At 59.2% G+C, this 57,671-nt stretch carries 52 protein-coding genes (2 of these 52 cut by a window edge); 40 read left to right on the top strand and 12 right to left on the bottom strand.

Features of this window, described 5'->3' with window-relative positions:
* Window positions 1-479, top strand: partial view of a lytic transglycosylase F gene (locus OKC31_RS14545; protein WP_139732153.1) — the final stretch only. The gene continues 943 nt to the left of window position 1, outside the view; the window shows 479 of its 1,422 coding nt (coding positions 944-1,422); its start codon lies beyond the left edge, outside the window; it ends in the stop codon at window positions 477-479.
* On the opposite strand, the gene OKC31_RS14540 is transcribed toward OKC31_RS14545, so the two are convergent.
* Entirely contained in the window at window positions 457-633 is a 177-nt protein-coding gene (locus tag OKC31_RS14540; protein WP_005339947.1) for a hypothetical protein, read from the bottom strand. The two genes, OKC31_RS14545 and OKC31_RS14540, sit on opposite strands and share 23 nt — an antisense overlap.
* A gap of 73 nt (window positions 634-706) precedes the next feature.
* Between OKC31_RS14540 and OKC31_RS14535 the strand changes: the two genes are divergently transcribed.
* On the top strand, window positions 707-1,960 hold the full coding sequence (locus OKC31_RS14535) for a phospholipase D-like domain-containing protein (RefSeq protein ID WP_270657106.1): 1,254 nt from the start codon (window positions 707-709) through the stop codon (window positions 1,958-1,960).
* Between the two features lie 520 nt (window positions 1,961-2,480).
* On the opposite strand, the gene OKC31_RS14530 is transcribed toward OKC31_RS14535, so the two are convergent.
* The 6 genes from OKC31_RS14530 to OKC31_RS14505 all read right to left on the bottom strand — a co-directional run bounded on the left by OKC31_RS14530 (window position 2,481) and on the right by OKC31_RS14505 (window position 10,525).
* Entirely contained in the window at window positions 2,481-5,036 is a 2,556-nt protein-coding gene (locus OKC31_RS14530; protein ID WP_019444684.1) for a TRAP transporter permease, read from the bottom strand.
* A gap of 103 nt (window positions 5,037-5,139) precedes the next feature.
* The gene (locus tag OKC31_RS14525) at window positions 5,140-6,111 is read right to left on the bottom strand and encodes a TAXI family TRAP transporter solute-binding subunit (protein WP_270657104.1); all 972 of its coding nucleotides are present in this window, start codon (window positions 6,109-6,111) and stop codon (window positions 5,140-5,142) included.
* Window positions 6,112-6,524: 413 nt separating this feature from the next.
* Window positions 6,525-8,678: a S9 family peptidase gene (locus OKC31_RS14520; RefSeq protein WP_247823815.1), complete on the bottom strand. Its 2,154-nt coding sequence runs from the start codon at window positions 8,676-8,678 to the stop codon at window positions 6,525-6,527.
* Between the two features lie 234 nt (window positions 8,679-8,912).
* A complete protein-coding gene (locus tag OKC31_RS14515; RefSeq protein ID WP_005339953.1) occupies window positions 8,913-9,344 on the bottom strand; it encodes a DUF411 domain-containing protein in 432 nt (143 codons plus the stop codon).
* A gap of 46 nt (window positions 9,345-9,390) precedes the next feature.
* Entirely contained in the window at window positions 9,391-9,714 is a 324-nt protein-coding gene (locus tag OKC31_RS14510) for a hypothetical protein (protein WP_005339955.1), read from the bottom strand.
* Window positions 9,715-9,802: 88 nt separating this feature from the next.
* On the bottom strand, window positions 9,803-10,525 hold the full coding sequence (locus OKC31_RS14505; protein WP_194494923.1) for an SDR family oxidoreductase: 723 nt from the start codon (window positions 10,523-10,525) through the stop codon (window positions 9,803-9,805).
* Between the two features lie 142 nt (window positions 10,526-10,667).
* On the opposite strand from OKC31_RS14505, the gene OKC31_RS14500 reads away from it, so the two are divergent.
* The 5 genes from OKC31_RS14500 (at window position 10,668) to OKC31_RS14480 (ending at window position 15,789) form a co-directional block, all read left to right on the top strand.
* Window positions 10,668-11,510: a LysR family transcriptional regulator gene (locus OKC31_RS14500; protein WP_005339957.1), complete on the top strand. Its 843-nt coding sequence runs from the start codon at window positions 10,668-10,670 to the stop codon at window positions 11,508-11,510.
* Between the two features lie 101 nt (window positions 11,511-11,611).
* On the top strand, window positions 11,612-12,208 hold the full coding sequence (kefF, locus tag OKC31_RS14495; RefSeq protein WP_247823816.1) for a glutathione-regulated potassium-efflux system oxidoreductase KefF: 597 nt from the start codon (window positions 11,612-11,614) through the stop codon (window positions 12,206-12,208).
* Window positions 12,209-12,275: 67 nt separating this feature from the next.
* Window positions 12,276-14,132: a monovalent cation:proton antiporter-2 (CPA2) family protein gene (locus tag OKC31_RS14490; protein ID WP_005357666.1), complete on the top strand. Its 1,857-nt coding sequence runs from the start codon at window positions 12,276-12,278 to the stop codon at window positions 14,130-14,132.
* On the top strand, window positions 14,129-14,515 hold the full coding sequence (locus tag OKC31_RS14485) for a SirB2 family protein (RefSeq protein WP_181269667.1): 387 nt from the start codon (window positions 14,129-14,131) through the stop codon (window positions 14,513-14,515). The genes OKC31_RS14490 and OKC31_RS14485 overlap by 4 nt, the downstream gene beginning before the upstream one ends.
* A 287-nt stretch (window positions 14,516-14,802) precedes the next feature.
* Window positions 14,803-15,789 (top strand): helix-turn-helix transcriptional regulator, encoded by a 987-nt coding sequence (locus OKC31_RS14480; RefSeq protein WP_005339987.1) that lies wholly within the window; start codon window positions 14,803-14,805, stop codon window positions 15,787-15,789.
* Between the two features lie 854 nt (window positions 15,790-16,643).
* Here the strand turns inward: OKC31_RS14480 and OKC31_RS14475 are convergent.
* Both OKC31_RS14475 and rsmD read right to left on the bottom strand, forming a co-directional pair.
* Window positions 16,644-16,955, bottom strand: a complete 312-nt coding sequence (locus OKC31_RS14475) for a DUF1145 domain-containing protein (protein ID WP_247823817.1) — start codon at window positions 16,953-16,955, stop codon at window positions 16,644-16,646.
* Window positions 16,939-17,568 (bottom strand): 16S rRNA (guanine(966)-N(2))-methyltransferase RsmD, encoded by a 630-nt coding sequence (rsmD, locus tag OKC31_RS14470; protein ID WP_247823818.1) that lies wholly within the window; start codon window positions 17,566-17,568, stop codon window positions 16,939-16,941. The genes OKC31_RS14475 and rsmD overlap by 17 nt, the downstream gene beginning before the upstream one ends.
* Before the next feature lie 110 nt (window positions 17,569-17,678).
* Here rsmD and ftsY point away from each other — a divergent pair, with 110 nt between their 5' ends.
* The 10 genes from ftsY to hutH all read left to right on the top strand — a co-directional run bounded on the left by ftsY (window position 17,679) and on the right by hutH (window position 29,723).
* The gene (gene ftsY, locus OKC31_RS14465) at window positions 17,679-19,577 is read left to right on the top strand and encodes a signal recognition particle-docking protein FtsY (RefSeq protein ID WP_247823819.1); all 1,899 of its coding nucleotides are present in this window, start codon (window positions 17,679-17,681) and stop codon (window positions 19,575-19,577) included.
* An 89-nt stretch (window positions 19,578-19,666) separates the two neighbouring features.
* The gene (gene ftsE / locus OKC31_RS14460; RefSeq protein ID WP_005339995.1) at window positions 19,667-20,335 is read left to right on the top strand and encodes a cell division ATP-binding protein FtsE; all 669 of its coding nucleotides are present in this window, start codon (window positions 19,667-19,669) and stop codon (window positions 20,333-20,335) included.
* Window positions 20,335-21,288, top strand: coding sequence for a permease-like cell division protein FtsX (ftsX, locus tag OKC31_RS14455; RefSeq protein ID WP_005339996.1), 954 nt, complete (start codon window positions 20,335-20,337; stop codon window positions 21,286-21,288). The genes ftsE and ftsX overlap by 1 nt, the downstream gene beginning before the upstream one ends.
* 451 nt (window positions 21,289-21,739) lie before the next feature.
* Window positions 21,740-22,594 carry an RNA polymerase sigma factor RpoH gene (rpoH, locus tag OKC31_RS14450; protein ID WP_005339997.1) on the top strand — a complete coding sequence of 285 codons (855 nt, stop codon included), beginning with the start codon at window positions 21,740-21,742 and terminating at the stop codon, window positions 22,592-22,594.
* 125 nt (window positions 22,595-22,719) lie between these two features.
* Window positions 22,720-23,379: a carbonate dehydratase gene (gene can / locus OKC31_RS14445; RefSeq protein ID WP_042076162.1), complete on the top strand. Its 660-nt coding sequence runs from the start codon at window positions 22,720-22,722 to the stop codon at window positions 23,377-23,379.
* 11 nt (window positions 23,380-23,390) lie between these two features.
* Entirely contained in the window at window positions 23,391-24,095 is a 705-nt protein-coding gene (hutC, locus tag OKC31_RS14440) for a histidine utilization repressor (protein WP_026035093.1), read from the top strand.
* A gap of 154 nt (window positions 24,096-24,249) precedes the next feature.
* A complete protein-coding gene (gene hutI, locus OKC31_RS14435; protein ID WP_247823820.1) occupies window positions 24,250-25,485 on the top strand; it encodes an imidazolonepropionase in 1,236 nt (411 codons plus the stop codon).
* The gene (gene hutG, locus OKC31_RS14430; RefSeq protein WP_247823821.1) at window positions 25,478-26,422 is read left to right on the top strand and encodes a formimidoylglutamase; all 945 of its coding nucleotides are present in this window, start codon (window positions 25,478-25,480) and stop codon (window positions 26,420-26,422) included. Before hutI ends, hutG begins: the two co-directional genes overlap by 8 nt.
* Window positions 26,423-26,476: 54 nt before the next feature.
* Entirely contained in the window at window positions 26,477-28,186 is a 1,710-nt protein-coding gene (gene hutU, locus OKC31_RS14425) for a urocanate hydratase (protein ID WP_247823822.1), read from the top strand.
* Window positions 28,187-28,190: 4 nt separating this feature from the next.
* Window positions 28,191-29,723, top strand: coding sequence for a histidine ammonia-lyase (hutH, locus tag OKC31_RS14420; RefSeq protein WP_247823823.1), 1,533 nt, complete (start codon window positions 28,191-28,193; stop codon window positions 29,721-29,723).
* 145 nt (window positions 29,724-29,868) lie between these two features.
* Here the strand turns inward: hutH and OKC31_RS14415 are convergent, their stop codons facing one another.
* Window positions 29,869-30,966: a calcium:proton antiporter gene (locus tag OKC31_RS14415; protein WP_005348596.1), complete on the bottom strand. Its 1,098-nt coding sequence runs from the start codon at window positions 30,964-30,966 to the stop codon at window positions 29,869-29,871.
* A gap of 300 nt (window positions 30,967-31,266) precedes the next feature.
* A complete protein-coding gene (locus OKC31_RS14410; RefSeq protein WP_107682239.1) occupies window positions 31,267-32,793 on the bottom strand; it encodes an EAL domain-containing protein in 1,527 nt (508 codons plus the stop codon).
* 504 nt (window positions 32,794-33,297) lie between these two features.
* On the opposite strand from OKC31_RS14410, the gene OKC31_RS14405 reads away from it, so the two are divergent.
* Complete coding sequence (locus tag OKC31_RS14405) at window positions 33,298-35,226, top strand: EAL domain-containing protein (protein ID WP_042081406.1); 1,929 nt, start codon at window positions 33,298-33,300, stop codon at window positions 35,224-35,226.
* Window positions 35,227-35,302: 76 nt separating this feature from the next.
* On the opposite strand, the gene OKC31_RS14400 is transcribed toward OKC31_RS14405, so the two are convergent.
* Window positions 35,303-36,226 carry a 1-aminocyclopropane-1-carboxylate deaminase/D-cysteine desulfhydrase gene (locus OKC31_RS14400; RefSeq protein ID WP_270657103.1) on the bottom strand — a complete coding sequence of 308 codons (924 nt, stop codon included), beginning with the start codon at window positions 36,224-36,226 and terminating at the stop codon, window positions 35,303-35,305.
* Window positions 36,227-36,313: 87 nt separating this feature from the next.
* Here OKC31_RS14400 and OKC31_RS14395 point away from each other — a divergent pair, with 87 nt between their 5' ends.
* From OKC31_RS14395 to rng, 22 genes are all read left to right on the top strand, one after another.
* Window positions 36,314-37,177, top strand: a complete 864-nt coding sequence (locus OKC31_RS14395; RefSeq protein WP_047434655.1) for a hypothetical protein — start codon at window positions 36,314-36,316, stop codon at window positions 37,175-37,177.
* Complete coding sequence (locus OKC31_RS14390; protein WP_139743222.1) at window positions 37,177-37,770, top strand: PilN domain-containing protein; 594 nt, start codon at window positions 37,177-37,179, stop codon at window positions 37,768-37,770. The genes OKC31_RS14395 and OKC31_RS14390 overlap by 1 nt, the downstream gene beginning before the upstream one ends.
* Window positions 37,770-38,417 (top strand): MSHA biogenesis protein MshJ, encoded by a 648-nt coding sequence (locus OKC31_RS14385; RefSeq protein WP_120416288.1) that lies wholly within the window; start codon window positions 37,770-37,772, stop codon window positions 38,415-38,417. Before OKC31_RS14390 ends, OKC31_RS14385 begins: the two co-directional genes overlap by 1 nt.
* Entirely contained in the window at window positions 38,410-38,739 is a 330-nt protein-coding gene (locus OKC31_RS14380; RefSeq protein WP_270657102.1) for a SctD/MshK family protein, read from the top strand. The genes OKC31_RS14385 and OKC31_RS14380 overlap by 8 nt, the downstream gene beginning before the upstream one ends.
* 70 nt (window positions 38,740-38,809) lie before the next feature.
* A complete protein-coding gene (gene mshL, locus OKC31_RS14375) occupies window positions 38,810-40,549 on the top strand; it encodes a pilus (MSHA type) biogenesis protein MshL (RefSeq protein WP_270657101.1) in 1,740 nt (579 codons plus the stop codon).
* A gap of 92 nt (window positions 40,550-40,641) precedes the next feature.
* A complete protein-coding gene (gene mshM / locus OKC31_RS14370; protein WP_270657100.1) occupies window positions 40,642-41,532 on the top strand; it encodes an MSHA fimbrial biogenesis protein MshM in 891 nt (296 codons plus the stop codon).
* Entirely contained in the window at window positions 41,529-42,608 is a 1,080-nt protein-coding gene (locus OKC31_RS14365; protein ID WP_270657099.1) for a tetratricopeptide repeat protein, read from the top strand. Before mshM ends, OKC31_RS14365 begins: the two co-directional genes overlap by 4 nt.
* A gap of 74 nt (window positions 42,609-42,682) precedes the next feature.
* Window positions 42,683-44,392, top strand: coding sequence for an MSHA fimbrial ATPase MshE (gene mshE, locus OKC31_RS14360; protein WP_150997641.1), 1,710 nt, complete (start codon window positions 42,683-42,685; stop codon window positions 44,390-44,392).
* A 3-nt stretch (window positions 44,393-44,395) separates the two neighbouring features.
* A complete protein-coding gene (locus tag OKC31_RS14355; protein WP_270657098.1) occupies window positions 44,396-45,616 on the top strand; it encodes a type II secretion system F family protein in 1,221 nt (406 codons plus the stop codon).
* Window positions 45,617-45,693: 77 nt separating this feature from the next.
* A complete protein-coding gene (locus tag OKC31_RS14350) occupies window positions 45,694-46,155 on the top strand; it encodes a hypothetical protein (protein ID WP_270657097.1) in 462 nt (153 codons plus the stop codon).
* 77 nt (window positions 46,156-46,232) lie between these two features.
* Complete coding sequence (locus OKC31_RS14345) at window positions 46,233-46,904, top strand: prepilin-type N-terminal cleavage/methylation domain-containing protein (RefSeq protein WP_213387933.1); 672 nt, start codon at window positions 46,233-46,235, stop codon at window positions 46,902-46,904.
* Between the two features lie 14 nt (window positions 46,905-46,918).
* The gene (locus OKC31_RS14340) at window positions 46,919-47,353 is read left to right on the top strand and encodes a prepilin-type N-terminal cleavage/methylation domain-containing protein (protein ID WP_270657096.1); all 435 of its coding nucleotides are present in this window, start codon (window positions 46,919-46,921) and stop codon (window positions 47,351-47,353) included.
* A 56-nt stretch (window positions 47,354-47,409) separates the two neighbouring features.
* The gene (locus tag OKC31_RS14335) at window positions 47,410-47,898 is read left to right on the top strand and encodes a prepilin-type N-terminal cleavage/methylation domain-containing protein (protein ID WP_270657095.1); all 489 of its coding nucleotides are present in this window, start codon (window positions 47,410-47,412) and stop codon (window positions 47,896-47,898) included.
* Entirely contained in the window at window positions 47,885-48,445 is a 561-nt protein-coding gene (locus tag OKC31_RS14330) for a prepilin-type N-terminal cleavage/methylation domain-containing protein (RefSeq protein WP_201954087.1), read from the top strand. The genes OKC31_RS14335 and OKC31_RS14330 overlap by 14 nt, the downstream gene beginning before the upstream one ends.
* The gene (locus OKC31_RS14325; RefSeq protein ID WP_270657094.1) at window positions 48,445-49,374 is read left to right on the top strand and encodes a PilW family protein; all 930 of its coding nucleotides are present in this window, start codon (window positions 48,445-48,447) and stop codon (window positions 49,372-49,374) included. Before OKC31_RS14330 ends, OKC31_RS14325 begins: the two co-directional genes overlap by 1 nt.
* A 37-nt stretch (window positions 49,375-49,411) precedes the next feature.
* A complete protein-coding gene (locus OKC31_RS14320; RefSeq protein ID WP_244775544.1) occupies window positions 49,412-49,837 on the top strand; it encodes an MSHA biogenesis protein MshP in 426 nt (141 codons plus the stop codon).
* The gene (locus tag OKC31_RS14315; protein WP_270657093.1) at window positions 49,834-53,514 is read left to right on the top strand and encodes a DUF6701 domain-containing protein; all 3,681 of its coding nucleotides are present in this window, start codon (window positions 49,834-49,836) and stop codon (window positions 53,512-53,514) included. The genes OKC31_RS14320 and OKC31_RS14315 overlap by 4 nt, the downstream gene beginning before the upstream one ends.
* Window positions 53,515-53,718: 204 nt before the next feature.
* On the top strand, window positions 53,719-54,759 hold the full coding sequence (locus OKC31_RS14310) for a rod shape-determining protein (RefSeq protein WP_005340051.1): 1,041 nt from the start codon (window positions 53,719-53,721) through the stop codon (window positions 54,757-54,759).
* Between the two features lie 42 nt (window positions 54,760-54,801).
* Window positions 54,802-55,692: a rod shape-determining protein MreC gene (gene mreC, locus OKC31_RS14305; RefSeq protein ID WP_005340053.1), complete on the top strand. Its 891-nt coding sequence runs from the start codon at window positions 54,802-54,804 to the stop codon at window positions 55,690-55,692.
* A complete protein-coding gene (mreD, locus tag OKC31_RS14300; RefSeq protein WP_005340054.1) occupies window positions 55,692-56,177 on the top strand; it encodes a rod shape-determining protein MreD in 486 nt (161 codons plus the stop codon). The genes mreC and mreD overlap by 1 nt, the downstream gene beginning before the upstream one ends.
* A 2-nt stretch (window positions 56,178-56,179) precedes the next feature.
* Window positions 56,180-56,767: a Maf family protein gene (locus OKC31_RS14295; protein ID WP_005340055.1), complete on the top strand. Its 588-nt coding sequence runs from the start codon at window positions 56,180-56,182 to the stop codon at window positions 56,765-56,767.
* A gap of 95 nt (window positions 56,768-56,862) precedes the next feature.
* A protein-coding gene (rng, locus tag OKC31_RS14290; RefSeq protein WP_005340056.1) for a ribonuclease G crosses the window boundary here: on the top strand, window positions 56,863-57,671 show its 5' portion. It continues 661 nt past the right edge of the window; only the first 809 of its 1,470 coding nucleotides appear in the window; it begins with the start codon at window positions 56,863-56,865; its stop codon lies off the right edge, out of view.

Below are 57,671 nucleotides of genomic sequence, written 5' to 3'. Positions count from 1 at the left end.
ACTGGTTGATGCTGGCGGCGCTTGGCTACAAGGAGTCCGGCCTCAATCCCAAGGCACGCTCGCCCAAGGGGGCAGTGGGCCTCATGCAACTGCTGCCCAGCACAGGGCGGGAAGTCGGCATCAACGGCGCCAGACTCACCACGCTGGAGGGAAATGTGGAGGCCGCCTGCCGCTACATGCGGTTGATCCTCGATACCTACTTCAATGATCCCAAGCTGGATCGGCTCAACCGCCACCTGTTTGCCCTCGCCGCCTACAACGCCGGGCCAAACCGGGTGCAGGCGCTGCGAGGCAAGGCGGAGAAGCTGGGGCTCGATCCCAACGTCTGGTTCGGCAACGTGGATCAGCTGGTGGCCAACGAAGTCGGACAGGGGCCGATCAACTATGTCGGCACCATCTACAAGTACTACGTGGCCTATCGTTTCAGCCTGCCCCAGATCGAGGGCAAGGCTGCCGCTATCGAAGCGGCTCAGCCCTGAGCCGGTTGACCGGCAGGGTCGCCTGCACGGTCGGCAATTGCCAGCCACCGTCCCTGTGTTGCAAAAACCAGTGAGCAGGGCCGGTGGCCGGGATGAGATCTGGCTGGCTGAGCTGGCCCAGATAGCGCAACATCGGGGTATCATGCAGTTCCATCAGCAACTCCTTTTGAATATGTGAAGAGGCTCGCCAGCGTTATGACACCCGGCCATGACAGCAGGATGACACCATGATCCCCGGATCCTTTGCCCTGATCGACGATCCCCTGCTGGCGCTCAAGGTGCGCTGCCACTGGATCCGTCATGCCCGCGAGCGGATCCAGGCGCAGTACTACAGCTGGGAAGAGGACAGCAGCGGCAAGCTGCTGCTGAGCGAGCTGCTCCACGCCGCTCGGCGCGGCGTCAAGGTGCAGCTGCTGGTGGATGATCTCTATGCCGGTGACAACCGCTTTCTGGAAATGGTGGCTCACTACCCGGGGATCGAGGTGCGGCTGTTCAACCCCTTCTGGCTGCGGGGCTGGCGCCCGCTGTCACTGCTGCTGGAGGGGCTGCTCAGCTTTCGCCGCATCAACCACCGGATGCACAACAAGCTGCTGCTGGTGGATGGTAAGCTGGCGCTGATCGGCGGGCGCAACATCGGCGATCGCTACTTCGGTCTGGATCCGCAAGCTCCCTTCGTGGATCTCGATCTCGTCTGTCAGGGGGGCCTGTGTCAGCAGATGGCGCAGGGGTTCGAGCAGTTCTGGCACAGCCGCTGGAGTCATCCCATCCGCCATCTGCTGCGCCGCGAGCTGCTGCCCGCCGAAATAGAGGTGGTCAACGACTTCTTGTTCACCATGACGGATCCGGCGGTGGCCACGGTCTACGATCTGCCTGCGGCGCTGTTTGACGAGCGCGATTTGCCGCTGCAGTGGCATGAAGGGCGGGCCGAGGTGTGGTTCGACCGTCCCGGCAAGGGGCTGATCTCCCGTCCCACCACCGCCCGTCAGCTCTGGCGCCAGCTGGATGACAATCCCGGCTCGCTGGGGTTGGTGACCCCTTACCTCATCCTGACCCGCGGGTTCCGGCACCGTCTGGCGCGGCTGAGCCAGCAGGGGATCGCCATCGACATTCTCACCAACTCGCTGGCCAGCACCGATGTGCCACTGGTCTATGGTGCCTATCAGCGTTATCTCGGCTGGTTGCTGCGCCAAGGGATCCGGGTCGCCGAGTTTGACCATGGCCACGGCAGCCTGCACGCCAAGTTGATCCTGCTGGGGGAGGAGCGGGCGCTGTTCGGCAGCCTCAACCTCGATCCTCGCTCACTCTTTCTCAATACCGAACTGATGCTGCATCTGCACTGCCCGCCGATCTGCGAGGCGCTGCGAACGTGGCTGGCTCACTGGCAGGAGCAGGCGGGTGGATTGCCGCGCAAACCCGAAGGGTGGTCAAGGCGACTGATAGCCCGCCTTAGCGACTGGTTGCCCCTGCGCCGTTGGCTGTGAGGCGGCCATTTTTTGTGCGAGATCTCGCAAAGCCTTGTAAGCCATTGCTGATGCCCTTTGCGGGTGAATAACCATGCATGAACCTATCTTACTGTTTTATAACAATTTGTTGGTGATGATAAGGCTGTTTTTTGTACTCTGATGTGAATGGAATAGGCATAAAAACGTTTTTTATTTTGTTTTTCTGCGTAATATTTCAGTTGCAAGGACAAACACGGCGGCTTGTCTGCCGTGTGGACGAAGGTTGTAACGGGTTGCTGGCCAGTTGCATCGCTGCAATTGGCGCTCACTTCAGATGGGTCGCGAACTATCGGAAAGTGAAACAGAGACCCGGCGCGGCCGGACTCCAATATGGAACATGCTATTTGCGAGGGGGTGACATGGACATGTCACCCCACTTTTTTGGCCGCTCGCCACCGTTTACCTTTTCCATGACTGTTGCTCATCGCAAGAGCCGCAGAGGGCAGGGCAATAAAAAGAGGGCCGCAATAGCGGCCCTCGGTCTCATCTGCCCGGTGGATTAACCGGCCTTGACGCTGCGGCGACGCTGCAGCCAGACGATCACCCCGAACAGCAGGAAGCCCGGGATCCACATCCACTCCTTGGTCCAGCGCTCGGTCGGCGCCTTGACGGTGAGGATCTCCTGATCGAACTCCAGCCCCATGGTGGCGGCCGGGCTGCCAAAGGCGACGTTGTCGATCAGCGTCTTGCCGTCCTGCTCATAGAGACTGAGCCCCAGATTGGCCAGCCGCTCTTCGCCATTTGCCCCATCCGGTACGGCGACCAGCAGGGTGAACTTGCGTGGCTTGCCCACCGCATCTTCACCGAGGATCCGCAGCCGCAGGGTGCTCTCCGCCTCTACTTCACCCATGGTTTGGGCCAGCTGGGCAGGCGGGGTCTCACGATAGGGGTCGTGCACCATGTCCATCCAGAAACCCGGGCGGAACAGGGTAAAGGCGACCAGCAACAGCAGCACGCTCTCGTACCAGCGGCTCTTCACCAGGAACCAGCCCTGAGTGGCGGCGGCGAAGATCAGCATGGCGATGGTCGCCACGATGAAGATCAGCACGCCGTGGGCGAAGTCCACGTCGATCAGCAGCAGGTCGGTGTTGAAGATAAACAGGAACGGCAGCGCTGCGGTACGCAGGCTGTAGTAGAAGGCGGTGATCCCGGTCTTGATGGGATCGCCCTTGGAGACAGCCGCTGCCGCGAAGGAGGCCAGCCCCACAGGCGGCGTCACATCCGCCATGATGCCGAAGTAGAAGACGAACAGGTGCACCGCGATCAGCGGCACGATCAGCCCGTTTTGCTGCCCCAGCGTCACTACCACTGGTGCCAGCAGGCTGGAGACCACGATGTAGTTGGCAGTGGTCGGCAGCCCCATGCCGAGGATCAGGCTCAGCAGGGCGGTGAGCAGCAGCATCAGCAGCAGGTTGCCCATGGAGAGGAACTCCACCAGATCAGCCAGCACCAGACCAACCCCGGTCTGGGAGACCGCACCCACGATAATTCCCGCTGTGGCGGTGGCAATGCCGATACCGATCATGTTGCGGGCACCGGCGACCAGCCCTTCCCGCAGATCCACCACGCCGTCAGCGACGGTGCCGTAGTCGTGCTTGCCGTCCTTGCGCAGCCAGTTGAGCAGCGGGCGCTGAGTCAGCAGGATGATCACCAGCATCACGGTACCCCAGAAGGCCGACAGCCCCGGCGAGAGGCGTTCCACCATCAGGCACCATACCAGTACTACCACCGGCAGCAGGAAGTGCAGGCCGGAGAGCAGCACGGCGCGGGTGTTGGGCAGCTCGGTGAGCGGCTTGTCGGGATCTTCGGCAGGCAGCGGTTCATTGCTGGCGGCGATCTTCAACAGGGCCACATAGGTGGCAGCCAGCAGTACCGAGATCCCCGGCAGGGCGTAGTCACCCAGCGCAGGTTTGAGCCAGCCGAGACCATAGTAGACCGCCAGTGACAGGCCGCTGATGAGGGCCGCGCCAAAGGCAAAACCGGTCAGGCGACGCAGCCAGGGTTTGGGTTGATGGTTGCCGATGGGCTGCATGCCCAGTTTCAGCGCTTCCAGATGGACGATGTAGAGCAGCGCTATATAGGAGATGGCGGCAGGCAGGAAGGCGTGCTTGATGATCTCCACATAGGGGATGCCCACATACTCCACCATCAGGAAGGCGGCGGCCCCCATCACGGGTGGCATGATCTGGCCGTTGACCGAGGAGGCCACTTCGACCGCCCCCGCTTTCTCTGAACTGAAGCCTACCTTCTTCATCATCGGGATGGTGAAGGTGCCGGTGGTCACCACGTTGGCAATCGACGAGCCGGAGATCAGGCCGGTCAGGCCGGAGGCGACCACTGCCGCCTTGGCCGGGCCGCCGCGCAGGTGACCGAGCAGGCTGAAGGCGAGCTGGATAAAGTAGTGACCTGCGCCGGCCCGCTCCAGCAGGGCGCCAAACAGCACGAACAGGAACACGAAGCTGGTGGAGACGCCAAGGGCAATGCCGAACACCCCTTCGGTAGTGATCCACTGGTGGTTGGCCAGCGCGGTAAAGCCTACTCCGCGGTGTGCCAGCAGTCCCGGCATCCAGGGGCCCGCCAGACTGTAGATCAGAAAGACGATGGCGATGACCGCCAGTGCTGGCCCCAGGGCGCGGCGCGCCGCTTCCAGCAGCAGCGGAATGCCGATGCAGGCGGTTACCAGATCGGCGGTGGTGAGGGTGCCGGGACGCAGCGCCAGTGCTTCATACATCACAAACAGGTAAGAGGCGGCGCCAGCAGCGATCAGGCCGAGGGCGATATCGCCGAGGGGAACCCGATCCCGCGGCGAGGAGCGAAATGCCGGGAACACCAGAAAAGCGAGCAACAGGGCAAAGGTGAGGTGAATGGAGCGGGTTTCGGTGTCATTGAGTACGCCAAACCCCACCATGAAGGGGAGTGGCGAGGCGATCCAGAGCTGGAACAGGGACCAGGCCAGCGCCAGTGCGGTGATGAGCCAGCCCATGATGCCCAGCGGCAGGCGAGCGCCCACATCTTGGGCGATCAGTTCCTCGGTAGAGAGTTGTTTATCTTGCATAGGGTTAACTTGTGCCAACGAGTACAACAAGAGCGACACCCGCCCCCGCAATCAGGCGGCAGACGGGTGTCGAAGAGAGTGACAAAGGCCCCGGGGCCTTCAATCAGAGCCAGCCGCGCTCTTTGTAGTAGCGGGCAGCCCCTTCATGCAGCGGTGCAGAGAGACCCACCTTGATCATGTCGGCCTCTTTCAGGTCGGCAAAGGCAGGGTGCAGGCGCTTGAAGCGATCCAGGTTGTCGAACACCGACTTGACCAGCTGATATACCACTTCCGGATCGGTTTTGGCGCTGGTGGAGAGCACCGCTTTGCCACCGATGGAGGGGGTCGGCTTGTCGCTGCCCTTGTAGATGCCGCCCGGGATCTCGGCCTTGCTGTAGTAGCTCTTCTCGGCCAGCAGCTTGTCGATGTCGGCGCCGGTCACAGGTACCAGTACTGCATCTGTGGTGGTGGAGGCTTCCTGAATGGCGCCGTTCGGGTGACCGACGAAGTAGCTCATGGCGTCGATGTTGTTGTCACCGAGGGCGGAGGCCTGTTCGGCCGGCTTCAGCTCGGAGACCAGACCGAAGTCACCCTTCTTCCAGCCTTTGACCGCCATGATCTCTTCCATGGTGTCACGCTGGCCGGAGCCCGGGTTGCCGATATTGACGCGCTTGCCTTTCAGGTCGTCGAAGCTGGCGATCTTGGCATCGCGGCGAGCCAGGATGGTGAACACCTCGCTCTGCAGGGAGAAGACGGCGCGCATGTCGTCCATAGCCTCTTCGGCCTGAAACGGTGGCAGCCCCTTCATCGCCTTGAACTGGTGGTCGGATTGCATGATGCCGAAGTTGAATTCACCGCTGCGGATGCCGTTGACGTTGGCAACACCACCGCCACTGGCCGGGGCGTTGCACTTGATCTGGTGATCGGCGGCGCCGCGATTGAGGAAGCGGCAGATGGACTGGCCAGCGACATAGTAGACGCCGGTCTGACCGCCGGTGCCTATGGTCACGAAGCGCTCCTGCGCTTGTACCGGACCACCGAATGAGACACCGACCAGAGCCGCCGACAGGGCGCATGCCAAAGTTAATCCTTTCATTTTTTCTCCCTTTTCTTTGATTTTGTTTATCCGATCCCCGGATAAATTGATGGCAATCCCGTTCTGCGCCGGGCTTGCCCGCTCTTCTCGTTGCGCGAAAGCGGGGGAGTTGATCACCCCCTTTCCGGCAGTCACCCTCATCCTGTGGTGAGGCTACCGACCTCCTGTCGGTCGAAGATAAATTGGCCCCTGAGGGGCCAAATAAAAAGTTGCAAGCACTCCGATTAAGCACATTCACCCAACATAAATCAAACGAAATGGCAAAATAGCGGAGTTAAATCTTGAGAAACATGACCTCGATCATTCATTTTCTTGCCGAAGATTAATTTGATATGGAGGGAAATGGAAGAGGGAAAAACTACGAGAGGATTCTTATGCGGCCCTTGAATGACAAGGGCCGGAGTCATGAGAGATCAGTTGGCCGGGGTGGCCAGATCCAGGATAAAGGCGTATTCCAGCGCGATATCCTCGTAGGCTTTGAAGCGGCCCGACTTGCCGCCGTGGCCGGCGTCCATGTCGGTGTTCAGTAACAACTTGTTATCATCCGTTTTCAGCTCGCGCAGCTTGGCGACCCACTTGGCGGGCTCCCAATACTGCACTTGCGAGTCGTGCAGTCCGGTGGTGACCAGCAGGTTGGGATAGGCTTGCGCCTTCACCTGATCGTAGGGGCTGTAGCTCTTCATGTAGTCGTAGTAGCGCTTCTGGTTCGGGTTGCCCCACTCGTCATACTCCCCGGTGGTGAGGGGGATCGACTCGTCCAGCATGGTGGTGACCACATCGACGAACGGCACCTGCGCCACCACGCCGCGATAGAGTTCGGGCGCCTGATTGATGACGGCCCCCATCAGCAGACCACCGGCGCTGCCGCCCATGGCGTAGACCTGATCCCTGGCACCGTAGCCTTGCTCAACCAGCGCCTTGGTGACATCGATGAAGTCATTGAAGGTGTTCTGCTTTTTCAGCAACTTGCCATCTTCGTACCAGTGACGGCCCAGCTCTTCGCCACCCCTGATATGGGCGATGGCGTAGACGAAGCCGCGATCGAGCAGGCTCAGGCGCGAGCTGCTGAAGTCGGGATCCATGCTGGCGCCGTAGGAGCCGTAGCCATAGACCAGCAACGGATTCTTGGGCGCATCGGCCTGCTCTTTCTTGAACTTGTCCTTGCGATAGACCAGCGACACCGGCACTGATACGCCGTCGCGGGCGGTCACCCAGAGCCGCTCGCTGGCGTACTGGTCGGCCTTGAAGCCGGCCACCGGTTGCTGCTTGAGCAGGGTGCGCTGGCCGCTAGCCATATCCAGCTCATAGGTGGAGGCGGGGGTTGTCATGGAGGAGTAGCCATAGCGCAGGGCGCTGGTATCCGGCTCCGGGTTGTAGGCGAGCCAGGTGACATAGGCGGGATCGTCGAAGGCGATCTCCTTCTCGTCACCGCTCTGCCAGTTGATCTGGCGCAGCCGGGTCAGCCCCTTGTTGCGCTCTTCCAGTACCAGCCAATCCTTGAACAGGGCGTAGCTCTCCAGCAGTACCTCCGGATTGGGGGCAATCACCGCTTTCCAGCGATCGACCGGGCTCTCTTTGGTCTCGTAGAGGCCGAAGTTCTTGCCGTCCTTGTTGGAGCGCACATAGAAGCGGCCGCGGTAGTGATCCAGGCTGTATTCGTGATCCACCTGACGGGGCAGGAACAGGCGTGGGGCGTGCTCCGGCTGGTTGGCATCGATCAGCCGTGCTTCGCCGGTGGTGGTGCTGGAGAGGGCGATGACGATGAAGTCTTCCGAGGTGGTGGCGTAGAGGCTGATGTAGAAGGAGTCATCCTTCTCTTCATAGACCAGCTTGTCCGTGGCCGGATCCGTCCCGAGCGTATGGCGATAGACCTGATAGGGCAGCAGGGTCTGCGGGTGCTTGCGCACATAGAAGACGGTCTTGTTGTCGTTGGCCCACACCAGATTGCCGGAGGTGTTCTCCAGCGTGTCGGCGGCCCACTTGCCGCTATCCAGGTCGAGGAACTGGATCTTGTATTGGCGGCGGGAGAGATAATCCTCCGCTACCGCCAGCCAGCGGTTGTTGCGGCTCACCTCAAGGGCGCCGAGGGCATAGAATTCGTGCCCTTCAGCCCGCAGGTTGCTGTCGAGCAGCAGGCTCGCCTGCTCTTCACCGAGCTTGGTGCGCGAGTAGATCCCGTACTCCTTGCCCGGCTCATAGCGGGTCTGGTAGCGGTAGCCATTCTTCACATAGGGTACCGACTCATCCTGCTGGGGGATGCGGGCGACCATCTCTTTGTAAAGCTGTTCGCGCAGGGGTTGGGTCGGCTTGAGCATGGCCTCGGTATAGGCGTTCTCGGCCTTGAGATAGTCCAACACCTCGGGCTTCTGCCGCTCGTCGTCACGCAGCCAGTAGTAGTTGTCGATGCGGGTATCCCCGTGTTTTTTCAGAGTGCGGGGATGTTTGGCGGCCACGGGCGGCTGGATTGGATGTTCGCTTGTCAGCATGGCGGGCTCTTCATTGGCATAAGTGGGGGGGAGAACTGTCAGAAAGGCTAGCAGCAGAACTCCTCGGGAAAAGGTAAACATGTCGCATCCTTGGCGCTGGAAAGGGTTGGTAGACCTGAGCATCGGCTCCATGAATTGGCGTTAAATCTGCCCCTTGTTGCCGGTGGTTGCAAGCAATCCCTTGTTATTGCAGGAAATGTAATCAAAAAAAGCCGCTATCTCGCGATAGCGGCCCTCTTTCTGGCCATGAGCGGCAAGAGTCCGCTCAGGTGTGCCTCACATGATATGGGAGTGGCCTCTCATGGCCAGTTTTCGTCAGCCGGGGTAGCTCGACCAGCGGTTGGTCGCGCCCTCGTTGCTGATACTCAGTACCTCATAGGGATGGCCCGGAATATCCATGCCCGGCGCACTCTGAGGCATGCCCGGAATGGTCAGGCCACGGATCGCCGGTTTTTCCCTGAGCAGCTTCTGTACATCGGCGGCCGGTACATGCCCCTCGATCACATAGCCATTTACGATACCGGTATGGCAAGAAGCAAGTTCCGGCGCGATACCGTATTGCTGCTTCACTGCGCCGAGCTGTTCGGTTTCGATGACCTCCAGTTCGAAGCCATTCTGCTCCATGTGCTCGTTCCAGCTTTGGCAGCAGCCACAATATTTGGATTTGTAGACGGTCATCTTCTCGGCCGCGAGAGCCGAAAAGCTGACGGTACCGGCCAGCATGGCCAGTAACAGGGGTTTGTACATCACTCACCTCAGATTGAAAGAAAAGATGCCCGATACGGGATGCGTTTCAGATCCGGGTGCGTGGGGGACGTTCGAGCCGCTCGCACGGAGCGTCCGGCATAAAGAGAGAGGGGGAGGCGAAGTCGGGGGTATCCGGTTCCAGCACGGCGACCGTCAGGCTGTCGCTGCCTACCAGCGTCATCGAGAGGGCGGTGGTAAAGCTGCCGCAGGGCATCGCCTTTTCCAGGGTACGCTCGCTCTGGCTGCAGTGGGTAGTCAGGGTGCAGAGGTCGGTTGCGGCCCGGCTGCCAAACGACATCAACACCAGCACCAGACTCCACAAGGGGAGCCAGCGACGGGCGTGAGCGAGTTGGCGACGGGTGAGAACCATGGAATGACTCGGAAAAAATAAGGGGCACATGGTAACCCTGTGCCCCGGGGGAGGGTCAAGCCCTCCCCATGGTGTCAGTCAGCGCAGATTAAGGTTGCTGACGGGTCGCCGCCAGCACGATCTCGCGCACGCAGACGTTGGCAGGCTGGTTCCAGGCGTAGAGCACGGCATCGGCGATCACTTCCGGTGCAATGACGCCGCCCATCTGATCTTTCCAGTCGTGGTAACCGGCCTTGATGCTCTCGTCAGTGGTGTGGCTGAGCAGCTCGGTCTCGACCGCACCCGGGGCAATGGTCACCATACGCACGCCGACATCGGCCACCTCTTCCCGGATGTTCTCGGTCAGGGCGTGCACTGCGAACTTGGTGGCGCAGTAGGCAGCATGATTCGGGAAGGTCTTGCGACCGGCGATGGAGCTGATGTTGATGATTGTGCCGCTGCGGCGCTCCTTCATGCCTGCCAGCACTGCGTGGACGCCGTTCAGTACCCCCATCACGTTGATGTTGAGCATCTGCTGCCACTCGGCGGGATCCTGCACATCTGCCTGACCAAGCAGCATGACACCGGCGTTGTTGACCATGCAGCCGACCGGGCCAAATTTGGCTTCTGCCTGCTGGACGGCGGCTTTCATGGCGGCGGTGTCGGTCACATCGACCCCGATGCAGAGGGTATCGGGCAGATTCAGCGCCTGCATCGGCTCGACCCGGCGGGCCAGCAGTAGCAGCGGATGACCGGCAGCAGAGAAGGCACGGGCGATGGCGGCACCGATCCCGGCGGAGGCACCGGTGATCACGACGAGAGATTGGGACATGGGTCTTTCCTTCTGATTCAAGAGTCGGTTTGAGCAAACAGGTGGCTGGCCAGCACGGAACCCAATCACTATAGTCACTGCATCTATAAGTGATAAATATTGTTTTCCGCTGGTTATCATCTGAAAAAACTATGGTTGGTTTATGCTGGACTTGAGATTGCTGCGTTTCTTCATCGCCATCTATGAAGAGAAGAACATCACGGCGGCGGCCGAGCGCTGCCACGTCAGCCAGCCCTCCCTCTCGGCGGGACTGCGCCAGCTGGAAGAGGCGCTCGGTGACAGCCTGTTTGTCCGGGGCAAGAAGGGGGTGGTGGCGAAAGATCCGGCCCACTATCTCTATCCCCACGCGGTCAAGCTGGTGGAGGAGGCGCGCCGTCTGCCGGAGCTGTTTCGCCAGAAAGCGACGCGTGCGAGGCTCAATATCGCCATCATGCCGGACTTGAGTCGCCGCCGGGTGGCCGGGCTGCTGCAGCAAGTACAGCGCGTGTTGCCGCAGCTGGATCTCACCCTCTCCGACTACACCACACCTGCCGACTGCCGCTTGACGCTGGATGCCTTGCGCCGGGAGGACGAGATCTTCCTGCCGCTGTGGGAGGAGGATTACGTGCTCTGCGTGCCGGTCGACCATCCCCTTGCCAGTCGCGAAAGGATCGAGCTGGCCGAGCTGCAACATTATGATTTTATTGAGTGCCCGCCCTGCGAAGCCCATCAGCAGACTATCGGCCTGCTGGCCTGTGACCGCCTTACCCTCAATCTGGTGGCCAAGGCCGAGAGCAAGGGGCTGGTGATGGCGCTGGTGCTGGCGGGGGTCGGCATCAGTTTTCTGCCGGACGGGCTGGTCGAGGATGAGGCGGGGCTCTGTACCCTGCCGGTGAGCGGGCCGCGGATGTTTCGCCGGATTGGGCTCTGCTATCCCGCCCACCAGACCCTCAATCCGGCGCTGCGGGAGCTGATCCCCGAGTTGGCAGGCTATGGCGCTTCCTGATAAGGTCGCTCTCCTGTGCACCTTTACGATGCAGCTCCCCAGACTCCCCTTTTCTGTTTACCTCGCCTTGCACCGCAAGGCTTTGTTCGGGTGATGTGGTCATGAAACGCATTCTGGTTATTTTTTCCCATCCCGCGCTGCAGAGTTCGCGGGCCAACAAGCAGCTGTTGCAGGCGATTGAGGGGCTGGAGGGGGTCACGGTTCACGACCTCTATCAGCACTATCCCGATATGTTTATCGATGTGAAGCGGGAGCAAACGCTGCTCTGTGAGCACGACATCATCGTCTTTCAGCACCCGTTTTACTGGTACTCCTGCCCGGCCATCATGAAAGAGTGGATGGATCTGGTGCTGGAGTATGGCTACGCCTACGGCCCCGAAGCCCACGCCCTCAAGGGCAAGCAGTGGCTGAGCGCAATCACCACCGGCGGGGCGCCGGACTCCTACTGCTGCGAGGGGTACAACAGCCGGCCACTGCTCGACTTTCTGCTGCCCTTTCAACAGGCGGCCAGATTGTGCGGCATGAACTGGCTGCCCCCCTTCGTGCTGCACTCCTTTCACAAGATCAAGGATCCCGCCGCCCTGCGCCGCTGCGGTCAGGATTATCGCCAGCTGCTTTGCGCCCTGCGTGACGATCTGTTGACCCCGGAGCAACTGGCCGGGCGCCCTTATCTGCGCGACTTGTTGGAGGTGCTCTGATGACACACGGGCAGCTTGTTGGCCGAGCTTATGAGCCGGACCGGATGTTCACGCGGAGGGCAGAGTGATGGGCCACGGGATCCTGTTCGATGCGTTTATCTATCTTTCGGCTGCAGTTATCGCTGTGCCGCTCGCCAAGCGCTGGGGACTCGGTTCGGTGCTCGGTTATCTGTTGGCGGGGATCATCATAGGCCCCTTTCTGCTGGGGCTGGTGGGGGAGCAGAAGGATGTGATGCACTTCGCCGAGTTTGGCGTGGTGCTGATGCTGTTTCTGGTCGGTCTTGAATTGCGTCCGGCCCTCTTGTGGCAGTTGAAGGGGCCGATCCTCGGCACCGGCGGCCTGCAGGTGCTGCTCACCACGGCGGCACTGACAGGCGTGGCGCACCTGATCGGCCTGCCGCTGCAACAGGGGCTGGCTATCGGCCTCATTCTGGCGCTCTCCTCCACCGCCATCGTGTTGCAGAGCCTGCAGGAGCGCAAGCTGATGCAGAGCGAGAGCGGTCGCTCCGCCTTTGCGGTGCTGCTGTTTCAGGATATTGCGGTCATTCCGATCCTGGCACTGCTGCCGCTGCTGGCCATGGCGCCGGTCGCCAGCAATGGCGGCTCCGAACTGGCGGGGTGGCAGCACGGCCTGCTGGTAGTCGCGGCCATCTCCGGCATAGTGCTGGGTGGCCACTACCTGATGCGGCCGGTATTTCGTGCCATCGCCCAGTCCCATATGCGGGAGATCTTCGTCGCCGCCGCCCTGCTGCTGGTGATCGCCATCGCGGTGCTGATGGAGTCGGTGGGGCTTTCGCCCGCTCTCGGCTCTTTTCTCGCCGGGGTGGTGCTGGCCGACAGCGAATATCGCCATGAGCTGGAAGCGGACATAGAGCCGTTCAAGGGGCTGCTGCTCGGCCTGTTCTTTATGTCGGTGGGGGCGGGGATCGACTTCGGGCTGTTTGCCGAGCACCCTTTCCTGATACCCACTCTGGTGGTTGGCCTGATGGTGCTCAAATGGCTGGTGTTGATGGCGCTCGGCTTCATCATCCGCATCTCGCCGAGCCAGCGCTGGACCTTCGCGCTGGCGTTGGCGCAGGGGGGCGAGTTTGCCTTCGTGCTCTTTTCGTTTGCCGCCCAGAACCGGGTGCTGCCCGGTGAGACCATCTCGCTGCTGACGCTGGTGGTGGCGCTCTCCATGGCGCTCACCCCGCTGCTGCTGATCCTCAATGATCGGGTGATCCAGCCCTGGTTCGATTACCGTAACCAGAGCGACGCGCCGCAGCATGAGCAGCCGGAGCTGGTGGAGCATCCGGTGATCATCGCGGGCTTCGGCCGCTTCGGTCAGATCGTGGGGCGTCTGCTTCATGGTCACGGCATCGGCACCACCATCCTCGAGCAGGATGCCAGCCAGATAGAGACCCTGCGCAAGTACGGCTATCAGGTCTTCTATGGCGATGCCAGCCGGATCGACCTGCTCCATGCCGCAGGGGCGCACAAGGCGAAGCTGCTGGTGCTCTCCATCAACGATCCGGCTACCTCGCTGGCGGTGATCGAGATGGTGCAGAAGCACTTCCCGCACCTGAAGATCCTGGCGCGAGCGCTGGATCGGCCCCACGCCCATGAGATTCTGCGCCACGGGGTCGAGAGCGTTCACCGGGAAACTCTGGGCTCGGCGGTCGATCTGGGGGTGGAAGCCCTGACCCAGCTCGGTTTTCGGGCCAACCAGGCCTGGCGGGCGGGGCAGACCTTCAAGCAGCACGATAACTGGCTGTTGCGCGAGCAGGTCAACTATCTGGACGACGAACACACTTATATCAACAAGAGCCTGCAATACCGGGAGATCCTCTCCGATCTGTTGCAAGACGACGAGGAGGGGCAGGAGCGTATCCATGCCCACAACTGGAACAGCGGGCTACCCGACGACGACAAGGAAGCAAAATGATTGCCTATTACCCCATGTTCAAACACCTGCATATGACGCTGGCGCTGGTCAGTCTGCTGCTCTTTATCTATCGCTGGAGTCTGGCGCTGGCCGGCAGCGATCGGTTGCAGCAGAAGTGGCTGAAGATCCTGCCCCATATCAACGACACCTTCCTGCTGCTGTTTGGCGTGCTGCTGGCGGTGACCTTGCAGCTGAGCCCCGGCCAGCAGCCCTGGCTGATGGCCAAGCTGGTTGCACTGGTGCTCTATATCGCTCTGGGTGTCATGGCGCTCAAGCGCCCGGCCCGCGGTCAGAAGCTGGTGGCCGGTGTGGCGGCACTGGCGGTGTTTGGCTACATGGTCGGTGCGGCCATCACCAAGTCAGCCTGGTCGTGGCTGATGTGAGCAAAAGGGGAGAGTCATGCTCTCCCCTGAAATCATATTCTGAGATGAATTAATTAATCGGAGTTTTATGCTGACAATAAATCGCAACATAGAACTTTAATTTGAGGGATTTTTGGCTAATTTTAGCCTCTAGCGGCTCCTTTTTTGAGTGTATTGTCTTTGTAAATCAATTGTTTAGTGTGTTTTGTATGAAAATGGCGACAGTTGTCGCAGCAAAACTTGCGACATAGACTGTCGCAAGTCACGACTAGCATACAGTCAACGCTAAACCAGTGAAGGCAAGCACCATGAGCAAGAAGCTGTTACGACAACTGACCTTGGCGCGTTGCATCCCGCACCGCCCTTACAAGCTGACCGCCAGCCAACTCCAGGTAAAACTGGAAGAGGAAGGTATCCACGTCAGTCTGCGTACCGTGCAACGGGACCTGGAGGAGATGTCCGGCATGGGACTGTTCGACCTCACCTCGGACGAGCGCAGCAAACCCCATGGCTGGTGCTTCGAGCGCCACGGCCTCAACGACTTTGCCAATATCATGCCGCTCTCGCTGGCGGTGGCCCTGAAAACCTGGAGTGATCAGGCGAGCCAACTGTTGCCGGCGAGTGTACTGACCGAATTGAATCCGCTGGTCGATAAGGCGAGCCAGGTGATCCGCGACAGCCAGAGCGAACTGGCCGAACGCTGGCTGGAGAGTGTCCACCAGTCACCGCGTCCGTTTGCCGGCAACCCGGAGATCCGCCGCAGCACCCTGATCCGCGATGCGCTCTGGCGTGGTCGCAAGTTCAGTGCCGAGATCCAGCGCGTGATCAAAGAGCGCACCGTGTGGCTCTGCTACGACCGTATCAACCCGCTCGGCATTCTCAATCAGCCGGACGGTCCGATCCTGCTCTGCACTCTGTCCGAGCTGGATCCCAAGGTCTACGGCATCCCGTTCGACCATATCAAGAACGTTGAGCTGACCAACTTCAGCGCCACCCAGCCGAAGGATTTCAATATCCAGAAGCTGATCCGCGATCAGGGCTATCAGGATGTGAGCGGCCCGATCCGCTTCGTCGGCCGGATCGATGCCAACAGCCAGTCGCTGGTGGATAACCAGATCCCCGGCAACAATCCGCGCATGACCCGCTATGACAAGCGCAGCGTGGTGGTGGAGACCGAAGTGCAGGACACCCCGGAGTTTCGCAGCTGGTTGAACAACATCGGCGGTGAACTGGAGGTGCTGGCACCGGAATCGCTGCGCAAGGCCTATCTCAATCCGGCCAACCGCTTGAGCTGATTAAAAAATTGGAATGTTGAAGAGTCGAGCCTGGTCTCGGCTCTTTTTTTGCGGTTTTTTTAAGCATATTTATTCAACTAATTTTTAAGTCTTAACGTCAGGATTGAACCGTTTTCCTGCCCTGTTTTTGGGGGCGAAACCCGTGTAAGAGATCTGCCATAGCGACTGTAAGAGGCTGGCGCTTTGAGCCGTACGCGAAGCCATGCCAGAATGATCGAGCTTTCCCGTGAAACTAAATAACTAACTGATATTAAAGGGTTAGTTTTTAAGTTCGTTTTTTGAGATGGGAGCTGCATCGGATCTTTATCATCGGATGGCCCTTGTTCGGGGTGCGCATTTCCTTAGTATGGGTCTCACAAGGACGGAGCTGGTCCGGCAGGATGCAGGGCAGCGCATAAAGATGGAATAGTCCGCAGGATGTGGACAAGGGATACCTCAGGATGAGTTCGATAATCAGGATGGTTATCGTCACGGATGAATAAAGGAACACCGCGGGATGCGGCAGGACACTCTCGGGATGGGAGCAGAACGAACGGAACCTCGTTCTTCAGGATGAACAGGACCTCGCCGGATGCGAGAGGAATACTTCAGGATGAAGTGAGATAACCCGGATGGTTATCTGTCAGGAAGACGCAAGGAACCCCACAGGACGTGGTAATGGACACCTCCAGGATGGAGACAGTGAAGCAGTTCAGGATGAATTGCCAGGCCAGGAACGCCGCAGGACACGCCAACGGATTGGAAAGGGGATATTCCAAAGGATTAGGATAACGTCAGGGATTGCAGGGAGCATTGCAGTTCTACGGACAGGACGACACGACTCTAGGGGACGGCTACCGCCGTCCCCTTTTCTTTTATGGTTTGTCCGTGAGATTGCCGCGCTGGGCGGCGTTGACGATCTCTTGCAGGCGCTGACGAATGTCGACCATACCAAACACGCCAAATATCAGCACAGTGACAAATTCGGCTTTGGTGACAGCGAAGTAGCGTTTGCAAGCTGCCTTGATCATGCTGGCCTGCAGCCAGTGCAGCAGGGCGACGATCACGCCGCAGACCGGCAGAAAGCCGTTGAGTTTGCCGGGCAGCGGGGCAATCAGGCTCACCAGCACGCCAAACCAGAAGAACAGTATCAGCCCCATCGCCAACAGATTAAAGACCCGCTTCATTGTTTACCTCCCGTAGATAGAGTTGATAACAGACCTGACCTGCCTGCTTGTCCTTGAGTAGTTGCCAACTGGCGGGCAGCGCCAGATCGGCCATCTCTTTTTCCCGCTCCAGATAGATGAGGGCGTCCGGTGCCAGCCAGCCGCGCTGCTCCAGCAGTTCGCACACCTGCGGCAGCAGCTCGCGGCGAAACGGCGGATCGAGGAACACCAGATCAAACGGCGTGGCCGGGCCTTGCAGCCAGCTCACTGCATCTGACTGGATCACCTGACCCTGCGTGCTGCCGAGAGTGGCCAGATTCTTCTTGATCTGCTCTGCAGCCCCTTTGTCCATCTCGATCAGGGTCACCTGCTCGGCATAGCGCGACAGCGCCTCCAGTCCGAGTCCGCCGCTACCGGCAAACAGATCCAGGCAGCGGGTGCCGCGAATGTGGGGGGCCAGCCAGTTGAAGATGGTTTCCTTGACGCGATCAGTGGTGGGTCTGAGCCCCTCCACATCCTTGACCGGCAATTTGCGGCCTCGCCACTGGCCGCTGATGATTCTTACAAAGCCCGATTTTCCTTGCGGGGCGGGACTCTTGCTCGGGTTGCTACGGCTGGATTTCACTCTGGGCATCGCGTTTCATCGTCAGAAAATAAAGTGGTAGTATAAGGCGGTTCATTTTTATGCCGACCCGCCAAGGGACGGCTATCTTAGCAGTCAGCCTTTGATGTGAGTATTTTTAGATGGCAAAAGGTTTGTTTTCCTGGCTGGGTTTCGGCCGCAAGAAAGAAGAGGCTGAGGCTGTCCAACCACAGACACCCCAAGCCACCCCCGTTACCGTTGAGCCCGAGGTCACTGCTACCCCCGCTCCCGTTTCCGATATAACTGTTTCCGATAGTACGCCGGCTGTTGCCCCCGAAGTGCCTGCCAGCGCACAGAATCCCGTTTTGCAAGATGATTGCTGCCTGCCGACCGAGCTGGACGATCACGGCCCGCTGGTGGTGGAGGAGTGCGCCTCCGATCTGGAGCCGGTGATCGTCAACGAAGCGCTGATCGCCGAAGAGGAGCGTGCCGCTGAAGCCGCTCGCACTGCCGCAGAAGCACAAGCTGCTGAAACGGCTCGTATTGCCGCTGAGGCTCGGGCTGCAGAAGAGGCACGTATCGCTGCCGAAGCCCGCGCAGTGGAAGAGGCCCGAATCGCTGCCGAAGCCCGTGCCGCGGAAGAGGCTCGTATTGCTGCCGAAGCCCGCGCCGCGGAAGAGGCTCGTATCGCGGCCGAAGCCCGCGCTGCAGAAGATGCTCGTATCGCCGCCGAGGCTCGCGCCGCAGAAGAGGCCCGCATTGCCGCCGAAGCCCGCGCTGCGGAAGAGGCTCGTATTGCGGCCGAGGCTCGCGCCGCGGAAGAATCTCGCATTGCCGCCGAGGCTCGCGCTGCAGAAGAGGCTCGCATTGCTGCAGAAGCCCGCGCTGCAGAAGAGGCTCGCATTGCTGCAGAAGTTCGCGCCGCGGAAGAGGCTCGTATCGCCGCTGAAGCCCGCGCTGCGGAAGAGGCTCGCATTGCTGCCGAAGCTCAGGCTGCGGAAGAAGCCCGTATCGCCAAAGAGGCCCAGCGAGCGGAAGATATGCGCCTGGTCGCCGCGATGGAGGCTGAGGCCGCCGCCCTGGCAGCCCTGCCGCTGGCCGCCAAGGTAGACGACGACACCCAGGACAAACCGCAGCGGGAGGGCTTCTTTGCTCGCCTCAAGCGCAGTCTGGTGCGCACCAAGGAGAATATCGGTTCCGGTTTCTTCGGCCTGTTCCGTGGCAAGAAGATCGACGATGAGCTCTTTGAAGAGCTGGAAACCCAGCTGCTGACCGCCGATCTCGGTGTGGATACCACTACTCGTATCATCGAGGGGCTGGTGCAGCACGCGGACCGCAAGCAGCTCAAGGATGCCGAGGCGCTCTACGGCCTGCTCAAGCAGGACATGGGCGAGATGCTGGCCAAGGTCGAACAGCCGCTGGTGATCGACACCAGCAAGAAGCCTTATGTGATCCTGATGGTCGGCGTAAACGGCGTCGGCAAGACCACCACCATCGGCAAGCTGGCCAAGCAGTTCCAGGCTGAAGGCAAGAGCGTGATGCTGGCGGCGGGTGACACCTTCCGTGCCGCAGCGGTCGAACAGCTGCAGGTTTGGGGTCAGCGCAACAACATTCCGGTGATTGCCCAGCATACCGGTGCCGACTCCGCTTCCGTCATTTATGACGCCATCGAGGCTGCCCGATCCCGTGGCGCCGATGTGTTGATCGCCGACACCGCCGGTCGCCTGCAGAACAAGAGCAACCTGATGGAAGAGCTCAAGAAGGTGGTGCGGGTGATGAAGAAGCTGGATGAAGAGGCTCCCCACGAGATCATGCTGACGCTGGATGCCGGCACCGGCCAGAACGCCCTGAGCCAGGCCAAGCTGTTCAGTGAGGCGGTGGGCCTGACCGGTATCACTCTCACCAAGCTGGATGGCACGGCCAAGGGCGGCGTCATCTTCGCGGTGGCCGACAAGTTCCAGATCCCGATCCGCTATATCGGGGTGGGCGAGGGGATCGATGATCTGCGTCCCTTCGTTGCCAACGATTTCATCGAGGCGCTCTTCAGCCGCGATGAATAAGTCCGGCCGCGATGAGTCAGCTCAGCCGTGATGAGTAAGTGTTCCATGCCCCGACTCCGGTCGGGGTTTGTCAATTTCAGGGAACCGTTATGATTCGTTTTGACAAGGTCAGCAAGGTATACAGCGGCGGCCATCAGGCGCTGCAAAAGGTCAGCTTTCACCTGCGCAAGGGGGAGATGGCCTTTCTGACCGGGCACTCGGGGGCGGGCAAGAGTACCCTCCTCAAACTGATCAGCGTGATGGAGCGCCCGACCGATGGTCGTGTCTTCTTTCATGGCGATGATGTCAGCCATATCCAGCGCAGCCAGATCCCCTATGTTCGTCGCCAGATCGGGATGATCTTTCAGGATCACCGCCTGCTGATGGACCGAACCGTGTTCGACAACGTAGCGCTGCCGCTGGTGATCGATGGTTACAGCCATGCGGACATCAACAAGCGGGTGGCGGCGGCGCTCGACAAGGTGGGGCTGCTCGGCAAGGAGCGTTACCAGCCGCGGATGCTCTCCGGTGGTGAACAGCAGAGGGTCGGCATCGCCCGTGCCATCGTCAACAAGCCGCCGCTGCTGCTGGCGGATGAACCGACCGGCAACCTGGATCCCCAGCTCTCCATGGATATCATGCGGCTATTTCAGGAGTTCAACAATTTTGGGGTCTCGGTGCTGATTGCCACCCACGATCTGGGGCTGATCGCCCGCATGCGCTATCGCACCCTGACCCTCAAGGCGGGTCGCATGTATTCGGCCGGGGAGGAGCTCTGATGGCTATCGTTCGTCATAAACAACCGCCGCTGCGCCGTCTGATGATGTACGGGGTTGATCATGTGCGGCAGGCGTTTGCCAGTCTCGGGGAGCTGTGGCGCAATCCGCTCGCCTCTCTGATGACGCTGGCGGTGCTTGGCGTCAGTCTGGCGCTGCCATCCTGCTTCCACGTGCTGCTGAAAAACGCCGAGGTCGTGGAGGGGAGCTGGCAGAGCAGTTCCCAGATCTCCCTTTACCTGCGCAAGGATCTGCCGGAGCAGAGCATTCTCGATCTGCAGCACAGGATCCTGCTCTATCCCGAGGTGGATTCGGTCACCTACCTGAGCCGTGACGATGCGTTGCGGGAGTTTCGCGAGATCTCCGGCTTCGGCGATGCCCTCGATTATCTGGACAGCAACCCGCTGCCGCCGGTGCTGAGCGTCATTCCGGATCCACGCTGGCAGAACCCTGAAGGGGCCGCCGAGCTGCTCAGCAAGCTCAATAACGAGGTGGGGGTCGAGCAGGGCAAGCTGGATCTGCAGTGGCTGACACGACTGCAGGGGATCATGAACCTGCTGCGCCACACCATTACCGGTATCGCGGTGCTGCTGCTCTCCGCCGTGTTGCTGATCGTCGGCAATACCCTGCGTCTCAACATCCTCAACCAGCGTTCCGAGATTGAAGTGCTCAAGCTGGTGGGGGCGACCGACTCCTTCATTCATCGCCCTTTCCTCTATACCGGTATCTGGTTCGGGGTGATCGGCGGCATGCTGGCCTGGTGGCTGACCGAAGTGATGGTGATCTGGAGCGAAGGGGTGGTGAAGGAGCTGGCGGGCTTGTATAACAGTAACTTCCGGCTGGTTGGCATGGGGGCGGTAGACGGGATCAATCTGATCTTGCTGGGCGCCCTGCTGGGGCTGATTGCCTCCTGGTTCTCGGTCCATCGCCACATTCGCGACATCGAACCATCCTGATTACTTTATCATCAAAGTAAATCGCTGGATTTTGAGAGGCGGATCAAGTAAAAGAGGGGCCGTTTCTGGCTTGGCCCCCATAGTCAGAGTATTCTGAATAACAATGATCTTCCGGATCTTCGCTAGATCCAGTGAACCTTCTGATTTATAAGCAGTCTATTAAAGCTGAAGCATTTATACGGGTGTGGCCCCTCTGCCTTGCTCGTCAGACTTGGCAAGCATGTGAAGGTTGCGAGCTCCGCAACAATGGACTTAGCATGCTACTTTTCGGGGGTCCTTCATTGTGACCCCCTTTTTTTGACTGTTCATTCATGATTCATCCTGCAGGCTTAAGATAAGCCGGTCTAAAACTGGGCATGTTCTTTGATACACGCCGCAGAATGGCATCCGGTCAGTAGACAGACCCTCTCAGGGTGTTAGACTGATTCGATTGAAAAGTAAGAGGTAACAGATGGGAACTTCATTGCAGCGCACTATGGCTCTGATTCCGCAAGGTAGTCTGGAAGGCTATATCCAGGCAGTAAACTCTATTCCTGTGCTGAGCGCAGAGGAAGAGCGTGAACTGGCTGAGCGTTTGCAGCAGGATGGCGATCTCGAGGCTGCTCGTCAGCTGGTTATGTCGCACCTGCGCTTTGTCGTTCATGTCGCCAAGAGTTATGCCGGTTACGGCCTGCCTCAGGCCGATCTGGTTCAGGAAGGCAACATCGGCCTGATGAAGGCGGTCAAGCGCTTCGACCCGACGGTCGGCGTGCGTCTGGTCTCCTTTGCCGTGCACTGGATCAAGGCCGAAATCCACGAATATGTCCTGCGCAACTGGCGCATGGTCAAGGTGGCGACCACCAAGGCCCAGCGCAAGCTCTTCTTCAACCTGCGCAAATCCAAAAAGCGTCTGGGATGGCTGAACCACGAAGAGGTTCAGGCCGTGGCGGCCGATCTCGGCGTTTCTGCCGCTGACGTGACCGAAATGGAAGCGCGGATGGCCAACTACGATCAGGCGTTCGATCTGGTGGGTGACGATGAGGAAGAGGGCGGTTTCGCTCCGGTTCACTATCTGGAGGACAAATCCTCCGATCTGGCCGCGACCATCGAGAATGACAACTGGGACGATCACGCGACCCGTCGCTTGAGCTCGGCCCTCGCCACCTTGGATGAGCGCAGCCAGCACATCATCCGCGCCCGCTGGCTCGATGATGACAGCAAGACCACTCTGCAGGAGCTGGCCGATACCTACGGCGTCTCTGCCGAGCGTGTGCGTCAGCTTGAGAAAAACGCACTCAAGAAGCTGAAAGATGCCATGGAAGCCTGATGCTTCCTCTCATAAAAACAGGGCCTGATGGCCCTGTTTTTGTTTCGCAAGGATCTGGTCGGCCTTGCTTTGGTTACCCTTGAGTGTGTTATGTTGCCGCCACTGCCACATTAGGGAGAGCAGAAGTGAAACTGTTGAACGACCTGTTTACCAACAACCGTGAGTGGGCCGAACGGATCAAAGCCGAAGATCCCAATTTCTTTGCCACTCTTTCTGCCCAGCAGGCCCCCGAATACCTCTGGATCGGTTGTTCCGACAGCCGGGTTCCCGCCAACCAGCTGATGGGGTTGCTGCCGGGGGATGTCTTCGTCCACCGCAACGTCGCCAATCTGGTGGTACATACCGATTTCAACTGCCTCTCGGTGCTGCAATACGCGGTCGAGGTGCTCAAGGTGAAGCACATCATCGTCTGCGGCCACTATGGCTGCGGCGGGGTCAAGGCGGCGATGCAGAATCAGGAGCTGGGGCTCATCGACAACTGGCTGCGCAACATCAAGGATGTCTACTTCAAGTATGGTGAAGAGCTGGAGGCTATCGAGGATGAGCACGAGCGCTTCGACTATCTGTGCGAGCTGAATGTGGCCGAGCAGGTCGCCAATGTCTGCCACACCACCATCATCCAGAATGCCTGGCGCAAGGGGCAGGAGCTGGCGGTGCATGGCTGGATCTACGGAATTAAAGACGGTCTGCTGCACGATCTCGATCTCTGCATCAGCGGCCCGGATCAGATCCCCGATGTCTATCGCGCCTGGCCGGACATGCGTCCGCCCCACCGTCGGCGCTAGGGAGCTTCATTGTGGCGCCAGCCCTCTATCTGCAGATCAAGCAGCACATTCTGGACGGGATCCGCGAACGCCACTATCAGGCGGGCGACAGGATCCCGACCGAAGCGGCCCTGTGCGAGCAGTTCACCGTGAGCCGGATGACGGTTAACCGGGCGCTGCGGGAGCTGGTGGCGGAAGGTTGGCTGGTGCGTACCGCCGGTTCCGGTAGCTTCGTGGCGGACAGGCGCACCGAATCGCCGCTGCTGGCTATTCGCAATATTGCCGACGAGATCGCCGAGCGTGGCAGCGAGTACAGCGCCCGGGTGATCCGGCTACAGCGACTGGCTGCCGACGAGAAGGTGGCGGTACAACTGGGGCTGCGGGTGGGCGCCCCCATCTTTCACAGCCTGATCGTCCATCAGGCCGATGGGGAGCCGTTGCAGCTGGAGGAGCGCTTCGTCGATGCCGGGCGCTTGCCTGGCTATGGCGAGCAGGATTTTACCCAACAGACCCCCAACCGTTATCTGATGGATGTCTGCCCCCTCTCCGAGATGGAGCACGTGGTGGAAGCCGTGTTGCCCAGCGCCGGTGAGGCGGGATTGTTGCAAATCCGCGTAGATTCCCCCTGCCTGTTGTTGCACCGGCGTACCTGGTCGGAGGGGCATCTGGTCTCCTACGCCCGCTTGCTCTCCCCAGGCTCCCGCTACAAGCTAAGCTCCAAGACTCAGTTGGAGTGAATGTATATACAACTCGATTTTGCAAAGCCCACCTCCTGGTGGGCTTTTTTGTGCTTAAACTCTAAGTTTGATGCTGTTATCAGGATGTGAACTCTGCCCTTTCTTTCGTCATATAGATCGACTATAAGGATATGTATATACATTTGAGGTCGCTATGAACAAGGAACTGTTGAACTGCGAGCGGGTCTGGCTCAACGTGACGCCCGCCACCCTGAATGATGAGCTGGCCGACTACGGCCTGCTGCCGCTCCACGCCATCGGCGTGAAGGATGGCAAGATCCACGCGCTGGTGCCGATGGCCGGGTTGAAGGGGCCATATCCCGCTCACTGGCAGGATATGCGGGGCAAGCTGGTCACCCCCGGCCTTATCGATTGCCATACACACCTCATCTTCGCCGGCAGCCGTGCCGAAGAGTTCGAACTGCGTCAGCAGGGTGTGCCCTATGCCGAGATCGCCCGTCGGGGCGGCGGCATCATCAGCACGGTGCGTGCCACCCGTGCCGCCAGCGAAGAGCAATTGTTCGAGCTGGCGCTGCCGAGGGTGAAATCCCTGATCCGCGAAGGGGTCACCACGGTGGAGATCAAGTCCGGCTATGGCCTGACGCTGGATGACGAGATCAAGATGCTGCGGGTGGCCCGCCGACTTGGAGAGGCGCTGCCGATCCGGGTCAAAACCACTCTGCTGGCGGCCCATGCGGTGCCGCCGGAGTATCGCGACGATCCCGACAGCTGGGTCGAGACCATCTGTCAGGAGATCATTCCGGCCGCCGCCGAGGCGGGTCTGGCCGATGCGGTAGATGTCTTCTGCGAGCATATCGGCTTCTCGCTGGCCCAGACCGAGCAGGTCTATCTGGCGGCGGATCAATACGGCCTGCCGGTGAAAGGGCATATGGATCAGCTCTCCAATCTCGGCGGCAGCACCCTCGCCGCCCACTTTGGCGCCCTCTCGGTGGATCATCTGGAGTATCTGGATCCGGAAGGGATCCAGGCGCTGGCCCACCGTGGCGTGGTCGCCACCCTGTTGCCCACCGCCTTCTACTTCCTCAAAGAGACCAAGCTGCCGCCGGTTGCCGCCTTGCGCAAGGCGGGGGTGGCGATGGCGGTCTCCTCCGATATCAACCCGGGCACGGCCCCCATTGTCTCGCTGCGGATGGCGATGAACATGGCCTGCACCCTGTTTGGCCTGACCCCGCTGGAGGCCATGGTCGGGGTGACCCGTCACGCCGCCAAAGCGCTCGGCGAGCAGGATAGCCTTGGCCAGCTCAGGGTGGGCATGGCGGCCGATTTCCTGATCTGGCACTGCGCCCATCCGGCCGAGCTGAGCTACATGGTTGGCGTCGATCAGCTGGCAGGCCGCATCTTCAACGGTGAGGAGACCCTCCATGGATAAGTTCAACCCGGTCGATATGTCGCTCTGGCAGGGACGGCAGGATCCGGAAGATGGCGAACTGGCCCTGCGTTGGCACGACAAGGTGCAGCCCTGGGCCGCCGGGGCACAAGAAGCAGCTGGTGTAGTGCTGTTCGGTTTTGCCTGCGATGAAGGGGTTCGCCGCAACAAGGGGCGCATTGGTGCAGCCGGGGCGCCGCTGGCGGTGCGCAAGCTGCTGGCCAACACTGCCTGGCACCTGAATCGACCCGTCTACGATGGCGGGGATGTGAGTTGCCCCGATGGCGATCTCGATGCCGCCCACGGCCGTCTGGCCGAGCGGGTCGCTGCTGCTCTCAATCTGGGCCACTTCCCGCTGGTGCTGGGGGGCGGTCACGAGGTGGCCTTCGGTAGCTGGAGTGGCCTCAACCTGCATCTGGCGGGCCAGGGGCGGGTCGGGATCATCAACCTCGACGCCCACTTTGACCTGCGCATGAAGCAGGATCTGGCCAGCTCCGGCACCCCCTTCTTCCAGATCGCCGAGCAGTGTGCCGCTCAGGGCACACCGTTTCACTACGCCTGCCTCGGGGTGGCCGAGACCGCCAATACCCAAGCCCTGTTTGCCCGCGCCAAGTCGCTGGGAGTGTGGCATGTGCTGGACGAGGCAATGACCCAGACCGGGTTGCCAGCCTTGCTAAGCGGGCTGGATGCCTTTATCGCCGATTGTGATCACCTCTATCTGACCATCGATCTTGATGTGCTGCCCGGAGCCGTGATGCCGGGAGTGAGTGCTCCCGCCGCCCGCGGCGTGGAGCTGGCGGTGATCGAACCGCTCATTGCCCATATCCGGGCCAGCGGCAAGCTCAGGCTTGCCGATCTGGCCGAGTACAACCCGACGCTGGATCAGGACAACCGCAGTGCCCGCGTGGCCGCGCGACTGGTTCATCTGTTGACCCGTTAACCCCTTTGGCCGCTCGTCGCCGAAGGCACCCTATTGATACAACAAGGAGTGTGTATGTCTGTGCAACAGCAGGATCCCCGTCATGATCCTAACCGCGTGATCCGTGCCCCGCGCGGCACTGAACTGACCGCCAAGAGCTGGCTCACCGAGGCGCCGCTGCGGATGTTGATGAACAACCTGGATCCCGAGGTGGCCGAGCATCCCCAGTCGCTGGTGGTCTATGGCGGCATCGGTCGCGCCGCCCGCAACTGGGCCTGCTTTGACAAGATCGTCGAGGTGCTGACTCGGCTCGAGGAGGATCAGACCCTGCTGGTGCAATCCGGCAAGCCGGTCGGGGTGTTCCAGACCCACAAGGATGCGCCGCGGGTGCTGATCGCCAACTCCAATCTGGTGCCCCACTGGGCCAACTGGGAGCACTTCAACGAGCTCGATAAAAAGGGCCTGATGATGTACGGCCAGATGACCGCGGGTTCGTGGATATACATAGGTACTCAGGGGATCGTGCAGGGCACCTACGAAACCTTCTTCGCGGTGGCCAACCAGCACTTCAACGGCTCGCCTGCGGGCCGCTGGATCCTCACCGGTGGTCTCGGTGGCATGGGCGGTGCCCAGCCGCTGGCCGCCACCATGGCCGGCTTCTCGATGATCGCCGTTGAGTGCGACGAGACCCGCATCGATTTTCGTCTGCGCACCCGTTATGTGGACAAGAAGGCCCACAGCCTGGATGAGGCGCTGGCCATGGTCGAAGAGGCCAAGCAGAGCGGCAGCGCCGTCTCCGTCGGCCTGCTCGGCAACGCCGCCGACGTCTTTGCCGAATTGGTGGCCCGTGGCATCACCCCGGATGTGGTGACCGACCAGACCTCCGCCCATGATCCGATCCACGGCTACCTGCCGCAGGGTTGGAGCGTGGCCAAGTGGCGCGAGCTGCAACAGAGTGCCCCGCAGGAGGTGAATCTGGCCGCTCGTCGCTCCATGGCCCGTCAGGTGGAGGCGATGCTGACCCTGCAAGAGCGCGGCGCGGCGACTCTGGATTACGGCAACAACATCCGTCAGATGGCGCTTGAGGAGGGGGTGAAAAACGCCTTCGACTTCCCCGGCTTCGTCCCCGCCTACATTCGGCCGCTGTTCTGCGAGGGGATTGGCCCGTTCCGCTGGGTGGCCCTCTCCGGCGATCCGGAAGATATCTACAAGACCGATCAGAAGGTGAAAGAGCTGATCCCCGATGATCCCCATTTGCACAACTGGCTCGACATGGCCCGCGAGCGCATCGCGTTTCAGGGGCTGCCAGCGCGGATCTGCTGGGTCGGGGTCAAGGATCGGGTACGCCTCGGCCTGGCCTTCAACGAGATGGTGAAAAACGGCGAGCTGAAAGCCCCCGTCGTCATTGGCCGCGACCATCTGGATTCCGGCTCGGTGGCGAGCCCGAACCGCGAGACCGAGTCGATGATGGATGGCTCCGATGCCGTCTCCGACTGGCCGCTGCTCAACGCCCTGCTCAACACCGCCGGTGGCGCGACCTGGGTGTCGCTGCACCACGGCGGCGGGGTCGGTATGGGCTTCTCCCAGCACTCCGGCGTGGTGATCGTCTGCGACGGCTCCGATGACGCTGCCAAGCGGGTCGGTCGGGTGCTGCGCAACGATCCGGCCACCGGGGTGATGCGCCACGCGGATGCCGGCTACGAGATTGCCATCAACTGTGCCCATGAGGCGAAACTGGATCTGCCGATGATTGACGGCGCCGACGGTGTCAAAGGAAAGGTGTAACACCATGTTTGAATTGACTATTACTCCTGGCGAGCTGGATCTTGCCACCCTGCGCCGCGTCAGCCGCGAGCCGGTACATGTTTCACTGGATCCGGCCGCCCTGCCGGGGATCCACGCCTCCGCTACGGTGGTTACCAAGGTGATCGAGCAGAACCGGGTGGTATATGGCATCAACACCGGCTTTGGCCTGTTGGCCAACACCCGTATTCCGGTGGAGCAGCTGGACGAGCTGCAGCGCTCCATCGTGCTTTCCCACGCGGCAGGGATTGGCGAGTACATGGATGACGCCACCGTACGGCTGATGATGGTGCTCAAGCTCAACTCGCTGGCGCGAGGCTTCTCCGGCATCCGGCTGACGGTGCTTGAGGCCCTGATGACCCTCATCAACGCCGAAGTCTATCCGGTGGTGCCGAAGAAGGGATCCGTCGGTGCCTCCGGCGATCTGGCACCGCTGGCCCATATGAGCTGCCTGCTGATCGGGGAGGGCAAGGCCCGCCACAAGGGCGAGCTGATCGACGCCGCTACTGCGCTGAAAATTGCCGGGCTCGAGCCTATCGCGCTGGCACCCAAAGAAGGATTGGCGCTGCTCAACGGCACCCAGGCGAGTACCGCCTTTGCGCTGGAAGGGCTGTTCCATGCCGAGGATCTGTTCGCTGGTGCCATCACCATAGGTGCCATGAGTGTGGAGGCTGCGCTCGGCAGCCGTCGGCCGTTTGATGCCCGCATCCACGAAGTGCGCGGTCAGCGTGGCCAGATCGATGCGGCCGCCTGCTATCGCCACCTGCTGGTGGATGGCAGCGAGATCGGCATGTCCCACCACAATTGCGAGAAGGTGCAGGATCCCTACTCATTGCGCTGCCAGCCGCAGGTGATGGGTGCCTGCCTGACCCAGATCCGCCAGGCCGCCGAGGTGCTGGTGTGCGAGGCCAACGCGGTCTCCGACAACCCGCTGGTGTTTGCCGATGACGAGGAGATCCTCTCCGGCGGCAACTTCCACGCAGAACCTGTTGCCTTCGCCGCCGATAATCTGGCTCTGGCCATCGCCGAGATAGGTTCCCTCTCCGAGCGGCGCATGGCGCTGCTGATCGACTCTCGGATGTCCGGTCTGCCGGCGTTTCTGGTCAACAACGGCGGGGTCAACTCCGGCTTTATGATCGCTCAGGTCACCTCGGCGGCGCTGGCCTCCGAGAACAAGACCCTGGCCCATCCCGCCTCGGTGGACAGCCTGCCTACGTCCGCCAATCAGGAGGATCACGTCTCCATGGCGACCTTCGCTGGCCGCCGGCTTGCCGATATGGCCGAGAATACCCGCGGTATTCTGGCAGTCGAACTGCTGGCGGCGGCGCAAGGGCTCGATTTTCGTGCGCCGTTGCGCAGTACCGAGCTGATCGAGCTGGCCAAGGGACGACTGCGGGCAGAGGTGAGCTTCTACGACAAGGACAGGTACTTCGCGCCGGATATCGAAGCGGCCGCCGCCCTGCTGGGCCGTGCCAGCTACAACGACCTGATCCCGGCCGGGGTGCTGCCCAGCCTGTAAGCCTTGATCACCCTTCTCTCCTGGCGGGGGAAGGGTTGGGGATGAGGGGGAAGCAGCTTCACTGGAGCCGGTGACCGCCGGGAGCAGATAACAAAAGACCGCCCAATCGGGCGGTCTTTGCGTTTCTGACATTGGTTGAACGCGGTTATTCGTGTTCGAACATCAGGAACAGATAGACCACAAACAACACCAGATGGGTCGCTCCATGGAGCACATTGGTGCGGCCGCTGCTGAAGGTCACTTTACAGACCATCAGGGTCGTGACCAGCAGCACCATATCGGCGGGGGAGAGGCCGAGGCGTACCTCCTGATCCAGCATTGAGCCGATAAAGAGCACGGCAGGCACGGTGAGGGCGATGGTGGCCAGCACGGAGCCGAAGTAGAGGTTCATTGCCCGCTGCAGCTGGTTGTTGAAGGCGGCTTTGATGGCGCCGACTGCTTCGGGGGCCAGCACGATGCAGGCAACGATAAAGCCGCCCAGTGCGGCGGGTGCTTCCATGACATGTACCCCGTAGTTGATGGGGATGGCCAGGGTCTTGGCCAGCAGGATCACTACCAGCAGGTAGGCGAGCAGCAGGATGGTGTGATAGACGTTGCTCTGCAGCGGGCCGTGGTGCTCCTCATAATCCTCGTGATCGCTGTCGACGAAGAAGTGGCTGTGGCTGCGGGTCTGGATCAGCAGAAAGACCCCGTAGAGCAGGATCGAGATGATGATCAGCATCCACGACATGGCGCGCGACATGCTGCCGATTGCACCACCCTCGGTGAAGTTGGGCAGTACCAGACAGAGCAGGGCCAGCGGGATGATGGCCACCAGATAGGATTTCACTCCGTCCAGATTGAAGCTCTGAGTGTGGTAGCGCCAGCCGCCAAACAGCAGGGTGAAGCCCACCAGACCGGTACTCACCAGCATCACTACCGCAAACATGGTATCGCGGGCCATGGTGGGGTTGGGTTCACCGGTCAGCATCACCGAGGAGATCATCACCACTTCCAGCGAGATGACCGAGAGGGTGAGGATCAGGGTGCCGAAGGGCTCGCCCAGCTTGATGGCGAGGGCATCGGAGTGGCGCACTACCGAGAAGATGGCCCAGGTGACGATGGCCAGTAATGCCGCCGAAACCGGAAGATAGATCCCGAGCGGAGTTGTCTCTGTCAGCAGGTCACTGCCCAGGGTCTTGAAAAAGAGCAGGGTCAGCAGGCCAACGGGCAGGGCAATCTCTTGCCGGATAACTGTCTTCATAGGCAATGGTTCTCTATTGGGGGTCTTGACGACCGTATGACATAAACAGACTGCACGGTTATCGGTTGCGCAATAACCGGCTCCTTATGATAAAGGTTGTTATCCCCGTCAGGGCAGATCATTTTGTTGCTGAATGTAAATAAGGGGTGGCAGGAGTCGGTTCGACTTCACCATGGCGCCGGGCTAAGGCCAGTAGGGGGATTTACCCGCCTGATGGCCGAAGCGCTACCGCCAGCATCAACCTGATGATGTCGAGCCGATGACCAAACTGTTTCGCGGCCAGATCCTGCCATATCTGCGTTAGCTGGCCTTCTGGTGTTGCAACTGCCACTCCCGTTGCCAGTGGGTCAGTATCTTCAGCGGCATGGGCTTGCCGAAGAAGTAGCCCTGGATCAGATAGACGCCGTGCTGGCTCAGATAGTCGACCTGCAGCTGACTCTCGACCCCTTCTGCGATCATCTCCATGCCCGATTCCCGACCGAAGACGATGATGGCATCCAGTACGCTGCGCTTGAGGTCGTTGGTGCCTATGGTATCGACGAACATCTTGTCGATCTTGATCTGGCGGATCCCCAGGCTCTGCAGGTAGGCAAAGCCGCCGTAGCCGGTACCGAAATCATCCAGCTTGAAGTGATACCCCATCTGTTGCAGCAGGGTGATCTCCTCGGTGGCCGCCTTGATGTCGAGGATCGGCTTGCGCTCCGTCAGCTCGAAGGTGAGCCGGGTGGGTGAGGGGTTTTGGCTGTGAGCGAGCAAGGTGCGCAGCAGGGGCTGCTCGATATGGGCCGCCACCAGATTGACGCTGACCCACTGCTCCGGTGCCAGCTGCGGCAGGTCAGTGATCACCTGCTCCAGCAACTGTTCGGTCATCGGCAGGATCAGTCCCTGCTCCTCTGCATATTCGATAAAGGTGCCCGGGGGGATCAGCTCGCTTCCCCGCTGCCAGCGCAGCAGCGCCTCGAATCCCACCACTTGATGGGTACGGGCATCCACTATCGGCTGGTAGAGGGGAATAAATTCCTTGCGTATCAATCCTGTTTGCAGCAGTCCCTTGAGGGAGCGCCGATAGCTGCGCAGCAGCCAGTATGTGACGCTTAACAGGGCACCGAGCGCGATACCGAACCAGAGACCGTAGTGATTGAGTTGGTCATGGGCATATTGCTCCAGCGCTTTTCCCGCCCAGACCGTCTGTTTGGTGAGTTCATTGGGATCGAAGAAACTGAGGCTGATATTGCTCTCTTCCTGTTTGATCTCCTGGTCGCCACGGGGAAAGTGGACTGTGCTTGCATCGGTATCCTGTCGGCTGAACTCCAGATAGAAGCAGTGGCTGCAGGGGTGTTGCAGCAGGTCGTGGCTCCAGCTGTTATCCAGCACCCAGTAGGCGAGGTTGTCGCCGGATCGGTAAAAGGCCACCAGCTCCTGTTCGGTATTGTATTTGGCCACTGTAGCGGTAATCCCCAACTTGCCAAACTTCTGCCCGCTATTCTGGAGCTCTTTGATCAGCGGGATCTCCACCCCCAGGCTGGAGCAGCTGTTGCCGGAGGCGAGCTCCAACCCTTGCAGGCGGATATGAGCGCTGTAGAAGCGCGGATCGCGCAGCAGCTCCATGTCTTTGGCGCCGCAGTTGAACTCAAATTGTGCCAGTTGTTTGTTGATGGCGGCATCCAGCTCCCGGTGGCGTACGGCCATGGCTCCCTTGAGCTCGGCAACCTTCTCTTCCAGCAGATGAAAGGCCATCGGCTTGGCAAACCACAGGCCGAGAAACTGACTGCCCACGACAGGCAGGACGAACAGCAACAGAGCGATCCAGACGGGTGATTTACGCAAAGGAAGTACCTGCCAGTTTCATGAGACACAAATGGACTTTGCCATCATAGAGCATTAGTGCAATCAATTTGAGTCCGACTTGTCACACTTGTTGATTGATTTTTTAACTGCATGATTTTAAATGTGTTTATTATTAACTTCGGCTAGATTCAATCGCTGACCTGTCATAAATGACAATTGCTCAGCTTATCCGAACTGCATTAGAGTAGCCCTGCGGTTTGACTCACCGTGTGTTCAATACTCCTGTATCTGTTTTTTGTCAGTAGCACAGAGTGTTAGTTTTGATATGAGTGTTCCTTTTGGTCCCCTTTGAGGGACCATTTTTCTGTCTGTCATCCCGCCCTTTCCCGCGTCTGTAGCCCGTCATCCTTGGTATTCTCCCTCTGCTTTGGGTTATGCTTGCCCGCTTAAATTGCAGAAGCGGGATCTTCATCCATAGCTGTGGCCCGATCGCCGCTGCTACCATGAGGCGACATGGATGATGCTGGGCATACGGAAAGGCGCATGAAACTCACTACACAGCTTGTCTCATTTATCACCCTTTGCGTGATCGCAGCCATGGCGACCGTGCTGATTGGCGGGGTGTTCAGCTTTCGCGAGCTGGGCATGGAGTTGCAGCAAAAGAAGGTCGATGCGCTGGTCGAAGTGATCGACAAGCAGCTCGATGTTGCTCACGACATGGAAGATATGAGCCACTGGCTGCCCACTCTGCTGCGGGCTGCCCATGTGGTAGAGCTGGAAGTGCGCCAGAATAACCAGCGGGTCTACTGGTTCCGCGATGTGCGCAATCCGGTCGACGAACAGCTGCTGGTGCCATACAGCCACCCGCTGCCCCATCAGGCTGGCATGCAGGCCAACTTCAAGCTGGAGCGCCCCTTCAAGGAGGCGGAATACTCCATCAAGGCAATGTCCGGCATCTCGCTGGGCATCTTTATCGTGGTGTTCGGTCTCTGGTACTCCATCCGCTGGCTGCGCCAGCAGTTGCGCGGGGCCGAGCTGCTGGGCATTCGCGCCCAGCTGATCCTCGATGACAAACTCTCCAAACTGAGTCATGACCCCGCCGAAGAGTGGCCGGTGGCCGCCAGTCAGGCCCTCGATCATCTGCTCGCCGAGCTGGCTGATGCCCGCAAGGAGCGCAGCCGCTTCGACAACTTCATTCGCAGCAACGCCTTCGTCGACAAGATGACCGGCATCGGCAACCGGCTGTTTTTCGACAACCGGCTGGAGAGCGCCATCATGGAGGCGAGCGTGATGAGCGGCGGCGTGCTGCTGATCGATCTCGCCTGTCTGGAGGAGCTGGAGGCCGATCAGTTCGAGCTGCTGGGGCATGATTTGATGATGGAGGCGAGCGCCACCATCGGTGCCTTCGTGCGCAAACATAACGGTGCCCTGCAGGCCCGCTATGCCGGCCAGGTTTTTGCGGTGTTGCTGCCCAATATGTCCGAGAGCGAGATGGTGGATAGCGCCAGCCAGCTGCTCAAGAGCCTGCAACGGCTGCACTGGCCGCAGGAGGTCAACCCCGAGACGGCGGTCTATCTCGGCGCCGTCTGTTATCAGGCACAAGACAGCCTGCTCAAGGTGCAGGAGGAGGCGGAGCTGGCCCTCAAGAGCGCCCGTCTGCAGGGGCACAACGGCTGGTTCCTCTACGAGAAGCAGTTGGATGAGGAGCAGAGCAGCAAGGGCACAGTACGCTGGCGCACCCTGATCAGCCGCCGTCTCGAAGAGCACGGCATCGAATTTTATACCCAGCCGATCCAGCAGGATCGGGGGCAGGTGGTGTTGCAGCAGGAGTTGCTCACCTATCTGCACGACGAGCAGGGACGGGCTTTGCAGGCGGGGATCTTCATGCCGATGGCGGAGAAGGTGGGCTTGTTGCTGCAACTGGATCGGCTGGTGGCGGAGCAGACCCTCGCTCTGCTGCGTCAGCGCTCCGAGCAGAGCTGCCCCATCAGCCTGACCCTCAGTGCCCAGAGCCTGCTCAACCGCGAGTTTCAGCGCTGGCTCTTCTTCGCTCTGTTCCAGCTGCCGCGCAGCACCAACGAGCGGCTGATTTTGCAACTCTCGGAATCCCAGGTGACCCGCCACTTCGAGGCGCTAAAGCGGCCGCTGCGCTCCTTGCGGATGCTGGGCTGCCAGCTGGCCATCGATCATGCCGGTCAGGATGTGGTGAGCACCCAGTACATCAAGGAGTTCGAGATCAACTTCCTCAAGCTGCACCCTAGCCTGGTGCGGGAGATCCATGCCCGTCAGGTCAACCAGATGGCGGTGCGCAGTCTGGTCGGGGGCTGCGCCAATACCCGCACCCGGGTGCTGGCAGTTGGGGTGGAGAGTGGCGATGAGTGGAAGATGCTGCGCCACCTCGGGGTGCATGCCGGACAGGGGCCCTGGTTTGCCGAGCCCCAGCGTCTGGTGCTGGAACCGGCTGGTGATTGAGATAAACAACAGAGGGTCGCCTTGGGGCGACCCTCTGTTGTTTGCGATGCTGTTTGCGGTTGCCGTCAGGCGGGGCTCACAGTCGCCCCTGCTCCTGCAGACCGGCGAGCCCTTGCATGCCGCCAGTGTGGATAAAGACGATTTTGCTGCCGGGGGCGATGCGGCCCGCCGCCAGCTCGCGAAACAGCCCCCACATCGCCTTGCCGCTGTATATAGGCTCAAGGGGCAGATCGGTTGTGGCGCTGAAATCCTGCACCCACTGCCAGAGGGCCGGGCTGAATTTGGCGTAGCCACCATCGTGGTGATCGAGCGCGATGCGCCAGCCGGGGATATTGGCAGCCGCGGGATGGAGGCGACACACCTCGTCAGCGATAAAGCCACCTCCTTTCAGTACCGCAATGGCGAGGATCTGCTCCCGATCCTGTTTGCCAGCGATCAGGCCCGCCAGAGTGCCGCCGCTGGCGCAGGGTAGTACCCAGAGATCCGGCGAGAAGGGCACTTCGCCGACCAGTTCCGCCACACCGGGGATGGCCAGCGGGCTGCTACCTCCTTCCGGCACGATCAGGGTATCGGGGGCATCGAATTGGGCCAGCCAGTCGGGATCCTGTCGTCGCCGGTAACTCTGGCGGTCGACAAAAACGAGATCCATGCCCCAGCGCCGGGCATCCCGCAGGGTAGAGTTACTGACGGCGTCATATTCGCCCCGTATGATACCGGTAGTACGAAGACCAGATTGGCACCCCGCTGCCGCCAGCGCGTGGATATGATTGGAGTAGGCGCCGCCAAACGAGAGCAGATGCCGTTTGCCGTGCTCTTTGGCATGCAGCAGGTGGTACTTGAGCTTGCGCCACTTGTTGCCGGAGATGGCCGGATGGATCAGATCATCCCGCTTGCACCACAGCTCGACACCATAGCGGGTCAGCAACGGATGGTGGAGGCGTTGCAGGGGGGAAGGGAGGATGGCTTGACCCTCTGATTCGGCGGAAAGGCTGGCTTGCAATGGTGAGTCCGTCTTTTAATCTGGAGGCTAATCTGCTGTTTATGTTAATATTTCATACATTTAATCACTATTGATGGGCGGGCTTACATGAAACAACTGTTCAGACGGTCGACGCCAAGCCGCCAGGTCGGGCTCTTGCTGGCCAATGACAGGATCATGCTGGCTGCGGTGGGCAATCCCCCCGTCTTCGCGACGCGCACCATCAACGGTCCACAGGAGTGGGCAGTGGCCATGAACGAGCTGTTCAGCCGTCATGGGCTGGCCAAGTCTACGGTGCGGGTGGCCCTCGCCGCCAGCCTTTATCAACAGATCCAGATCGACAAGCCTGCCGTGCCTGACGCCGAGATGGCGGGGGCGCTCCCTTGGGCCATCAAGGATTATGTCAGCGAACCCGTGCTGCAACTGGCGATGGATTATGTGGACTTGCCCACCCCGCCGGCCGGTCGTCCGCGCATCAATGTGATTTGCCTGCCCAAGAGCCGGGTGCAACAGCTGGCCGATGCCATCAACGGCATCGCCACCCTGCAATCCATCATCAGCGACGAATTGGCGCTGACCTCTCTCTATGACGCTGACGAGACGGTGCGCATGCTGCTGTGGCAGCCCAAGGGGCAGGATCTGCAACTGCTGGTCTTCCATCAGGGCGGGCTCTGCTTCTCCCGCCAGCTGCGCGGTTTCACCAGCCTGACTGGCGAACATGAGCCGGACAGCATGCTGCTCGATTCACTGGCGCTGGAGATCCAGCGCTCCCTCGACTATCTGGCGGGCCAGCTGAAATTGCCCGAGCTGGGGCAGATGCAGTTCGCCGTCGCCTCGCCCTTTATCGGTACCCTGGTGCGTCACATGGAGCAGACCTTCGGCTTTGCCGTCTCCGCCATGGCCAACAAGGCGATCCTGGCCGGCGTCGAATACCTCTCGGCCTACGCAGCCGCCATCGGGGAGGATGCGTGATGAAACGTCAGATAAACCTCTATGGCGCCGAGTTTCGCCCCAAGCGGCAGTGGGCCAGCCTCAATCAGATGGCGCTGGTATGGGGCTTTGCGCTGCTGCTGATCCTGTTGACGGGGGTTGGTTACAGCTGGCAACAGCAGCAGGTCAGCCGGGCGCTGGCGCAGCGCTCTGCCGAGCTGGAACTCAAGCGCAGCGAGGCGCAGCGGCTCGATGCCGAGCTGGCGCGCCATCAGGCGGATCCCCGGCTGCAACAGCAACTGGTCAACATGCAGGATGAGCTGACAGCCAAGCAGGGGCTGATGCGCCAATTGGGCAGCCTGACCCTGCAAAAATCCCAGGGCTATGCCAGCGTGATGGCGGATCTCTCCCGCATTCGCAACAGCAACCTCTCGTTGCAGCGCATCGAGATCAACGAAGGGCGGATCAACCTCTCCGGCTTTGCCGGACGCAGTCAGGATGTACCGGCCTGGGTCAACCGCTTCAAGCAGACCCCGAGTCTGGTAGGCAAGGAGTTTGGTGAACTGACCCTCGGCCGTGACAAGGAGGGCCGTCTGACCTTCCAGTTGAGCGGCATTGCGCGGGAGAAACCCTGATGAATCTGAAAGCACAATGGCAGGCATGGGGCCAGCGTATCGCCGTGTTGAGCCAGCGGGAGCGGGTGTTGATCCTGCTGACCGGTCTGGTGCTGCTGGGCGCGGCCGGACTCTACGGCTGGATCGATGGCGCTGATACTCGCCTGCAGCAGGATCGCATGGCCCTGAGTGCCGCCGAGCGCGACCTCGAGATCATGGAGCTGGAAAACCTCGGCAAACAGGCCCGGCTCAAGCGGGATCCCAATCAGGGAGTTCGCGACCAGCTGGCGCAAGTCGAGGCGGATCTGGCCCGGATCGACGATGAGCTGAAGGCCCAGACCGTTGATCTGATCCCGGCGCACGAGATGCCGCTGGTGCTGGAGGCGCTGCTCTCCCGCTCCGCCAATCTCCATATGCTGGCCCTCAGTTCGCTGGAGCCTACCCCGCTGATGGCGGGGGAGCAGAAGGTCAATCTCTACAAGCATGGTATCCGGCTTCAGCTTGAAGGCGGCTATTTCGATGTGTATCAATATCTTAAAGCGCTGGAAGCCTTGCCGCGACACTTTTACTGGAAGCAGTTCGACTATCAGGTCAAAGCCTATCCCGGCGCGGTGGTGGAGATGGAGATCTACACCCTGAGTACCAGCAAGGAGTTTATCCGTGGCTAGAGTGTTTGCGTTGTGCTGTTGCCTGTTCAGCTTGCTGGTACAGGCGGAGCAGGTCGAGGTATTGCAGGATCCCACCGCGCCGCTGGCTGATGTGGCGGTTGGCGTCCGTGCGACCGGCGAGAGCAGCGCCGGTTTGCCGAAGCTGCAGAGTGTCGTGCTGGGCAATGGCCCGGCACTGGCGGTACTTAATGGCAAGAGTTATCGGGTCGGGCAACAGGTGGACGGCTATACGCTGGTGGCCATCAATGCCGATGCCGTGGTGCTGGAAAAGGCGGGAAAACGCCATGCGGTAACACTGTTTGCCAGCAAGATCCGGGTTTGAGTCGTGCTTGCCTCTCGAGAGGTGAATCGGCTTTATCGAGTTTAATTGCAAGTCAGGGTGCCCTAATTACATGAAAAAACACCGTCTCTGTCTGATCTCCGTGGCCATGATGGCTGCAGGCTGTACCACGTATCAGCACCCCGAGCCGACCCAGGCCAAGGATGCCCTCAAACAGGCCATGAACGAACAGCAGAAACAGGCTGCCCCTCTGACCGCGTTGCCCAAATCGGTGCAAAGTGAATTGCTGCAGCTGAACCGGCCCCAGATGCCGGTCGGCATGCCGGAGAAGCGGTTGCGTATCGCGGCTCACGACGTGGAGGCGGTGGAGTTTTTCGGTTCCCTGTTCAAGGGCTCCCGCTACAGCGTGGCGGTTCACCCCGGGGTGGCTGGGCTGGTCTCCGTTGAGCTCAAGGATGTGACTCTGCCGGAAGTGCTGGCGGTGGTGGGTGACATGTACGGCTTCGACGTGCAGCGCAAGGGCAATGTCTTCCATATCTATCCGGCGGGTCTGCGTACCGAAACCATCCCGGTCAACTATCTGATGATGTCCCGTCGTGGCCTCTCCCGCACCTCGGTCAGCACCGGCGGGGTGACTTCTAGTGAGAACAACTCAAACAACAGCGGGTTGAATTACAACAGCAATACCGAAATATCATCTAGCCAGAATGGCACAGGTATTTCGAGTAATTCCAATACTCAAACCACATCGAATGGTACCCAGATTGAGACTGATACCAACAGTGATTATTGGACCGACCTACGTGACACTTTGCAAACACTGATTGGAAATGGTGATGGTCGGGCTGTCATTACCAGCCCACAGGCAGGCTTGGTCACTATTCGTGCCTATCCGAAAGAGCTAAAAGCAGTCCGTGAATTCCTGACTCAATCCGAAAGCCATTTAAAACGTCAGGTCGTACTCGAAGCGCGAATTATGGAAGTAGCTCTTAGTGAAGGTTATGAGCAGGGGGTAGATTGGAGCGGTTTGACAGCTAGTTGGGATGGAAATAAAGGTATTCCCAAGGTTGCTCAACCTAAGCTGGTGGCTCCGGGGGCTACTCCAGAGTACAACTTGCTGAATGGAGGAGGATCCCTTGGCGAGAGTCTTGTTGGTGCAGTAAATCCCATCTTTAACGCAATTGGTGGAGGGGCTGGTTTCACTATTACTGACGGCAACTTTAACGTAGCGGTCAACTTGCTCAAGACTCAGGGGGATGTGAATACCCTCTCCAGCCCCCGTGTCACTGCGACAAACAATCAGAAGGCTGTGATCAAGGTCGGGACGGACGAGTACTTCGTCACCAATGCGACGACGACAATTACCTCAACCACAACAGGGACTGAGCGGACGCCAAATGTTGAGTTGACCCCCTTCTTCTCAGGCATCGCGCTGGACGTAACGCCACAGATCGATGAAGAGGGCAAGGTGCTGCTTCATATCCATCCCTCAGTGATTGATACCGAAGAACAAAACAAAACCATCGATCTGGGCACCACGGGAGGCAAGATGACCCTGCCGCTCGCCAAGAGCTCGATACGCGAATCCGATACCGTGGTGCAGGCCAATAACGGTGACATCATCGTTATCGGCGGCCTGATGAAGACCGACAAGCAGGAGATCGTCAGCAAGGTGCCGCTGCTGGGGGATATTCCCTGGGTGGGTGAAGCCTTTACCAACCGCCGCGAGAGCACCAAGAAGGTGGAGCTGGTGATCATGCTCAAACCGACCGTGGTGGAGAAAGATACCTGGCAAAACGAGCTGCAACGCTCCTCCGAGCTGCTCGACAAGTGGTATCCGGCCAAGGGCTGACCCATGACACCAGATGCGGTCACCCTTATCCCGAACGGCCTGTGCGGCCTTGCCAGCACAGGCTGCTTGCTTGCCGTTGCAGGTGAGGTCTCATGTACCTGACCCACTTCGGCCTGCAGGAGGCACCGTTCAGCCTCACTCCCAATACCGGCTTCTACTACGGCTTGCCGCCTCACGAAGAGGCGCTGCAGGTGCTTAACTGGGCGCTGGCGCAGGGGGAGGGCTTTATCAAGGTGACCGGCGAGGTGGGTACCGGCAAGACCCTGCTCTGCCGCAAGTTGCTCAGCGAGCTGGGCTCGGAAGCGCGTCCGGTGCGGCTTGCCTGGTTGCCCAATCCCCACCTCACTCCGGCCGAGCTGCGCATCGCGCTGGCGCTGGAGCTGGGGTTGGCGGTACGGGATCAGAGCGAGCTGGATCTGACCGATCGTATCCATCGTCACCTGATCAGCCTGCACCAGCAGGGCAATCGGGTGGTGGTGCTGATCGACGAGGCGCAAGCGCTGCCGGACGAGACCCTGGAGGCGATCCGCCTGTTCGGCAATCTCGAGACCGAATCGAGCAAGCTGCTGCAGATCGTGCTGTTCGGCCAGCCGGAGCTGGATGCCAGACTGGCCAAGCCGCATCTGCGCCAACTGCGCCAGCGGATTGGCTTCTCCTACAACCTGCGGCCACTGCGTTTTGACGAGACTCGCGCCTATCTGGAGCACAGATTGCAGGTCTCCGGTTACCGTGGGGCACCGCTGTTTGCAGGTCGAGCCATGCGTCTGTTGTGGCGTGCATCGCGAGGGATCCCGAGACTGATCAATATCCTGGCGCAGAAGTGCCTGATGCTGGCCTATGGTCAGGGTGTGCGCCAGATCGATAGCCGTCTGGTCCGGCTTGCCATTCGCGATACCGACGATGCGAGCCGCTTTGCGCCACGGCGCTGGTGGCCCCTGTTACTGTTGCTGGGGTGCGCCCTGGCTTATGGAGTCTGGCCATGAGCGTTATCAACCAGATGCTGAAAGATCTGGACCGGCGCCAGCAAGGATCCGAAGGTGCTGCCGTCTATATTGCCCCTGCGCGCCAGCAGGGATGGTGGATGTTGCTGCTGACCCTGATCTGTGGTCTGGCACTGGGGATCCTTGGTTGGCGAACCTGGATCTACTGGCAGCAGACCCATACCGTGACGGCTGCCAGTGAAGTGATCGCCCTCGATGTGGTGGCAAGGGCCGCCGCGCCAGTCAGCCAGCCCGAGCCGGTCGAGGTGGCGGCCGCGCTGCCGTTGCCAAGTCAGGACGAGGTGAATGATGAGGTTGGGGAACATGACTCTGGCGACATGGCCGACGGTGCGCCCTTTGATGCCTCCAGCGATGTTGACGATTCGGAGCCGACCGATGAAGAGCTGCAGCCCGAGCTTTACGCCGAACTGGCGGCAGAGCAGCAGGCAGTCGCCAGCGCGCCGCGCAAGCCGAGCGTATTGAAGATCGAGACGGTCGAGCTGTCGGCCAAGGAGCTGGCAGCACTGGCGGAGCGCAAGGCGACCACCGCCATGGCCAAGGGAAGCCTGCGGGATGCGCAGGACAACTACTATCAGGTGCTGGCCCACGATCCCTATAACCAAGGGGCGCGCGAGCAGCTGGCGGGGCTGCTCTACGGCGAGGGCCGTCTGACCGAGGCGCGTCAGCTGCTGGAAGAGGGGATCCGGCTCGATCCCCAACAGGCCGATTTTCGTCTGCTACTGGCCCGCCTTGCCATCAGCGAGGGGCAGCAGCAGCAAGCGCTTGGCTGGCTGTCCGGCTATCAGCCGGATCTCGCCAGCAACATGGACTATTACGCGACCTGGGCCGGGCTGACTCAGGAGCTGGGCCAGAATGCCGATGCGGCAGCGCTCTATGTGAAGCTGCTGCGTCAGCAGCCGGATCAGGGCCGCTGGTGGCTTGGTCTCGGCGTGGCCGAGGATGGTCAGGGTCACAGCCAGCGGGCGCTCGATGCCTATCGCAACGCCTTGCTGCACGGCAACCTCGGCGAGGCATCGACCAACTGGCTGGAACAACGAATTGGCCAACTAACCCCTTGATAAACAACAGGTTCGATTAGCAAAGCGGAATTGGATGCGGCAACGGGTGTGAAGTAACAGAGATCGGAGCAAACATGGCACAACCCAGACTGAAAATGCGCCTCGGCGACCTGCTGGTACAAGAGCAGATCATCTCTGATGATCAGCTGCAGCTTGCCCTGCAGCAGCAGCGTCAGACCGGCCGCAAGCTGGGCACCACTCTCATCGACCTCGGTTTTATCAGCGAGGTGCAGCTGTTGCAGTTCCTCGCCCGCCAGCTGGATGTGCCCTTCTTCGATCTCAACAACCTCACCATCGACGCCGCCGCGGTGCCGCTGCTGCCCGAAGTGCAGGCGCGCCGTTATCGGGCGCTGGCGGTCAACCTTACCGACAACAAGGTGACGGTGGCCATGTCGGACCCGGCGGATCTGAGCGCCCTGGATGCCATCGCTGCTCTCCTCAGCCCGCGCATCATGGTGCTGGCGGTGGCGCGGGAAGGGCAGTTGCTGGAGTATTTCGACCGCCTCTATCGCCGTACCCGCGAGATTGAGAGTTTCGCCGAACAGCTGCAGGAGGAGTATCAGGACTCCGGCTTTGAGCTGGGCTCCAGTAACCTAGGGGCCAACGACGAGGGGGAGGCGACGGTGGCCAAGCTGCTGCGCTCCCTGTTCGAGGATGCGGTGCAGGTGGGGGCGTCGGATATCCACATCGAACCGGATGAAAAAGTGCTGCGCATTCGCCAGCGGATCGACGGCATTCTGCACGAGAATATCCTCAACGAGGTGCGCATCGCCCAGGCGTTGGTGCTGCGTCTCAAGCTGGTGGCGGGGCTCGATATCTCCGAGAAGCGCTTGCCGCAAGATGGCCGTTTTGCCATGAAGGTGCGCGGTCGCGATGTGGATGTGCGGATGTCCACCATGCCGGTGCAGTATGGTGAATCTGTGGTGATGCGTCTGCTGGATCAATCATCCGGCATCCTGTCGCTGACCGAGACCGGCATGCCGCCGGAGATCCTGACCCGTTTCCGTCGCCAGCTCAAACGGCCGCACGGGATGATCCTGGTAACCGGCCCGACCGGTAGCGGCAAGACCACCACCCTCTATGGCGCCCTCTCCGAGCTCAACCAGTCCAGCAACAAGATCATCACGGTAGAAGACCCGGTGGAGTATCGTCTCTCCCGTGTCAATCAGGTGCAGGTCAACCCCAAGATCGGCCTCACCTTCTCCAACGTGCTGCGCTCCACCCTGCGTCAGGATCCGGACATCCTGCTGGTGGGTGAGATGCGGGACAACGAAACGGTGGAGATCGGTCTGCGTGGCGCCATCACAGGTCACCTGGTGCTGACCACACTGCACACCAACGATGCGGTGACCAGTGCTTTGCGCCTTATCGACATGGGGGCGCCCGGCTATCTGGTGGCGAGTGCCCTGCGGGCGGTGGTCGCCCAGCGGCTGGTGCGGCGGGTATGTGAGCACTGCGTCGAGGAGAAGGCGCCCGACGAAGGGCAGGCCACCTGGCTCACTGTGCTCTCCGGCGAGGCGCCTGGCCAACACACCTATCACAAGGGCCGGGGTTGCCAGAGCTGCAACTTTACCGGTTATTCCGGCCGGATCGGGGTCTACGAGCTGCTGGAGCTGGATCAGCCGATGATGGATGCCCTGCGCCGCAACGATGCGGAAGGGTTCGCCAAGGCGGCCCGTCAACACGAACATTATCGGCCGCTGGCCCTGACGGCCCTCGATTATGCCCGTCAGGGGATCACCTCGGTGGATGAGGTGCTGCGACTGGCCGAGGATTTGGGGTAAGCGATGGCTAACTTTGCCTACAAGGGGCGTGACAGCCAGGGCAACGCCACCAGTGGCGTGGTTGAAGCGGCCAACGAGATGGCGGCCGCCGAACAGCTAATGCGCCGCGGGGTGATGCCCACCGAGCTCAAACCGGGCAAGGCCAAATCCGCCGCCATCGACTGGTCACTGTTGCTGGAAGGGGGCGTCAAGCTGGATGAGCTGGTGATCTTCAGCCGCCAGATGTATGCCCTGACTCGGGCCGGGATCCCGATCCTGCGCGCCATTGCCGGGCTGGAGGAGAGCACTCACAGCAAGCCGCTCAAGCGGGCGCTTCATTCGCTTGGGGAAGATCTCGGCAACGGTCGCCCGCTTTCGAGCTCGATGCAGGCGCACCCCAAGGTATTCAGCAGCCTGTTTGTCGCCATCATCCATGTGGGTGAGAACACAGGTCAGCTGGAAGAGGCCTTCTTGCAGCTCGCCAACTATTTCGAGCTGGAGCTGGAGACCCGCAAGCGGATCAAGACCGCCATGCGCTATCCCAGCTTCGTGATGATCGCCATCGGTATCGCCATGGTGATCCTCAATATCATGGTGATCCCGGTGTTTGCCGGCATGTTTGCCAAATTCGGGGTGGAATTGCCGCTGGCTACCCGCATTCTGCTCGCCACCTCGCACTTTTTTGTCAACTATTGGTGGCTGCTGCTCGCCATTCTGGCTGGGATGGTGTTCGGTTGGCGCCGCTGGATCGCCACCACCAAGGGCAAGCTGACCTGGCACCGCTGGCAGCTCAAGTTGCCGATCGTTGGCACCATCATAGAGCGCTCCCTGCTGGCCCGTTTTGCCCGCAGTTTTTCCATGATGCTCAAGGCAGGGGTGCCGCTGAACACGGCGCTGACCCTGGTGGCCGATGCGGTGGATAACGCTTATATGGCGGGGCGAGTGCGGGATATGCGCGCCGGTATCGAGCGGGGCGAGAGCCTGCTGCGCACCGCCAGCAGCAGCGGCCTGTTCACCCCGCTGGTGATGCAGATGATCGCCGTGGGGGAGGAGACCGGTCAGGTCGATGACCTGCTACACGAAGCGGCCGAGTATTACGAGCGGGAGGTGGATTATGACCTCAAGAGTCTCACCGCCCGCATCGAGCCGATCCTGATCGGGATCGTGGCGGTGATGGTACTGATCCTGGCACTGGGTATCTTCACCCCCATGTGGGACATGATGCGCGCAGTTCGCGGCAAGTAACTCGGCATCTTCACGCTTGAATGGTGGGACATGATGAGAGCCGTAAGAGGCAAGTGAGCGGTGGAGTCGAGGGCTGGATGTACAGACAGACGCAGCAGGATGATCGCTGGCTGACCGGATATCGGCGGATCGCCGTGATCATCCTGTTGATGGTGATTGTTGCTACGTTGGTGCGTAGCTATCAGGGGCACCGGGAAGAGGCGCAGCAGCTCACCCTCACCCTGCTGGGGGAGCAATTTGCCGAGCGGGCACAGCGTTTGCACGGCATTTGGCTCGATGAGCGGCGCCCGCAGACACTGCATGTCGCCGGCAAGGGGTGGCAGTTTGATGCCCGAGGGTGGCCCCTAGGGCTGGTGCCGCTGCAATCCCCTTCGGAAAATTGCCGTCAGTTGTGGCTGGCACTGATGGGTGAGATGAAGGGGGGCATGCCTCCCCTGCAAGTTCTGGCCCGCCCCGATGGCAGTGGTTGCGAGATGGGGTGGGATGGTTATTGGCTGGTTTATCAGTTTTCTGACGGGCGGGTGATGAAAAAGCCTTGAATGAAACTAATCGTATGACCCAACTACATGATTTTTTTGGGCCTGCATGAAATAATGTGGGGCATTACGGAGGGAGCATGACAATGAAACCAATGGCACCATCAATGCCGGAAAACGGGATGAGGAGACGGTCTGCCGGCTTTTCCCTCATTGAGCTGGTGATCGTTATCGTGATCCTGGGGATCCTGGCGGTGACTGCGCTGCCGCGCTTTCTCGATGTGACTGACGAAGCGAAGAAGGCCAGCGTGGAAGGGGTCTCTGGCGGTTTTGCTACCGGCGTTTCACTGGTGCGGGCGCAATGGGAGGCGGAAGGTCGCGCCAAACAGGACAGCCTCAATACCGTGCTCTATGACGGTAGTCGCTTCTATCTGACCACTCCGACCGATACCCAGATCAGCAACGGCGAGCTGTCGCCCGGCTATCCCATGGATACCGTTGCAAGCGGTAATCCCGATGTGGATCCGGCTAATCTGACCGCCGAACGTTGTCTCAATATTTGGGAGGGGTTACTGCAAAACCCGCCCAAGGCTACGGCCAGCTTCAATGAAGTGCGCGGTAGCGGCAATGACCTGAAATACTATGCCACAGTGAGCAGTAATGGACTGGATTCGGTCTGCCGTTACTATCTGGTCAATAGTTTGAGTAAGGGCAGTGATGGCAAGTATCAGGATCCGCAAGGCAAGACTGATGCATTTATGAGTTTCAGTTACCGTCCGGCGTCCGGTCAGGTGACCACAAATATTAATTAACAGAGGAAAGTGAAATGAAAAAACAGGCGGGTTTTACCCTGATCGAACTGGTTATCGTGATCATCATTCTGGGTATTCTGGCGGTCACCGCTGCACCCAAGTTCCTGAATCTGCAAGGTGATGCACGCCAAGCTGCAGCTGATGGCGTTAAAGCATCGCTACAGAGTGCCTCGCAGCTTGTTTACAGTAAGGCAGCTCTATTGGGGATTGAGGGGTCTTCGGGAGCTGTTTCTATCGCTGGCGATACAATTCAGACCTCGTATGGTTATCCTGTGAATGCTGACGTGAAAAAAACAGTTACCCTTGATGGTTGGGATCAGGTATCTGGTTCAGATGGCACTTTCAAACCTAATAATGCTGCAAACAGCCAGTGTCAGGTTGTATACAACAATAATCTGACCAGTGCTGGTGGTGTACCTAGCATTAATGTTGAAAACTGCGGCAACTAAAAGGGATCTGAGCGAGGCCTTGACCTCGCTTTCTCTTTTCCCTGATGAGAACCTCCATGCCTGCAACCAAGGGCTTTACCCTGATTGAACTGGTACTGGTGATCCTGTTACTCGGGATTCTGGCCGCCTTTGCCGTGCCCAAATGGCTGGGCAAAGGCGGCTTTGAAACTCAAACTGTGCGTGACGAGCTGCTTACCCGGCTGCGGCTGGTACAGACCGTCAATATGCATGAGCCTGCCAACCGCTGTACCCAGCTGGTGGTTGCCTCTCCCCGTTTTGCCCACCGTACTTATGCTGCGTGTCCTGCCAGCGATGATCTGAGCGGTGGCTGGACCGATAATCTGCGCACCCGTGGTCGGCTGGTGACCCCCTCTGCCGGTATGTCTATCTCCCTCAATAACAGCAACAACTTCGTGCTGCGCTTCGATCAGATGGGCAGACCGCTAGGCAGCTGCGCCACCGGTTGTACCTTGCTGGTGAGTGATGGTCGCGAGACCAGTCGTATCAAGATTGAGTCAGAGGGGTTTATTCATGAGATCCCTTAAGCGTGGTTTCACCCTGATTGAGCTGATCGTTGGCATAGTGCTGCTGGCGGTGGCTTTGACTGGCATTTTGGGGTTGCTTATCAATCAGGCGCCGCAGGCGGTAGACCCGGTGCAGCAGGTACGCGCCGCCCAGCTGGCCCAGCGCCTCTCCGGCGAGATCTTGCAAAAGTCGTTTGATGAACATTCGGATCATAACGGTGGTCGTTATCGTTGTGGCGAGCAGGTGGCTGGGGTGACCATCTCTTCCTGCTCCACCAGTTATGGTCCGGATGGCGAGCCCGCATCCTATGCCTATAACGATGTGGATGATTTCGATACCGCAGGTAGCTGGGTGGATGCCAACACGCTGACCCAAACTGAGGTGGGAGTCAGCAGCGAGGAGTATCGCAACTATCAGGTGAAAATTGCGGTGCGTGGAGCCGATTTCAGCGACGGCACCTTCAAGAGTTGTGCCGCCCCCTGCTCTGTGGGCAAGCGCATTGATCTGCAGATCAAGCTACCGGATCAGAGCGTGCTCGATTTCTCCTTTTATCGGGGGAACTACTGATGGATCGCTCCGCTGTTGGGTGTTGCTTACCTGTCCGAATGTCCGCGCCTGTAACCACTTCCGGCGTTCGATTACGCCTGGCGGCCAATCGAACCTACCGTAAACCTCGGGGTAATCGTGGCTTTACCTTGGTCGAGCTGGTGATGGTCATCCTGCTGCTCGGGATAATGGCGACCTTTACCAGCCAGTTTATCGGTATCGGTACCCAGATTTATGGCGATGCCAGCAGCCGTGAGCAACTGATGAGCGATGCCCGCTTCGCCATGGAGCGGCTTAACCGCGAACTGCGCGATGCGGTGCCGGGCTCGGAGCGGATCGAGACGACTGGCGGGACATGGGTCGACACCGGTGCCTGTTTGCGGTTCTGGCCCATCAGCACCTCCAGCCGCTATTTGGCGCTTAACCGCGCCATGTCGGGGAGCACGGCCACCCTTGAGCTGGTGATGGCGACCCCGGCTTCTGCTGCCAATCCGCTGGATGTGGATGCCACCGCCGTTAAAAAAGACGATCAGCTGATTGTATTCCCCGTGCCGGACAAAAATGTCGGTTCGCTTACTGCAGGCTGCGATTATGGCCGTTGTGTAGCCAGGGTTACCGATGTGCTGACGCCCGTATCCGGAGCGCAAACCATCCGCTATACCAGTGCCGAGAGTCTGACTGGCCTCTCTCCAGGCAGCCGGGTCTACTTTGCCAACCAGCAGGTTCGCTACTGTGTGGAAGGAAACACGCTGACCCGTGCCACAGCCCCCATTGGAGCACCCTTACCTGCACAGGGCGTGTTGATGGCGGATTCCCTTCGTATTGGCACCTTCTATCGGGAAACCTCGGCGTTTAACGCCGAAGGGGAGTTTGGCATGCGCTTTGTCTTCGAGCGCAAGGGGGAGTCGGTCACCTTCAACCACAAGATAGAGGTGTTCAATGTGCCCTGATCCACAGGCTTTCGGACGGATGCGAGGCAGTGCCTTGATGATCGCCCTGTTTGTGATTGTGGTGATGGCGCTGCTGGCGGCTGCAATGGGCCGTTTTCTGGTCGATAGCGGCGAGAAAAATACCGTGGAGGTGCGCAGCGTGCGGGCCCTGCTGGCCGCCCAGAGCGGTCTGGAAGTGGCACTCTATCGGTTGTTCCCCAAGCGCACTCTTGCCCAACCAAACCCACCTGCGGTCTGCCTGGCAAGCAGCCCACTGAGCTTTGCCAGCAATCCAGGGCTGACCAACTGTCAGGCTGTGGTTCGTTGCGCCACGGTGCCGGTGACCTATAACGGATCTGTGACCAATGGCTATCGTCTCGAGAGTGTCGGAACCTGTGGCAGCTCGGACCTTAACAGTGCCAACCCTGATTTTGCCGTGAGCCGAACCCTGATGGTCGAAGCTTATGATGGAGGCCAGATATGAGCCAAAAAATGAAGTGTTTTTTGCTATGGCTGCTGCTTTTGGTCTCTCAGTTGGCTCGAGCAGATATTGTTTTACCTGGACAGTTTTTGATTGGTGATAATACAAGTAATGCCCTTCGTCCAACTACCTTGGTTTCGACTCGATTTTCGGCTTACATACCTGTCAACCCTATCCATTTTTATATTAGTCACCCTGTGACCTTATCCGAGCTCCGGCTTGAGAGCGCTACTGGTTTGGATGCAGGAGCTAATTTTGTTATTTGGGACAGCCTAGGAAATGTAGTGCTGAATGAGAGGGCTAATGACTATTCACGGGATAGGGTATCTCGTTATGGCGGATGGTTGCTAAACCCCGGTGAGTACAAGATGGCTGTTTGGGGTGGTTGTTTTTCAAATGGGTACTATTGGGGGGCGTATGACCCTTATTGTAGAGACTGGGATGACTTTTCATTCAAAGATATAAGGTTGGTAACCAATGGTGCTACGACAGCGTTTCATTTTATTGAACGTTCCCATATAGGTGAGAATACTGATGCTACTCGCTGGTATCCCCCCGCGCCAAACGGTACTTATATATTATATCAATTCACGCTTAATAAGCGGTCACAATTGAATGCACTCACGTTATATAACTTGCGTGATTGGGGAGTGAATAACGGTTCACGCATGTTCATCCGTCCAGTTGGTAGTGCATATACACCATTGGTTTATTACTTCAATAGCAATGGGGATGTCAATTGGAATATAAACTATGAGCTTGCTGCTGGTAATTACGAATTATGGATCGAAACAGTAAATGCCAGAGATAGGGATGATATAAGCTGGGATGATATGATCCTGCGTTACACGCCTAAAAATGATATTCCTGTACTTGATGATTTATGTACACAGGTTTTTCCTTATCCAGCCCAAGGTCGAGAAAGTAGCGACAGAATTGACTTCTCAGGGAATACGAATTATACGGCAGGGCAGTTATTTGGTTCTCAAGGGGGTCGCCTTGGATACGGTCCTAATGGTCAGATAAAAGGTACATCTGGTCTAAACTGTGATAATAGCGCTTGTGTTGCTGCAGGTATGGTAAATGGCTGGTCTGGCGCTCCCTCTTCCCGGTTTCCATTAAGTGCAGGTAGTAACATTTCCGTTGGTTTTGCCGAAACGCGTTTTCTCACTGCCGTAGAGGGCAATCAGTTTGGGACAATTAGCACAGCTCATCAGTCACAAATAAATATCGAGAACTCGGGTATTAGCATTAAAGTTCTTGACTTGGGAAGTGGGCGTGGTGGTAGAGATTATACGGTGAAGTTGGCCGCTGGCGATTACTGGATCGAAACATTGAAGATGAATAATGATACATCGATCATTGTTGATGGCTCGGTTCGTATATTTGTTAAAAATCTCGATATGGGATCGGCTAGCTACATTAACAGTCCTGGCTCAAATATTTCCGGTGACATCAGTAAGTTACTGATGGTTGTTTATGATAGTGCATATTTAGCCAATGGTTCAACCCTATCCGGGATGGTCTATCAAGCAGATAGCTCAGCTAAAACTATTAACTTATCTTCTGCTTCATATTTAATGGGGCGCGTGAATGGTAAATCCGTGGTGTTAGGCAATAACTCGCGCATCGATAGCCAATCTTTCCAATGTACAGCTACGGCGGTTGTTGACCATTATGAGGTTTATTATCCTTCTTCCTCATTGACGTGTGAACCCGCACAGGTTCGGCTTGCCGCGTGTCTTGATAACAGTTGTAGCCAACTTTATAAAGGTAACGCCAGTGTCAGTATGACGCCGAGCAACGGATGGAGTAGTAACCCGGTCAGCTTGGGTAGTTCAGGAACAGCTGATATCACATTATCTTCTCTGGCTGCCAAGAGTGTTGTCATTGGGTTATCAAGCGCAAATCCCTCGGCGTTATTACGTTGTTATCGCGATGGTGTGCTTGATAGCAGTTGTTCTATGAATTTTTCCGATGCTGCTCTGCAGTTTGATTTCTCCACCTTTTATGCCGGTAGTTCAACAAACTCGACGATTCGAGCCATTAAATCCAGCGATGTTGGAGCAACCAAGGTATGCGTTCCATTATTGACAGGAAATCAGACCCTGCAATTCGGCTCTACCAAGGTCGTGTCTGATACTGCCAGCAATGCAGTGCCGACGATCAATGGCAGCACAATATCGCCAAGTGGGAACGTTAACGTATCGTTCGATAGCAATGGAGTTGGCCAGTTGACGTTGCAATATCCGGATGCCGGTGTGTTGCGACTGGATACTACTTTCCTTAAGAATGATGTCACAGGCACCCTCAAGTTGACCGGTAGTGATACCGTTGCCGTGATTCCCAAAGCGATCGCACTCCAGGCTCAAGGACAGAGTGTGTGCTCGGGAAATAACGACAGTACTTATGCCACTTGTCCTATCTATCGCAAAGCGGGCGAGCCTTTTACTTTACAAGCCAGTGCAGTCAATACTCAGGATCAGTTAACCCCAGGGTTTACTACCAGTAATAAAACGCTCTCTTGGGCCCTGTTAGCGCCGACAACGGGCGTCAGCGGAGCATTTTCGCCAACCACGATCACGTTGGCGAGCGGGGTAGCAAACGTGACGGCGAATTGGTCTGAGGTCGGGGTGATCCGGTTAGGCGTCAGCAACTTTGTGCCTTATCCCGCTTATCAGGATGAATTACCCCAACTTGAGACTGTGTTGCGATGGAGCGTACCCATCGGTCGTTTTGTCCCTTGGGATTACAGTTTGAGTAATGGCTTTATCACGCCTGCCTGCAATGCCTTTACATACATGAGCCAGCCCTTTGCCAGCGGTTTTGTCCTCACTGCACGCAATCTGCAGAAAGGGACGACACAGAACTATAAGGGGGCGTTCGCTAAAGGTGTGGCTGAGATGGTGGCGGCTAATGCTTTGGATGGCATTGCGCGTGACAAGCGTATCACGCTGTCGCCCTCGCTCAGTTGGGCAAGTGGCGTCGCCAGTATAAATCAGCAGTCACCTTTGGGGCTGAATACCCGCTTTGATCGTGCAGCGAGTCCAGAAGCACCTTTCGCCACGTTGAGCTTTGGTCTCAAAGTCGATGATAAGGATGGCGGCAATACACTGTTGGCTAATCCAAATATGAATACTGCTGTCGCTGGGACATGTTCCGGATCGGGGTGTAATGCGGTGCTGCTGGGTACTCAAAAGCTGTTGTACGGCCGCCTGCAGGTTGGTACGGCGGCGGGCCTGGCCTCGGCGCCGCTGGCCATTCCACTGCAGATGCAATATTACGAAGCGGGCAACTGGCTGCAAAACAAGGAAGATAAATGTACCCAGCTCTCTTTGGCCAATCAGGGGTTCACTTTCCTCAATCCGAGTCACACCTTTGATGCGGCGACTCGCGAGCTGAATTTGGGGGCGGGTCGCAAGATCAAGCTGGGGTTGGGCAGTTCTTCACCGGGTGGGGATGCTGCACTGGCGAAAGACGGGGAGATCTTGTTCCACTTTGCCAAGCCGGACATCTCGGTGCGCATTCCCTACAAGGTCGAATTGGCAAAACAGCCGTCGCAGCCCCTCTGGTTGTCTGACCCAACGAGTGCCAATGACGGAAACCTGAAAGGTGAGGCCATTTTCGGCTCCAGCCGGGGTAATGACAGAATTATTTATCGGCGCGAAGTATTGCAGTAATTGATGTGTAAGGGGGGTTGGCTCAACAGCATCCCCCTAAATCCTTGTTTATTAGTGTTTGCAAGCGTGTGCGAGTGAGTGATGACTCGCATTTTTGTCGCGCCTGATTGATTGGCGACAGTTTGAGCGCTTGCCCATTGGGGTGGGCATTGGTAAAGTTAGCCGGTTTTCTGCACCTCCAAATTCTTAGGATTTCCCGTAGCCATGTTCAAAAAGCTCAGAGGCGTCTTTTCCAACGATCTGTCGATCGATTTGGGAACTGCCAACACCCTGATCTATGTAAAAGATCAAGGGATCGTCCTTAACGAACCCTCAGTTGTCGCCATTCGCCAAGAGCGCGGGAACGCCAAATCGGTCGCTGCTGTCGGTCATGCCGCCAAGCAGATGCTGGGCCGTACCCCGGGCAACATTTCCGCAATCCGCCCGATGAAAGACGGCGTGATCGCCGATTTCTACGTGACCGAGAAGATGCTGCAGCACTTCATCAAACAGGTTCACGACAACAACTATTTCCGCCCCAGCCCGCGTGTGCTGGTGTGTGTACCGTGCGGTTCAACTCAGGTTGAGCGTCGCGCCATCAAGGAGTCCGCACTGGGCGCCGGTGCCCGCGAGGTCTACCTGATCGACGAGCCTATGGCTGCTGCCATCGGTGCCGGCCTGCCGGTGTCCGAAGCGACCGGTTCCATGGTGGTCGATATCGGTGGTGGTACCACTGAAGTGGCCATCATCTCTCTAAACGGTGTGGTCTACTCCCAGTCCGTCCGTATCGGTGGCGACAAGTTTGACGAGGCGATCATCAGCTACGTTCGTCGCAACTACGGCAGCCTGATCGGTGAAGCGACTGCCGAGCGCATCAAGCACGAGATCGGCTCCGCCTATCCGGGCGAAGAGGTGCGCGAGATTGAAGTCCGTGGCCGCAACCTGGCTGAAGGTGTACCGCGCAGCTTCACTCTCAACTCCAACGAAATCCTGGAAGCGCTGCAAGAGCCGCTGTCCGGTATCGTGGCTGCCGTCATGGTGGCGCTGGAGCAGTCTCCGCCGGAACTGGCTTCCGACATCTCCGAGCGCGGCATGGTGCTGACCGGTGGTGGCGCTCTGCTGAAAGATATCGACCGTCTGCTGATGGAAGAGACCGGCATTCCTGTCGTCGTGGCCGAAGATCCCCTCACCTGTGTGGCCCGTGGCGGCGGCAAGGCGCTGGAGCTGATCGATATGCACGGTGGCGATCTGTTCCACTACGAATAAGACCCAAAGCCGGCCAGCGTGCCGGCTCTTTTTTGACGACCCATGAAACCCATTTTTGGTAGAGGCCCTTCGCTTCAGTTACGGTTGTTTCTCGCCGTCATCATCTCCATCGCTGCCATCGTCGCGGATTCCCGCTTCGGTGTGTTTACCCATGTCCGCGTCTACCTCAGTTCGTTAGTCAGTCCCCTGCAATACATGGCCAATGCGCCCGGTACCCTGCTCGACACCATGTCGACCCAGGTGCAGACCCGCGCCGATCTCATCGAGCAGACCAAACAGCAGGAGCAACAGCTGTTTACCCTGCGTGCCCGTCTGCTCAAAATGGATCAGCTGGAACACGAGAACCAGCGGCTGCGTGAGCTGCTGGGTTCGCCGGTGCACAAGGAGTCCCGCAAGATGGTGGCCGAGCTGCTGTCGGTGGATTCCGACCCCTTCAGCCATCAGGTGCTGATCAACAAGGGGGCGCTGGATGGCGTCTACAACGGTCAGGCGGTGATCAACGATCAGGGTGTGATTGGTCAGGTGCTCCACGTGGGCTCCACCACCAGTCGCGTGCTGCTGATCACCGACTCCAGCCATGGCATTCCGGTGCGGGTACTGCGCAACGACTTGCGTGCTATTGCTTCCGGCAGTGGCGAGCTCGACAAGCTTGAGCTGCGCAACCTGCCGCGCAATACCGATATTCAGGTGGGTGATCTGCTGGTCACTTCCGGTCTGGGTGGCCGCTTCCCGGAAGGTTATCCGGTGGCGACCGTGACCCGTTCCGAGTATGTGGAGGGCAAGCCCTTCGCTCAGGTCGAGGCCAAGCCGCTGGTGGAGCTGGACAGACTGCGTTATCTGCTGCTGCTGTGGACCGACAAGAAGCCTGAAGTACATGATGAGGATGGCGAACGGGCGGCTCCCGCTGCGTCCGCCGCAGGAGCCACCCGCTAATGCTAGAACCCGCCAGCGGCAGGATCTGGATCTGGATCTCGATCCTGCTGGCCTTGAGCCTGTCGATCCTGCCGCTTCCTTTCGAATTTGACCCCTTCCGCCCGGACTGGCTGGCCATGGTGCTCATCTACTGGGCGCTGGCCTTGCCGCACCGGACCAACGTCGGCACCGCCTGGGTGGCGGGCCTGCTGCTGGATGTGCTGCTTGGCAGCACCCTCGGCGTGCGGGCGATGGCGATGGCCATTACCACCTATCTGGCGGCCTTCCAGTTCCAGAAGATCCGCAACTTCTCCCTCTGGCAGCAGGCGCTGATCATCGGTGGCCTCTCGCTGGTGGGTAAAATGACGGTATTCTGGGCCGAGCATCTGTTCAGCCAGGCCAGTCTCAACTTCTCCTACTTTTGGTCGACGTTGACGACGATGCTAATATGGCCCTGGGTGTTTCTGGTGCTGCGCAAGGTGCGGCGCCGCTTCAATATCAGGTAAATATGAACAAAAACAACGAACCACAACTCTATCTCGCCTCGGCTTCTCCCCGTCGCCGTGAACTGCTGACCCAGATTGGCTACCGCTTCGAGGTGCTGAAACTGGATGTGCCCGAGCAGCGGGAAGAGGGTGAAAAGGCGCAGGATTATGTCTGCCGTCTCGCCCGTGACAAGGCGATGGCGGGCGTGGCGTGTGCGCCGACGGCGTTGCCGGTGCTGGGTGCTGACACCATAGTGGTGCTGGGCGACCGGGTACTGGAGAAACCGTCCGATCTGCTTGATGCCAAAGATATGCTGGAGTCCCTCTCCGGCAAGGTGCATCAGGTGATGACGGCGGTGGCGCTGGCCAGCAAGGATCGTTGTGACGTGCGTCTGGTCACCACCAACGTGGCGTTTCGCAAGCTGGACGAGGCCGAGATCGAGGCCTACTGGCAGACCGGTGAGCCCTGTGACAAGGCCGGGGCGTATGGTATTCAGGGTATTGCCGGCAAGTTTGTCAGCCGCATCGAAGGGAGCTATAGCGCCGTGGTCGGCCTGCCCCTGCTGGAGACAGACCTGCTGATCAAGCATCATCTGGAACAGCTCAAATAATTTCCCGTCAGCTGTGCTCTGCTGCGTTTCTCCCTTGCGCGCGTTGTACCGGATTGGCTCTATAGAATTCAAAACTGGAACAGGCAAGGTTACTTATGTCGGTAGAACTGCTGGTTAACGTTACCCCCTCCGAAACCCGGGTCGCTCTGGTCGAAAACGGCCTGCTGCAGGAAGTGCATGTAGAGCGTCAGGCCAAGCGCGGCATTGTCGGCAATATCTACAAAGGCAAGATCAGTCGGGTACTGCCCGGCATGCAGGCGGCCTTCGTCGATATCGGCATGGACAAGGCAGCCTTTTTGCACGCCTCTGATATCGTCCCCCACACCGAGTGTGTGGCGGTGAAGGAGAAGGAGCAGTTCCAGGTCGGTAACATCGCCGAGCTGGTGCGTCAGGGGCAGGACATCATGGTGCAGGTGGTGAAAGATCCGCTGGGTACCAAGGGTGCCCGTCTCACTACCGATATCACCCTGCCATCCCGCTATCTGGTCTTTATGCCGGGCAGCGCTCATGTCGGCGTCTCTCAGCGTATCGAGTCCGAAGCGGAGCGGGAGCGCCTCAAGCGCACCGTGGCCGGTTATGTGGACGAGCTGGGTGGCTACATCATTCGCACCGCCGCCGAAGGGGTGGGGGAACAGGAGCTGGAGCAGGATGCCGCCTTCCTGAAACGGCTGTGGCGCAAGATCCTCGAGCGCAAGCAGAAGTATCCACCCTGCAAGATCCTCTACGAGGATCCCAGTCTGGCATTTCGGGTAGTGCGTGACTTCGTCGGTGCCGAGCTCGACAAGATCCGCGTTGACTCGCGCCAGAGCTTCGATCAGCTAAAGCGCTTCACCGAAGAGTACGTGCCTGAGTTGGCCAGCAAGCTGGAGTACTATCCTGGCGAGTCGCCGATCTTCGATCTCTA

It is taken from the genome of Aeromonas sp. Y293-4 (assembly GCF_027705905.1).
Classification (GTDB): Bacteria; Pseudomonadota; Gammaproteobacteria; order Enterobacterales; family Aeromonadaceae; genus Aeromonas; species Aeromonas veronii.
The sequence above is the reverse complement of the archived record's forward strand: the minus strand, read 5'-3'. Positions and strand labels throughout refer to the sequence as shown.

Excerpts from the sequence above, each read along its gene's own strand:
- OKC31_RS14335 (WP_270657095.1), top strand. The coding sequence starts at position 47,410 with ATGCCTGCAACCAAGGGCTTTACCCTGATTGAACTGGTACTGGTGATC.
- OKC31_RS14390 (WP_139743222.1), top strand. The coding sequence starts at position 37,177 with ATGAAACGTCAGATAAACCTCTATGGCGCCGAGTTTCGCCCCAAGCGG.
- OKC31_RS14515 (WP_005339953.1), bottom strand. The coding sequence starts at position 9,344 with ATGTACAAACCCCTGTTACTGGCCATGCTGGCCGGTACCGTCAGCTTT.
- OKC31_RS14340 (WP_270657096.1), top strand. The coding sequence starts at position 46,919 with ATGAAAAAACAGGCGGGTTTTACCCTGATCGAACTGGTTATCGTGATC.
- OKC31_RS14385 (WP_120416288.1), top strand. The coding sequence starts at position 37,770 with ATGAATCTGAAAGCACAATGGCAGGCATGGGGCCAGCGTATCGCCGTG.
- OKC31_RS14475 (WP_247823817.1), bottom strand. The coding sequence starts at position 16,955 with ATGAAGCGGGTCTTTAATCTGTTGGCGATGGGGCTGATACTGTTCTTC.
- kefF (WP_247823816.1), top strand. The coding sequence starts at position 11,612 with ATGAAACGCATTCTGGTTATTTTTTCCCATCCCGCGCTGCAGAGTTCG.
- OKC31_RS14490 (WP_005357666.1), top strand. The coding sequence starts at position 12,276 with ATGGGCCACGGGATCCTGTTCGATGCGTTTATCTATCTTTCGGCTGCA.
- mshM (WP_270657100.1), top strand. The coding sequence starts at position 40,642 with ATGTACCTGACCCACTTCGGCCTGCAGGAGGCACCGTTCAGCCTCACT.
- rpoH (WP_005339997.1), top strand. The coding sequence starts at position 21,740 with ATGGGAACTTCATTGCAGCGCACTATGGCTCTGATTCCGCAAGGTAGT.
- OKC31_RS14510 (WP_005339955.1), bottom strand. The coding sequence starts at position 9,714 with ATGGTTCTCACCCGTCGCCAACTCGCTCACGCCCGTCGCTGGCTCCCC.
- OKC31_RS14310 (WP_005340051.1), top strand. The coding sequence starts at position 53,719 with ATGTTCAAAAAGCTCAGAGGCGTCTTTTCCAACGATCTGTCGATCGAT.
- OKC31_RS14350 (WP_270657097.1), top strand. The coding sequence starts at position 45,694 with ATGTACAGACAGACGCAGCAGGATGATCGCTGGCTGACCGGATATCGG.
- ftsY (WP_247823819.1), top strand. The coding sequence starts at position 17,679 with ATGGCAAAAGGTTTGTTTTCCTGGCTGGGTTTCGGCCGCAAGAAAGAA.
- OKC31_RS14415 (WP_005348596.1), bottom strand. The coding sequence starts at position 30,966 with ATGAAGACAGTTATCCGGCAAGAGATTGCCCTGCCCGTTGGCCTGCTG.
- OKC31_RS14525 (WP_270657104.1), bottom strand. The coding sequence starts at position 6,111 with ATGAAAGGATTAACTTTGGCATGCGCCCTGTCGGCGGCTCTGGTCGGT.
- OKC31_RS14485 (WP_181269667.1), top strand. The coding sequence starts at position 14,129 with ATGATTGCCTATTACCCCATGTTCAAACACCTGCATATGACGCTGGCG.
- mreC (WP_005340053.1), top strand. The coding sequence starts at position 54,802 with ATGAAACCCATTTTTGGTAGAGGCCCTTCGCTTCAGTTACGGTTGTTT.
- ftsX (WP_005339996.1), top strand. The coding sequence starts at position 20,335 with ATGGCTATCGTTCGTCATAAACAACCGCCGCTGCGCCGTCTGATGATG.
- hutU (WP_247823822.1), top strand. The coding sequence starts at position 26,477 with ATGTCTGTGCAACAGCAGGATCCCCGTCATGATCCTAACCGCGTGATC.
- ftsE (WP_005339995.1), top strand. The coding sequence starts at position 19,667 with ATGATTCGTTTTGACAAGGTCAGCAAGGTATACAGCGGCGGCCATCAG.
- OKC31_RS14355 (WP_270657098.1), top strand. The coding sequence starts at position 44,396 with ATGGCTAACTTTGCCTACAAGGGGCGTGACAGCCAGGGCAACGCCACC.
- OKC31_RS14295 (WP_005340055.1), top strand. The coding sequence starts at position 56,180 with ATGAACAAAAACAACGAACCACAACTCTATCTCGCCTCGGCTTCTCCC.
- OKC31_RS14395 (WP_047434655.1), top strand. The coding sequence starts at position 36,314 with ATGAAACAACTGTTCAGACGGTCGACGCCAAGCCGCCAGGTCGGGCTC.
- OKC31_RS14535 (WP_270657106.1), top strand. The coding sequence starts at position 707 with ATGATCCCCGGATCCTTTGCCCTGATCGACGATCCCCTGCTGGCGCTC.
- OKC31_RS14500 (WP_005339957.1), top strand. The coding sequence starts at position 10,668 with ATGCTGGACTTGAGATTGCTGCGTTTCTTCATCGCCATCTATGAAGAG.
- OKC31_RS14315 (WP_270657093.1), top strand. The coding sequence starts at position 49,834 with ATGAGCCAAAAAATGAAGTGTTTTTTGCTATGGCTGCTGCTTTTGGTC.
- OKC31_RS14530 (WP_019444684.1), bottom strand. The coding sequence starts at position 5,036 with ATGCAAGATAAACAACTCTCTACCGAGGAACTGATCGCCCAAGATGTG.
- OKC31_RS14365 (WP_270657099.1), top strand. The coding sequence starts at position 41,529 with ATGAGCGTTATCAACCAGATGCTGAAAGATCTGGACCGGCGCCAGCAA.
- hutH (WP_247823823.1), top strand. The coding sequence starts at position 28,191 with ATGTTTGAATTGACTATTACTCCTGGCGAGCTGGATCTTGCCACCCTG.
- hutI (WP_247823820.1), top strand. The coding sequence starts at position 24,250 with ATGAACAAGGAACTGTTGAACTGCGAGCGGGTCTGGCTCAACGTGACG.
- OKC31_RS14505 (WP_194494923.1), bottom strand. The coding sequence starts at position 10,525 with ATGTCCCAATCTCTCGTCGTGATCACCGGTGCCTCCGCCGGGATCGGT.
- OKC31_RS14520 (WP_247823815.1), bottom strand. The coding sequence starts at position 8,678 with ATGTTTACCTTTTCCCGAGGAGTTCTGCTGCTAGCCTTTCTGACAGTT.
- OKC31_RS14480 (WP_005339987.1), top strand. The coding sequence starts at position 14,803 with ATGAGCAAGAAGCTGTTACGACAACTGACCTTGGCGCGTTGCATCCCG.
- hutG (WP_247823821.1), top strand. The coding sequence starts at position 25,478 with ATGGATAAGTTCAACCCGGTCGATATGTCGCTCTGGCAGGGACGGCAG.
- OKC31_RS14325 (WP_270657094.1), top strand. The coding sequence starts at position 48,445 with ATGGATCGCTCCGCTGTTGGGTGTTGCTTACCTGTCCGAATGTCCGCG.
- rsmD (WP_247823818.1), bottom strand. The coding sequence starts at position 17,568 with ATGCCCAGAGTGAAATCCAGCCGTAGCAACCCGAGCAAGAGTCCCGCC.
- mshE (WP_150997641.1), top strand. The coding sequence starts at position 42,683 with ATGGCACAACCCAGACTGAAAATGCGCCTCGGCGACCTGCTGGTACAA.
- mshL (WP_270657101.1), top strand. The coding sequence starts at position 38,810 with ATGAAAAAACACCGTCTCTGTCTGATCTCCGTGGCCATGATGGCTGCA.
- mreD (WP_005340054.1), top strand. The coding sequence starts at position 55,692 with ATGCTAGAACCCGCCAGCGGCAGGATCTGGATCTGGATCTCGATCCTG.
- OKC31_RS14405 (WP_042081406.1), top strand. The coding sequence starts at position 33,298 with ATGAAACTCACTACACAGCTTGTCTCATTTATCACCCTTTGCGTGATC.
- OKC31_RS14540 (WP_005339947.1), bottom strand. The coding sequence starts at position 633 with ATGGAACTGCATGATACCCCGATGTTGCGCTATCTGGGCCAGCTCAGC.
- OKC31_RS14320 (WP_244775544.1), top strand. The coding sequence starts at position 49,412 with ATGATCGCCCTGTTTGTGATTGTGGTGATGGCGCTGCTGGCGGCTGCA.
- OKC31_RS14330 (WP_201954087.1), top strand. The coding sequence starts at position 47,885 with ATGAGATCCCTTAAGCGTGGTTTCACCCTGATTGAGCTGATCGTTGGC.
- OKC31_RS14345 (WP_213387933.1), top strand. The coding sequence starts at position 46,233 with ATGACAATGAAACCAATGGCACCATCAATGCCGGAAAACGGGATGAGG.